A 56,028-nucleotide genomic window follows, 5' to 3' on the forward strand; every position below is an offset into this window, starting at 1 on the left:
TAACAGGCTGATACCGCCCAAGAGTTCATATCGACGGCGGTGTTTGGCACCTCGATGTCGGCTCATCACATCCTGGGGCTGAAGCCGGTCCCAAGGGTATGGCTGTTCGCCATTTAAAGTGGTACGCGAGCTGGGTTTAGAACGTCGTGAGACAGTTCGGTCCCTATCTGCCGTGGACGTTTGAGATTTGAGAGGGGCTGCTCCTAGTACGAGAGGACCGGAGTGGACGAACCTCTGGTGTTCCGGTTGTCACGCCAGTGGCATTGCCGGGTAGCTATGTTCGGAAGAGATAACCGCTGAAAGCATCTAAGCGGGAAACTTGCCTCAAGATGAGATCTCACTGGAGCCTTGAGCTCCCTGAAGGGCCGTCGAAGACTACGACGTTGATAGGTTGGGTGTGTAAGCGCTGTGAGGCGTTGAGCTAACCAATACTAATTGCCCGTGAGGCTTGACCATATAACACCCAAGCAATCTGCACATGAACGCAGATTGTGGTGGTGAAGACGAAAGAACCGAAAGTTCGCAACATCACAAATCACATATCCGAATTCGCTGGAGTATCCATCTGGATCTTCTGGCAACAGAATTTCTTGACGACCATAGAGCATTGGAACCACCTGATCCCATCCCGAACTCAGCAGTGAAACGATGCATCGCCGATGGTAGTGTGGGGTTTCCCCATGTGAGAGTAGGTCATCGTCAAGATTCATTTCGCAAAACCCCTATCTGCGCATGCAGGTAGGGGTTTTGTCTTTGCGCCCAAGAAACACGCGCCCTCTGTAGGAGCCTGCCTTGCCGGCGAACACCGGCATCGCCGGTGCCTATCACCGCGGTGCGGCCTTCGCCGGCAAGCCGGCTCCTACAGGCAAATGTGTTTTGCTCGTCGGCCCGCTCACCGTGCGACGTCAGAGGTGCGACAATATTGCCGCCAAATGACGTGACTTCCCCGTACCTACCCTGCGTCAAGGCTTAGGTTCGGGGCAAACCTGGCACCCGGACCGAGCGATGCCAGCGTACCGTGCTGCGCATTTCTGGACTTTCACCGTCCTATTACTTGAGGTTAGAAGCAAGATGGCCAAGGCCGCCGATGTCGTTGTGCAATGCCTGGAAAACGAAGGTGTCGAGTATGTGTTCGGCATCCCCGGCGAGGAGAACCTCGACCTGCTCGAGTCCCTGCGCAAATCGAAGATCAAGCTGGTACTGACCCGCCACGAACAATCCGCGGGCTTCATGGCCGCCACCTACGGCCGCCTGACCGGCAAGACCGGCGTCAGCCTGTCGACCCTCGGCCCTGGCGCGACCAACCTGGTGACCGCCAGCGCCTACGCCTACCTGGGCGGCATGCCGATGATGATGATCACCGGCCAGAAGCCGATCAAGAAGTCGAAACAAGGCCGTTTCCAGATCATCGACGTGTGCGGCATGATGGACCCCATCACCAAGTACACCCACCAGTTCGCCTCGGCCGACAACATCCCCGCGCGCATGCGTGAAGCCTTCCGCCTGGCGGAAGAAGAGAAGCCGGGCGCCGTGCACCTGGAACTGCCGGAAGACATCGCCGCCGAGCAGACCGACGCACTGCCGATCCCGCGCAGCCTGCACCGTCGCCCGCTGGCCGAGCACGTGGCCATCGAAGCCGCCGTGCAGAAACTGCAGAACGCCCGCAACCCGATCCTGGTGATCGGCGCCGGCGCCAACCGCAAGATGACCGCCAAGGTTCTCAAGCAACTGATCGACAAGACCGGCATCCCGTTCATCACCACCCAGATGGGTAAAGGTGTGGTCGACGAGCGCCACCCGCGCTTCCTGGGCAACGCCGCGCTGTCCTCCGGTGACTTCGTTCACCGCGCCGTCGAAGCCGCCGACCTGATCGTCAACATCGGCCACGACGTGATCGAGAAGCCGCCGTTCTTCATGGTGCGTGGCGGTACCGAAGTGATCCACGTGAGCTTCCGCTCGGCCGAGGTGGATGCCGTGTACTTCCCGCAGGTGGAAGTAATTGGCGACATCGCCAACGCCGTGTGGCAGATCAGCGAAGCGCTGACCGACACCAGCCACTGGGATTTCACCCGCCTGATGGCCATCCGTGAAGCGAACGAAGCGCAGATCGTCGAAGGCGCCGATGACAACCGCTTCCCGGTCTACCCGCAGCGCATGGTCGCCGACATCCGTCGTGCCCTGCCGTCCGAAGGCATCGTCGCCCTGGACAACGGTATCTACAAGATCTGGTTCGCCCGCAACTACAAGGCGCACAAGCCCAACACTGTGCTGCTGGACAACGCCCTGGCGACCATGGGCGCCGGCCTGCCTTCGGCCATGGCCTCGCACCTGGTCTACCCGGACCGCCCGGTCATTTCCGTGTGCGGCGACGGTGGTTTCATGATGAACAGTCAGGAGCTGGAAACCGCGGTACGCCTGGGCATGCACATCACCGTGGTGATCCTGCGTGACGATGGCTACGGCATGATCCGCTGGAAGCAGGCCAACATGGGCTTCACCGATTTCGGCCTGGACTACGGCAACCCGGACTTCGTCAAGTACGCCGAAGCCTATGGTGCAAATGGCCACCGCGTGGAAAGCGCCGAGGGCTTCCTGCCGCTGCTCGAGCACTGCATCAAGACCCCAGGCGTGCACGTGATCGACTGCCCGGTGGACTACAGCGAGAACGACCGCATCCTCAACAGCGAGCTGCGTGAGCGCGCGCTGGCGGTCTGACGGCTGACGGCCCTATCGCGGGACAAGCCCGCTCCTACAGGGATTGCACAACACCTGTAGGAGCGGGCTGGTCCCGCGATTGCTTTTGTTCTGGTTACATTTCCCTCAATGCCTTCCCCCATGTGCTAGGGTGCACCCAAATTTCCGCCCTAGGACACCCGCCATGCTCCCCGCGCTCAGCGAAAAAGAACTCGACCGCCTCGAAGACCTGCTGATCACTTACGGCAACGATTATTCGGTGCTCAACCTGGCTGAACTCAATGGCTTCTTCACCGCCTTGGCCAGTTCCCCGAACACGGTCAAGCCCGAGCAATGGCTGCCCGCTGTCGCAGGAGGCAAGGTCCCCAAGTTCAAGAAGCCTGCCCATGAAGAGGCCTACACTGCGTTGATGCTGCGCTATGCCAGTCAGGTAGCGGAAGAGCTGTCCGATAATCTCGACCATTTCGAACCCCTGTTCGAGGAAAGCGAAAATGAAGATGGAGCGGCGATCATTCTTGAGGAGTGGTGCTTCGGCTACATGCGCGGCACTCAGGTAGCCGAATGGAGCGAACTGCCGCCTGAGCAGGATCGTCTGCTCAAGGCAATTTCCCTGCATGGCCTGGAAGACAACTTCGAGTTGCTGGACGCGATGAGCTTCGATGAGCACCAGGCTTGCGTGCCGCTGGTGGTCGAGGCGGCGCGTGGGTTGTACCTGTATCAGAAGCGGCAGAGGCATTGAAATCGCATTCGCCGGCAAGCCGGCTCCTACCGTGAATCCCCTGTAGGAGCCGGCTTGCCGGCGAATGGGCCGGTACAGGCAATCAATTATTCCTCCCGGCGAAATACTGGATTGCTCTCAGCGCCCATTCTGCTGTCAGTCGATCCAGTGCAGCATGTTCCCCAGCAGCGCCACTCCCGGCGCTGACCCGGAGCCCAGAACATGCCAAGCCCGATCAAGCTCTACAACTTCCCCAAGTCCGGCCACGCCCACCGTATCGAGCTGATGCTGTCGCTGCTCGAACTGCCCACCGAACTGGTCTTCGTCGACCTGGCCAAGGGCGCCCACAAGCAGCCTGATTTCCTTGCCCTGAACCCCTTCGGCCAAGTGCCGGTGATCGATGACAACGGCATCGTTATCGCCGACTCCAACGCCATTCTGGTCTACCTCGCCAAAGCTTACGGTGGTGAGCGCTGGTTGCCGGAGGACCCGGTCGGTGCCGCCCGCGTACAACGCTGGCTTTCGGCGGCCGCCGGCCCACTGGCCTTTGGCCCCGCCGCCGCGCGCTTGGTGACCGTGTTCGGCGCCTCGTTCAACACCGATGAAGTCATCGGCCGTGCCCACACCCTACTCAAGGTGGTCGATGCCGAGCTGGCCAAGGGTCCATTCCTGGTCGGTGACCAGGCGACCATCGCCGACATCGCCCACTACTCGTACATTGCCCACGCGCCGGAAGGCAACGTGTCGCTGGAGCCGTACCCCAACGTGCGCGCCTGGCTGGCCCGAATCGAGGCGTTGCCAGGCTTCGTGCCCATGCCCCGCACGGTCATCGGCTTGCAAACCACCCTCTGAGCCTTGAGGAATGCCGCCATGCGATCGCCCTGGCATGCAGGTGAAAAACAGCTGCAGGAGCACGTCGGTGTCGCCGAGCGCATGGAGGTGTTCGGCCAGAAGGTCATCCGCGACTACATGCCCGACCAGCATCGGGCCTTCTATCACCAGTTGCCGTTCATGGTGGCTGGTGCGGTAGATGCGCAGGGCAAGCCTTGGGCGACGCTGCTCGAAGGTCCGGAAGGCTTCGTCAGCTCGCCCGATCCACGGCAATTGATGATCGGCACTAATCTCGCTGGTGATGATCCAGCGACGCCGGGCCTGGTGACCGGTGGTGCCATCGGCCTGTTGGGGATTGAACTGCATACACGGCGGCGCAATCGGCTCAATGGCTTGATCAGACGGGCAAGTGGCGACCAGCTGGAGGTGCAGGTCGAGCAGTCGTTCGGCAACTGCCCGCAGTACATCCAGCTGCGCGATTACACCCGTGTCGACGAGCCGCCGCAGGGGCGTTGGGATTCGGCCACCCTCGATACCACGACGCGCGCCATGATCGAAAACGCCGACACCTTCTTTGTCGCCAGTTACGTCGATCAGGACGGTGCACAGCGCTCGGTGGACGTATCTCACCGCGGTGGCCGGCCCGGTTTCGTCAGGGTGGAGGGTAATCGCCTGAGCATTCCCGATTACGCTGGCAACCTGCATTTCAACACCCTCGGCAATTTGCTGGTGAACCCGGTTGCCGGACTGTTGTTCGTCGATTTCAGCACCGGCGATGTATTACAGGTTTGCGGGCGTACCGAGGTTATTCTCGACAGCCCGCTGATCAGCGCCTTCGTAGGCGCCGAGCGGATCTGGACCCTGGATATCGAGCAGGTGGTGTTTCGTCCGGCCGCTGTTTCATTGCGTTGGGCTTTCCAGGCGTATGCGCCCACCAGCTTGATGACCGGCACCTGGGCCGAGGCCGAGCAGCGTCTGCAACAGCGCGCGAGGCAGCACCAATGGCTGGCATGGCGAGTGCTGCGCATCGAGCAGGAGAGCCGCGATATTCGCTCGTACTACCTGCAGTCCGAGGAAGGTGTTCCGGTTGCCTTCGCGCCAGGCCAGCATATTCCCGTGCGTCTGCGGATCAATGGGCAGACGCCGCTGATCCGTACCTACAGTCTTTCCAGCGCACCGTCCGATGGCTTCCTGCGGATCAGCGTCAAGGCGCAGGGGCCGGCGTCACGGTATCTGCATCAACAGGTGAAGGTCGGCGATCATTTGGAAGTGCGCCAGCCCATGGGCAGCTTCACCCTGGATCTGCAGAGTGACCGGCCTCTGGTGCTGATCGGCGCGGGTGTCGGCATCACCCCATTGATCGCCATGCTCCGCGAGCAATTGGCCAAGGGGCAGGGGCGGCGAATCCATCTGTTCCAGGGCGGGCGCACACTGGCCGACCTGCCGTTCCAGCAGGAGCTTGCCGCACTCCAGCAACAAGCCAATGGCCTGTTGAGCATTCATCGCGCCCTGAGCCAGCCCGAACCCCAGGCCGTGCCCGGGCGCGACTATGCGTTTGCCAGCCGCCTGGGCATTGGGCAGATCAAAGCCACGCTGGCGTTAGACGACTATGACTTCTATCTGTGCGGCCCGGCCAGCTTCACTCAGGACCTGTATGAAGGCCTGCGCGGCGTGCATGTGCCCGACGCCCGTATCCACGCCGAAGCCTTCGGCCCCTCGACCCTGCGCCGACACACCGACGACAACCAGCCTACGCTGCGACAACCTCCGCCCGCCACCGAACCGGTACCCGTGCATTTCGCCAGCTCCGCCAAGGAGGCGCGTTGGGCACCAGGCAGTGGTACTTTGCTGGAGTTGGCGGAAAGTCGGGGCTTGGCGCCAGACTTCAGTTGCCGGGGCGGTTCCTGTGGCACCTGCAGGACAAAGCTGCTGAGTGGCCAGGTGCACTACCCCAATCCACCTGTTGAACTGCCTGATGAAGGTTTTGCCTTGATTTGCTGCGCTGTGCCCGCGCAAGCGCAGGAGGGGGCCAACGTGCTGGTGCTGGAGTTGTAAGGTGGGCCCATTCGCCGGCAAGGCCGGCTCCTACAGGGATTGCGGTGCTTTCGTAGGAGCCGGCTTGCCGGCGAAAGGGCCGGTGAAGGCAGCAAAAAACCGTGTCATGACAGATAATGCCCGCACCCCCGAGGCCCAGGAGCCCGCATGGACCAGATCCACCTCATGAAGGTCTTCGTCGCCGTAGGAGAGCTGGAAAGCTTCGCCGCCGCTGCGCGTCGTCTGGCCATCTCACCGGCGGCGGTAACCCGCGCGGTCAGCGCACTGGAAGAGCAACTCGGGGTCAAGCTGCTGCTGCGCACCACCCGCAGCGTACGCCTGACCGAGGCCGGTGGCCGCTACCTGGAAGATACCCGGCACATCCTCGCCAGCATCGTCGAAGCCAACGAAGCCGCCGCCGGCATCAACGCCGCGCCCAAGGGCGACCTGGCGGTGACCGCGCCGATCCTGTTCGGCAAGAAGTTCGTCATGCCGTGCATTGTTCGCTACCTGCAGCAGTACCCCGAGGTGGACGTGTCGGCCTATTTCCTCGACCGCGTGGTGAACCTGGTGGAGGAGGGCATGGACGTCGCCGTGCGCATCGGCCAGCTACCGGATTCCGGCCTCAAGGCATTGCGCGTGGGCAAGATGCGCCGGCTGCTATGCGCCTCGCCCGAGTACCTCGAACGCCACGGCACGCCGCGCCATCCCTCGGAGTTGCAGCGGCACGAGGTCATCGCGGCTGGCACATTGTCACCGCGTACGGACTGGCGTTTCGGCGCCATCGACGATCCAACCCTGATCCGCATGAAGCCGCGACTGACCGTGACCAGCAACGACGCCGCCATCGCCGCGGCCAGCGCCGGGCTCGGAATTGCACGGTTGCTGTCCTACCAAGTGGCGGATGAAGTGGCGGCTGGGCGCCTGCAGGTGATCCTGGCCGAGTACGAGGAGGCGCCGTGGCCGATCCATATCCTGCATCGCGAGAGCAAATACGGCTCGACCAAGGTGCGCACCTTCATCGACATGCTGGCCGAGCATCTGCGTAGTCAGTCGCATCTGGCCTGATTCTCAAGACTGGGGCTGCTACGCAGCCCTTTCGCGACACAAGGCCGCTCCCACAGAGGAATACATGCTCCTGTGGGAGCGGCCTTGTGTCGCGAAAGGGTCGCGTAGCGGCCCCAAGGGCCTCAAGTGCAATCAAGAACTTGAAAGTGCAGCGCAATCGGCCAGCACCCTCAACCCGCGCATCACCTCCGGCGTGATCACCCGCCCCAGGCACACCCGCAACCCAGAGCCACTTTCCCCATCGGCAAAGAACATCCCGCTGGCGCCCACATTGCAGCCACGCTCCGCCGCAAGGCGTTGCAGGGCAACCATGTCCGTCCCTTGCGGTAATTCGAGCCAGTGTATGAAGCCGCCCCGAGGCGCCACATACCGCGTCCCCGCTGGAAACGCCGACCGCACCAGCGTCTCCATCACCTCGGCCTGCGCCGCCAGCCGCCCACGCAGCTTCGCGCAGTGCTCCTCCATGTACCCCCGGCCGATAAACTCATCCAGCACCCGCTGGGCCAGGCTCGACACCGCCAGGTTGCGCGAAAACAGCTGGGCCAGGATCGCATCCCGATACCGTCCCGCCACGCACCAGCCCACCCGGTACCCCGGCGCCACGGTCTTGGAGAACGACGAGCAATAGATCGTCTGCCCGGTGGTGTCGTAGTGCTTGATCGCTTTGACGCGCTGCGCTTCGTCCACCAGGTCGAAGAAGATATCGTCCTCGATGATCGGCACATCCGCTGCCTGCGTCAGTTGTGAGAGCCGCGCCCGTGCCGCGTCGGGCATGATGAAGCCCCGCGGGTTCTGCAGCGTCGGGTTGAGGAAGACCACATCGACCTTCCTGCGCTTGAGGGCCCATTCCAGGTGGTCGAGGTCCATGCCGCTGCCGGCGTGGGTGCGGATGGGCAGGGCGCGCATCCCCAGGCGTTCGATGGTCTGCAGGATGCCGTAATAGGTGGGCGTCTCGATGGCCACCGTGGCCCCTGGCCGGGCGACGGCTTCGAGGGCCAGCTCCAGGGCCACGGTGTCACCCGAAGTCACCAGGATGTCGTCCGGGCCGCAGGCCACGCCGCGTTGCAGCATCAGCCCAGCGATGCGCCGGCGCAGCGAGGCCAGGCCCGGTGGTGCGATCAGGCCAGCCAATGGTTGGTCGGCCTTGGCAGCCAACGTCGCCAGGCACTTGTTAAGCAGCACCTGGGGCGTGAGCTCGTCATGCAGTACCGCCGAACTCAACGAAAGTCTGGTATTGCTGGCCGCCTGGGCGAGCATTGCGACCACCGCGTGGTTGACGTTGACCGTGACACTGGCCAGGTCGAAGCCCTGCACCTGGGCCGCGCCCTTGGCGACGAAATAACCGATTCGCGGCGTGGCCTGCACGTAGGCATTGGCTTCCAGCTCCGCCAGGGCCCGTTGCACGGTGGCGATGCTGCTATCGAACAGCCGCGCCAGCTCGCGCACCGAGGGCAGTTGCGTGCCGCAGGGCCATTCGCCGCTGTCGATCTGGCGCAGCAGCCAGGCGTTGACGGTGTGCCAGCGTTTGTCGGGTTTGGGGTTCCGGTCCATGGGGGCCTTGTGTCGAGTCAGGCGGAGGCTCCCGAAAGGTAGAGCAAAACCACGCCGGTTGCAGCCACGATGACGATATTCAGCAGCACCAGGGCAAAGCCGAAGCGGATCAGCCCGTGCTCTTCCTCACGGTTGGCCCCGGCCAGCCCGATGATCAACGACAGGATCGACAACGAGCCCAATGCGCCATGCCCGGCGGCGCTGTTGACCATCGCCGCCAGCCACGGCCCCTGGACAGTGGACAGCGCCGCGACGGAGGGCATCACCAGCGTGTTGCCGCCGACATTGGAGCCGGTGACATAGCCGGCCAGCCCGGCCAGCAGCGACACCGTCGAGGCCAGCGACACGCCGGACAGCGCCTGCAATGCCCGTTGCGCCTCGACCAGGAAACCGGCCTTGACCATCACCTGCGACAACAGCAGGAACAGGAAGATCGTCGCCACCGGGAACCGTGCTCGATTGACCAGCGCTTGCCATGGGAAGCCCGCGCCTTGACGCCCGATCATCAGCAGGACCACCAGCAGCAAGGCCAGCCCCGGCGACGCCAGTGGCTTCCACGACACGTTGGTGCCATGCACCACCCATAGCCCGTCCCACCCCGACAGCAGGAACAGCCCTCGCGACGCAATGATCACGGCTAGCAAGGCCAGGTACGGCCATGCTGCCTGCGGCCAGCGCACCAGTACCCCACGCCGTGCCCAGGAAACGCCCAACCCCACGCTGGCCACTGCCAGCCCGGCCAGGACGCCCGAAGCTTCCGGCCCGATCCAACGGTTGGCCGCATACAGCACCGTGCTGAACAGCAGCGCAATCAGCGCCAGCCCCAGCCATGCCTGAAGGCTGCGAATCCCCGCCAGCACCAGCGCCACGGCGGCCAGGCCGAGGAACACCGGTGCACTTACCAGCGCCGAATGGCTGCCCAGTTCCTGCGCCGGCACATGGGCCAGCAGCGCGCCGATCACCGTGGCCAACCCAAGGGTGCCCCAGGGCATCACCACCATGCCGGCCAGGGCCATTTTCATACCGACCTGGCGCGAAAACAGCCCCATCAGCAGGGGCACCGTGGCGATCAGTGACACCCCGAACCCGGTCATCGCCTCCAGCAGCGGCGCCAGGCCCAGCACGATGAAAATCACCTGCATCGGTGGCGTCCAGCCCAGCTCCCGCACCCAGGCGCCGATCGCCTGCGGCGCGTTGGCGCGTTCGACGAGGATGACAAAGGCCAGCCCTGGGACGATCACGCAGGCGGTACTGAGGAACAGGATCAGCGTGTCTTGCAGGATGGCGCCGGACACCGCCGCCGACAGCGGCTGCGCGGCGCCCAGGCCCCACAGCAGCAGGACACCGGCCACGCCGGCCAGCGCGGCCTGCACGGGCGGGCGGCGCAGCAGCAGGATCAGGGCGATCACCAGGCCAATGGGGGACATTTGCAGCAGCAGGGCAGCCATGATGCGGGTTCCTTCAGCCATCCGGGGGAGTGTGGAAGGGATGGTGGAGGGAACGGAGAGATTGCAATAGATACAGGGGGGAGAGGTTTTTCAATACAGCCCCGGGGCTTGTGGCATTGGAGCCACCTGCTCGGACCTCCTCTCAGGCCAATGCCTGGATTTCTGGGCACTGACTGCGATATTGACCGTTAATGCCTGTAATCCGAGGCATTGCGTGGATCGGACATTCTGGTCACATTCCGCACGGGTTTTGTCCGTACTACTTGCATGCAGGATCAATTCCCATTCCGCGTGCCGCCCTGACCACAGCATCTTCAGGCAAGCCCTGCGATGGAGGCGTCATGCCCGTCCTGCAGCGTTCGGGCGGCGGTCATCGGCGCGACGGGCTGGGGCGGCGGCAGCAGTGCGACCGGCGGCACTGGCATACCCAGAAGACCAACCGGACTGCGCAGCGGTTGTATGACTGGATTGCCGAGAAGCCGGGGGTGATCGAGTGTGCGAAGTGACGGTTACCTGTTTTAGTACAATAATTTAGGAGTTAACTTCTAAGCATTCCGATCAATAAAGCCTATAATTTGTGATTTAAGTATTGTTTATCAGGTTAAGTCTCATTATGTTGGATTTAAGCTTCAGCAAGCCCAGTGAGATCGTCAAACGCCTCTGCGAGCGTCTTCGCACCGAGCGCCTGGCGCAACAGATGACCCAGGCCGACGTGGCGGGGCGGGCTGGCATAGCCACCAACACCGTCTCCAACCTGGAAGCCGGGCGAAGCGTAGGCTTCGAGAACCTGGTGCGGGTGGCGATGGTGCTGGGGCGTGCCAAGGAGTTGGAGAACCTGTTCCTGCCCAAGCTGGACAGCCTTGCAGACCTGCAACGCTATGAAGCGGGCGCCAAGCGTCAACGCATCCGGAGAAAGCACGGCGATGCCTGAAAAAGTGCGTGTGTACTACGAGGGCTGGGGCGAGCGCTGGCTCTGGGGAACACTGGCAGCCTCCACTGCGGTGAATCGGCGCCCACAGGTTCTCTTCGAATACAGTACCGAGGCGAGGGAGCGGGGCTTCGAGCTGTCCTCCCATTTGCTGCCCCTGCAAGGCGATGCGCTGCGTCGAGGTTTTCCCGAGCATCAGGCCGGTGTGCCAGGGCCAGTCTATGACGCGCTGCCGGACGGCTGGGGCATGCTGCTGATGGATCGGCTGTTCAAGCGTCGCGGCCTGAATGTTGCCCGCATAGGCCCGCTGGAGCGGCTGGCGTACATCGGTGGTAACGCGATGGGGGCCATGTCGTTCGAGCCGGTGGCCCCTGAAGGTCTGGTTCCGCAAGACCACATCCCCCTTGATCGACTGGCGGCCGAGGTGCAGGAGGTGCTCAAAGGGGAGGGTGGCGCGTTCCTGCAACAGCTGCTGTTGGTAGGCGGTTCCCCGCAAGGTGCGAGGCCCAAGGCGCTGGTGTATCGCGACCCACATACCGGAGCCTTCACCACTGTGGCCAAGCCAGGGCTTGAAGCCTGGCTGATCAAGTTCCCCGCCCGGGAAGAGCATGCCGAAGTCTGCGCCATCGAGATGGTCTACGCCGAGTGCCTGCGGCTGTGCGGCATCCCGACACCGGATACCCAGCATTTCAGCCTGCCCAACGGGTTGGCGGCCTTTGCCAGCAAGCGCTTCGATCGACAAGGCGAGCTACGTGTGCCCATGCAAAGCCTGGCGGCGTTCACCGGTGCGGACTTCCGCTCGCCGGGTGCGCTGGACTATGTGAATTTCCTGCGGGCTACCCATCTGTGCACCAACGACCTGCGCTCGAAAGCACGTGCCTTCGAGCGTGCGCTGTTCAACGTGGCCTTCAACAACCGCGACGACCATCCCAAGAATTTCGCCTACCTGATGTCGCGCACCGGGCAATGGACGCTGGCGCCGGCCTACGATGTGACCTTTTGCGAAGGGCCGGGGGGTTATCACCAGATGGATGTGATGGGGGAGGCCCTGGCGATCGATCGCACCGCGATGCTGGCGCTGGCCCATGAGGCGGAAATCCCCCCAGCCACGGCGGGGGCGCTCATCGAGCGTTTCTGCACGGTGGCCGGCCAGTTCACCGCGTTGGCCGAGCAGCACTACCCGCGCATGATCAGCCCGGATACATTGCGCACTGTGCAGGGCCGGATCGACGAGAACATTGCCCTGCTGCGCTGATCGATGCAGACCCTTTCAAGGACGAAAAACAATGAAAACAATGCTCGGCTTCTTGTTTCTTATCTGTCTGAACCTACCTGCCTTCGCGGGCGATAATCCCATCGGTTTCCAGACCTCTACGCTCTCGGACGGGCAAAAGGATCGCCCGTTGGAACTGGTCGTCTGGTACCCGAGTACAACCACTGCCACGCCGCAGTTGATCGCGGATACACCAGTGTTTGTCGGTGACCTCGCCGTGCGTGATGCGCCACCGGCCCCAGGCGCGCATCCATTGGTGGTGCTTTCCCACGGTTTTCGCGGTAACTGGGGCAACCAGTCATGGCTGGCTACTGCACTGGTGCAACGGGGTTACATAGTGGCGGCGGTCAACCACCCGGGCACGACCACCCGCAATCGCGACCCTGAAGCCGCTGCCCAGTTGTGGCAGCGCCCCATGGACCTGCAACGGGCCATCGATGCGGTCCAGGCTCAGCCGGATCGGTTTGGGGCGGTGGCGAAGCAACAGATTGCAGTGGTGGGGCATTCACTGGGTGGTTGGACCGCCCTGGAAATCGCCGGGTCGCGGTTCGATCCCGAACGGTTTGCCCAGGACTGCAAGGCCCATCCGCAGTTGGCCAGTTGTGGCGTCTACAAACAGGCCAACCCTGACGCGGCAGCGAAAGCCCGGCTGGGTGGCGACCTGAGTGACAAACGAGTTACGGCCATCGTGACCTTGGACCTGGGCCTGTCACGCGGCATGACCACTGAAAGCCTGGCGGCGTTGCCGGTGCCGGCACTGGTGATCGCGGCCGGCGCCCCCTCTGAAGACCTCCCGGCACAGCTGGAGTCCGCCGACCTGGCCAAGCGCTTGCCCCCGGCGACCAGTCGTTATGTCGAGATCGAGGACGCCAGCCACTTCAGCTTCCTGTCGATGTGCAAGCCTGGCGCGGTGGCGTTGCTTGAAGAAGACGCGCCAGGGGATGGCGTTATTTGCCGGGATGGTGAGAACGCACGGCCGCGGGCGTTGATCCAGCAGCAGATTGCTTCGTTGATTACCGAGTTTCTGGGGCAGTCATTTCGTAGCTGACGAGTGATGATCAAGGTGGCGGCGGACCTAGGCCAGAAGTCTAACGGCGCCTATAGCCGCCATCGCCACCTTGAGCTCTGGCTCCGCCAGATGCTCACGATAATGCGCTTCAAGGTCGGTCCTCCAGTCGGCCACCTCTTCAATGACCGCAACAGCCTGGGCCTGTGACAGGCCATAGTGTTCAACTTGGCTCAGGAGGTTTCTGCGGGAGATTTCGTGCCCATGGATGCCGATACCCATGGCCAGTCGTGCGGGCATTTCCCCCTCCGTGGTCGGCACCACGTCGTACATTGGCGAAAGCCTCCAGCAACCGTCCTTGAAAATCACCGCTGAGTTCTTGGGGTGGTCATCGTCATTGCCGACAAGAATGTTGAAACAGATGCGCTTGAATAGCGCTTGGAGGTCTGCCTCCGGCACACGCCGACGGCGCATTTCGTCCACCAGATAGCCGTAATGCCACTTATTCCAGTCTTCCCGCTCGTGCCATCCGCTGTCGAGCAGTGTCAGTCCACTCAGCATCGGGACACGGATGAATCTGCCTTCGTGGGTTGGCACACGGTCAAACCTGTCGACCAGCAATGTATTGACCTGGCCGCGATGCAGTCGCACGCCTGCAGTACTCAAGCCTTTGCTTGCAGCGAATGACATGCATGCGTACTCGAGCGACGGAATATCGTAGAGGTCATGGCGGTCGCGGGGTTTGGCCAGGATCAACCGGCCGTTATCGACCAAGGTGCACTTGGGGCGGGCGCCACCTAATGACGAGCGTTGTTGCAGTGTTGCCTTGGTCGCCCTGGTCGCCCTGTTCGTTCCAGGTGGGAAGCCACCCTGTACCCCGTCTGCGAACTGAATGAACGCCTCAAGCTGGGTCAACGTACCCAACCCCGCTTGGCCGATGCCCTGCGGTGCAGTTTTGTCGCTGCCGACCATCAGGCAACCGGCGCGATCATGGTTGGGTGATTTCTGAAGGTAGCCGATAGCTTCCAGTTCGCCGCCATGCTCTCGAATGGCAAGGCGTTCGCCCCAACCGTCTGGGGCTGCATCCCTTATGAAACCTGGCAGCCCGCCGTTCTTGGTAATGTTCGTGTAGGGCTCGGCGCGTAGCGGGTAACGAAATGGATCAGGTACCCAGCCTCCTGCCTTGTAGTAGCTGGGGTTATAGACGAATTCGCCAATGCGGTTCTCGACGGTAAGGCGCCCTAGCGTGACCACCTCCTTCGAGTCCGGTTGCTGCATGTAGATGTACAGGGAAACCATCAGAAATCTTCCTCCGAGAGTTGCTTCAGGCGTACACGGTGCTCCGAGGAATAGGGCGTGGGGGAGGGCACCGATAGGTCCTTGAAGACGTCATCCAGCAAGCCGAGATGCCATAGCGCGATCAGGTAGCTGCGGACCTCCACGCTTGGCGTACCCGCTTCGATCTTGCCCAGGGTTGTGATGGACAGCCCTGATTGCGCCGCCAGGTCTTTTTGACGGATTCTGTTTTCCAGGCGCCTGGCTTTGATCAGAAGCCCCATCTTTACTAACCTTTCGGCACACATCAGAGGTAAAATTGACATCTTAAGGCCTTCTATAAGCATACTTATGGCTGATAAGCACGACTATAGCACCTCTTATAAATGGGCGTAGGATGGGCCTTGGCTGATAGTCGGATCGATCCGAAAGGTAAAATCGTGATCGGATTACGGGCGATCTAATCCAATATTCTGTGTGTTACTGGTGCAGTTGGACTGCATGACTGGCATCGCTCGCTATACGCGCGATGCCAAGCGCCAGCACATCCAGACGAAGCCAGGGCAGGGTTGAATAGGGCTGCAGGGCAGCCCTTCTGGTGGAGCGCAAGGTTCAATCGCCAACCCCATGCAACCGCAACGCCCGCTGCGCGCAGGCCTTCCAGCTCAGCTTGCGCCGCTCGGGCACCACCACGGGTACTTCCGCCGCCATCACCACCGGCACATCCCGCATCCGCACCCAAGGCTCGCTCTGCCAATACAACAGACTCGCCGTCTGCCCACCCGGCCAGCACATCCTGCCCAGGCGCGGCAGGTCGTCCAGCGCCGCGTCCCGCCCATCGCGCAGCACCGCCACCACCTCGTGGGTCAGCCAGTGGCGCAGGTGGCGGTTCTCCGGAATGTGATGATGGGCCAGCAGGGTATAGGCCCCGGACTCGCTGACCATCGTGGTCTCGCTGTACTGGCCGTAGCGCAGCAGCTGCACGGTACGATGCTGGTCCGGGTCGAGCTTGCGGATGCAGTGTTCGTCGAAGAAGCGCCCGGTCATCCGGCCGAGTTCGTGGGCGCAGAACCAGGCTTGGGATTCGAGCCAGAGGGTGTGGAGAGGGCGGTTGTGGCGGGTGAAGAGGGTGGAGGAGAAGTGAGTCATGGTGGGCCATCCAGATCAGGGAGAGCCGTTTCTAACGGGAACGGGGTTCCGCCGCGTGAGCGTTCTTAGCGCTGCAGACAATTTACCGTGATCTGTTCGCGGCAAACGGCGGTGTACTCGTAGGGCGATTCTCTTTTTTGAGTGACCTTGAAAATAGGTACTTCATGAATGATCGGGGAAGTCACTCCCGATCAGCGTGAGGGCCGTGTTTAGGCACGAAATTTTCAGTGTTTTTGAAATCGAGCGCCGCCCGCGCGGCGCATCGCGGATGAATCCGCTCCTACATTTGCTGCAACGTGACCATGACCAATAGGCCATGGTTGTTCGCCTTGTTTGTACGACGCGGATTTTCAGCTGGCGCTACCGCCGCCCCGCCTGACGCAAGCCTTGCGCCAAGGCTGGCAACCATGGCCCAACAGGTGCGGCACGTTGCAACCGATGTAGGAGCGGATTCATCCGCGATGCGCCGCGCGGGCGGCGCTCGATTGACGCATCGCCACAAAATCTGAGACGGGCACCTGGCTGCCATCACTCAATTTTTCGAGCGGAGCCAATCTATTGTGACGGCCCATAAAAAAGGCTGCCCAGAGGCAGCCTTCTTGGTTAGCTGGACGATCAATCCCAGCTCAGAGCACCACCAGTCTGATACTCAATAACCCGAGTCTCAAAGAAGTTCTTCTCCTTCTTCAAGTCCATGATCTCGCTCATCCAAGGGAACGGGTTAGTAGTCCCCGGATACTCTTCCTTCAGACCAATCTGGGTCAGTCGACGGTTGGCAATGAACTTGAGGTAATCCTCCATCATCGCCGCATTCATGCCCAACACACCGCGTGGCATGGTGTCACGGGCGTATTCGATCTCCAGCTGGGTACCCTGCAGAATCATCTGGGTAGCCTCTTCCTTCATCGCGGCATCCCACAGGTGCGGGTTCTCGATCTTGATCTGGTTGATCACGTCGATGCCAAAGTTCAGGTGCATGGACTCGTCGCGCAGGATGTACTGGAACTGCTCGGCGACGCCGGTCATCTTGTTGCGGCGGCCCATGGACAGGATCTGGGTGAAGCCGCAGTAGAAGAAGATGCCTTCCAGTACGCAGTAGTAGGCGATCAGGTTGCGCAGCAGCTCTTTGTCGGTTTCGACGGTGCCGGTGTTGAACTCCGGGTCCGAGATGGCGCGGGTGTACTTCAGGCCCCAGGCGGCTTTTTTCGCGACCGATGGGATCTCGTGGTACATGTTGAAGATCTCGCCTTCATCCATGCCCAGCGACTCGATGCAGTACTGGTAGGCGTGGGTGTGGATCGCCTCTTCGAAGGCCTGGCGCAGGATGTACTGGCGGCACTCGGGGTTGGTGATCAGGCGGTACACGGCCAGGGCCAGGTTGTTGGCCACCAGCGAGTCGGCGGTGGAGAAGAAGCCGAGGTTGCGCATGACGATGCGGCGCTCGTCTTCGGTCAGGCCGTCCATGCTCTTCCACAGGGCGATGTCGGCGGTCATGTTGACCTCTTGCGGCATCCAGTGGTTGGCGCAGCCATCCAGGTACTTCTGCCAGGCCCAGTCGTACTTGAACGGCACCAGCTGGTTGAGGTCGGCGCGGCAGTTGATCATGCGCTTTTCATCGACCGCGACGCGGGCCGAGGAGCCTTCCAGCTCGGCCAGGCCTTCGGCGATGTCCAGGGCGTCCAGCGCAGCCTTGGCGCGCTTGACGGCGTCGGAGTCAGTGGCGGTGGCGGCGCGGGCTTCCAGGGCGGCGGCACCGCCGGCGCTGTCGAGCTTGTCGAGGGTAGTGGCGGCGGCCTGCGCGGGGGTGTTGGCCTTGGCGGCTACTTCGCCGTCTTCTTTGTCGAATTCGTCCCAGCTCAGCATGGTCCTGGCTCCTGCTAGAGGGTTGCGCGGGGCAACCGGTTGGATTTTGAAGTGATGCCTGTACGGCGCGACGCCAAGGGGCGCTGCGGCTGGCAGTGAGAGCGGGCTCTCGTCACGTTTGAAGGTGTTCGGGTCAGCGCCTGGCCTGCACTCGAGCGAGGGGGCAGGGCGCCTGAAAGCTGTACGGCAACGATGAAACCTGCGGTCTGGCCCGGTGGGGCTTGCTTCACGCAGTCGATCATTGGTTCAACCCTTTTTTGGGGGGCGAAGTATACCGGAATTCATGTCGGATCGGGGTGGTGCAGGGCGCGGCCGGTGGTAATTTTTCGACCGGGATTGTGCGCTTGCGTTCAGCCGATTCGGGTTGTTTTCACTGGGGTTAGAGTCTAGCTCTAAATGCGAGCGGATCCTATATGTTGTGTGGGTTTTTTTATTTGCCACAGCATATGGTGTTTTGATCTGGGGCATGACCCTGGAGGGGGATTGTCTGTACCGGCCTGTTCGCCGGCAAGCCGGCTCCTACAGGGGCGCTGGCAGCGGGGCAAAAAAATGCCGCCTCAACCACCCGTGAGGGTGGTTGAGGCGGCATGGTCAGCTCAGCGCTGCGAAGGCCTTATTGGCAGGCTTCGCAATCCGGCTCGTCGATGGCGCAAGCCTTCGGCACTGGCGCAGGACCTGCGGCCTGGACCGGGGCGCTGTCGCCGCCGCTCGACACGGCGTTGAGCTTGCCGGTGTTGATGGTCGACTTCTCGGTGCTGGTCGCGGCCAGGGCACGGAGGTAGTAGGTGGTCTTCAGACCACGGTACCAGGCCATGCGGTAGGTCACGTCCAGCTTCTTGCCCGAAGCGCCGGCGATGTACAGGTTCAGCGACTGGGCCTGGTCGATCCACTTCTGGCGACGGGAGGCGGCGTCGACGATCCACTTGGTCTCGACTTCGAACGCGGTGGCGTACAGGTCTTTCAGCTCTTGCGGGATACGCTCGATCTGCTGCACGGAACCATCGTAGTACTTCAGGTCGTTGATCATGACCGAGTCCCACAGGCCGCGGGCCTTCAGGTCGCGGACCAGGTACGGGTTGATCACGGTGAATTCGCCCGACAGGTTCGATTTCACGTACAGGTTCTGGTAGGTCGGCTCGATGGACTGCGACACGCCGGTAATGTTGGCGATGGTCGCGGTCGGCGCGATGGCCATGATGTTCGAGTTACGAATACCTTTCTTGACGCGCTCGCGCACCGGTGCCCAGTCCAGGCTCTCGGTCAGGTCGACGTCGATGTACTTCTGGCCACGGGCCTCGATCAGGATCTGCTGGCTGTCCAGCGGCAGGATGCCCTTGGACCACAGCGAACCCTGGAAGGTCTCGTAGGCGCCGCGCTCGTCGGCCAGGTCGCAGGAAGCCTGGATCGCGTAGTAGCTGACCGCTTCCATCGACTTGTCGGCGAACTCGACCGCAGCGTCCGAACCGTACGGGATGTGCTGCAGGTAGAGCGCGTCCTGGAAGCCCATGATGCCCAGGCCAACCGGGCGGTGCTTGAAGTTCGAGTTGCGCGCTTGCGGCACCGAGTAGTAGTTGATGTCGATCACGTTGTCGAGCATGCGCACGGCGGTGTTCACGGTGCGTTGCAGCTTGGCGGTGTCCAGCTTGCCGTCGACGATGTGGTTCGGCAGGTTGATCGAGCCCAGGTTGCAGACCGCGATCTCATCCTTGTTGGTGTTCAGGGTGATCTCGGTGCACAGGTTCGAGCTGTGGACCACGCCCACGTGCTGCTGCGGCGAACGCAGGTTGCACGGGTCCTTGAAGGTCAGCCACGGGTGGCCGGTCTCGAACAGCATCGACAGCATCTTGCGCCACAGGTCTTTGGCCTGGATGGTCTTGAACACCTTGATCTTGTTGTACTCGGTCAGGGCTTCGTAGTACTCGTAGCGCTCTTCGAAGGCCTTGCCGGTCAGGTCGTGCAGGTCAGGCACTTCCGATGGCGAGAACAGGGTCCACTTGCCGTCATCGAAGACGCGCTTCATGAACAGGTCAGGGATCCAGTTGGCGGTGTTCATGTCGTGGGTACGACGGCGGTCATCACCGGTGTTCTTGCGCAGCTCGATGAATTCTTCGATGTCGAGGTGCCAGGTTTCCAGGTAGGCGCACACGGCGCCTTTGCGCTTGCCACCCTGGTTCACGGCGACGGCGGTGTCGTTGACCACTTTCAGGAACGGCACGACGCCTTGCGACTTGCCGTTGGTGCCCTTGATGTACGAGCCCAGGGCGCGTACCGGGGTCCAGTCGTTGCCCAGGCCACCGGCGAATTTCGACAGCATGGCGTTGTCGTGGATCGCGTGGTAGATGCCCGACAGGTCGTCCGGCACGGTGGTCAGGTAGCAGCTGGACAGCTGCGGGCGCAGGGTGCCGGCGTTGAACAGGGTCGGGGTCGAGGCCATGTAGTCGAAGGACGACAACAGGTTGTAGAACTCGATCGCACGGGCTTCCTTGTCTTTCTCTTCCAGCGCCAGGCCCATGGCCACACGCATGAAGAACACCTGCGGCAGCTCGAAGCGCACGCCATCCTTGTGGATGAAGTAGCGGTCGTAGAGGGTCTGCAGGCCCAGGTAGGTGAACTGCTGGTCGCGCTCGTGGTTGATCGCCTTGCCCATGCGCTCCAGGTCGTAACCTTTGAGCGCTGGGTCCAGCAGTTCGAACTCGACGCCTTTCTCGACGTAGGCCGGCAGCGCTTTCGCGTACAGGTCGGCCATCTCGTGGTGGGTGGCGCTGTCGGCGACGTTCAGGAAGCCCAGGCCTTCGGCGCGCAGGGTGTCCATCAGCAGGCGGGCGGTGACGAACGAGTAGTTCGGCTCACGCTCTACCAGGGTGCGGGCGGTCATCACCAGGGCGGTGTTGACGTCTTTCAGGGCCACGCCGTCGTAGAGGTTCTTCAGGGTTTCGCGCTGGATCAGCTCGCCATCGACTTCGGCCAGGCCTTCGCAGGCTTCGCTGATGATGGTGTTCAGGCGGGCCATGTCCAGCGGCGCCAGGCTGCCGTCGGCCAGGGTGATGCGGATGCTTGGGTGCGGCTCGACCACGGCGTCGGTGTTGGCGCGGGTGGCGCGCTCTTTGGCGCGCTGGTCGCGGTAGATCACGTAGTCGCGGGCGACTTTCTGCTCGCCGGCGCGCATCAGGGCCAGTTCGACCTGGTCCTGGATTTCTTCGATGTGGATGGTGCCACCCGATGGCATGCGACGCTTGAACGTGGCGGTGACCTGCTCGGTCAGGCGCGCGACGGTGTCGTGGATGCGCGACGAGGCGGCGGCGGTGCCGCCTTCAACTGCGAGGAACGCCTTGGTGATGGCCACGGTGATCTTGTCGTCGGTGTAGGGGACGACAGTGCCGTTGCGCTTGATCACGCGCAGTTGGCCTGGAGCGGTGGCAGTCAGATCCTGGTTGGATTCGGCCTGCGGCGCCAAAGCCTGCGGGTTCTCGCGAGTCGTGTCGGTTTGCATGGGTGGGTGTCTCCACAGTTTCTAGTTTGTTCAGGCGCTTTATAAGGCGCCCACCGTTCCGTCCACTTGCTCGATGGCCCGGGCGGGGACGCGCGTGAAACACACGCATCCGCCCGCTCGGGCATACCGACTTCGGGACAGACTCAGGAATAAGGGGCAATAACCTGCCGCTCCCTGGCCGAAGTCAAAGGTTCTGGGCGTACCCAAAATCTGTTGCTGAATGAGTGCGAGGTGGTGCCTGCAACACTCATACCCGAACAAGGCCGTCTTGGGGCTTGCATCGGTGGCCTCCGCAGGAGCGGTTTGGCTGCTGGAATCACGTTAAGTTCAGTCGGTAAATTCGCTTGAATTTGCCTGTTGACTTGTGTTTGTGATTTTGCACGAAACCCAACATCTAGTGGTTCGCTGCGATAGGGATACAAGATAATGCGGTCTGGGGGGCTTTGCAAGGCGAGCGCCTGTGGATAACTTGTGGGTACTTTGTGGGTTTTTGCTGTAAGCCTTATCCCAAGAGGTTTGCACTATTTTTTACCTGTGCTACGCCTCTGCGCAGAATTTTGCGGGCGCGAACCCTATCACAAAAAACGGTTCAGTCGAGGGGCGTTTAGCGTGGTTGGCAGGGGTGGGGGCGGGACGTAGTATCGGCAGGCGATGTTGCGCTTTGGTGAAAGGGAATTTTCCAGCGGATCAGGCAGTTGCGATAGCAACGCGAGCGCAGACCTGTAGGAGCCGGCCTTGCCGGCGAAGAGGCCGGAACAGCCAGCGCAAGCACAACAATAAAAGACCAACGTAAGGTAAGGCCATGGACCAGCCAGCAAACCGCATCCTCATCGTCGAGGACGACCAGCGCCTCGCCGAGCTCACCGCCGAATACCTCCAGGCCAACGGTTTCGAGGTGGCGGTGGAGGGCGACGGTGGCCGCGCTGCGCGGCGCATCATCGACAGCCAGCCCGACCTGGTGATCCTCGACCTGATGCTGCCTGGCGAGGACGGCCTGAGCATCTGCCGCCGCGTGCGTGGCCAGTACGCCGGCCCCATCCTCATGCTCACCGCCCGCAGCGACGAGCTCGACCAGGTCCAGGGCCTGGACCTGGGCGCCGACGACTACGTCTGCAAGCCGGTACGCCCACGCCTGCTGCTGGCGCGCATCACGGCCCTGCTGCGCCGCAGCGAAGCCCCGGAGCGGCGCCAGGACCTGACCTTCGGCCCGCTGCATATAGATAGCCGCCAGCGTGAGGCACGCCTGGGTGGCCAACTCATCGAGCTGACCGGCGCCGAATTCGACCTGCTCTGGCTGCTGGCCAGCAACGCCGGGCGGGTGTTGTCCCGCGAGGAGATCTTCACCTCGCTGCGCGGCGTCGGCTACGACGGCCAGGACCGCTCCATCGACGTGCGCATCTCCAAGATCCGCCCCAAGATCGGCGACGACCCGATCACCCCGCGCCTGATCAAGACCCTGCGCAGCAAGGGCTACCTGTTTGTCGGCGAGGCGCCATGAACTCGATCTTCCTGCGCATCTATGGCGGCATGCTCGCCGTGCTGGTGCTGGTGGCCGTGCTCGGTGTGCTCAGCCTGCACCTGGTCAACGAGATCCGCGCCGGCCAGCACCGCGAGCGCCTGGCCCAGGGCACCTTCAGCCTGATGGCCGACAACCTGGCGCAGCAGAACGCGGTGGAGCGCACCCGCTCGCTGGTGATCTGGGAGCGCCTGCTTGGCGTGCCGCTGGACCTGCAACCGATGTCGGGCTTCACCCTCGACGGTGGGCAGCGTGCGCGCCTGTACCGCGACCTGGTCGTGGTCGAGAAGACCGGCCCGCATGCGGCCCGGGTACTGCGCCGGGTCGGCCACGAAGATGTGTTGCTGGTGGCCGAGGTGAAGCAGATCAGCGAGCAGTTGGCCCGCGCGACTCTTTATCTATTGGCCGACGAACTCGTGCGCTACCCGGTGACCGAGCAGCAGGCGCGCCTGGCGCAGCTCAGGCAGAGCAAAGGTTTTGGTTTCGACATCGCCTTGCAGCGCATCGAACGGGCGGCGCTGGACGACGACCAGCGGCGTCGGGTGGAGGAGGGCGATACGGTGATGGCGCTGGGCAAGGATGGCGACTCGATCCGCGTGTTCTCGGGGCTTGCCGGGTCGCCTTGGGTGCTGGAGATCGGCCCGCTGTACCAGCTCAACCCCTATCCGCCGCAATTGCTGATCCTGATCGCCTTTCTGGGGCTGTGCCTGATCGGGCTGGTGGTCTACCTGCTGGTGCGCCAGCTGGAGCGGCGGGTGTCGGGCCTGGAGGTGGCGGCTTCGCGCATCGCCCAGGGCAGCCTGGACACCCGGGTGCCGGCGGGCGACGCCGACTCGGTCGGGCGCCTGGCCGCTGCCTTCAATGGCATGGCCGAGCACTTGCAGCGCTCGCTGACCATGCAGCGCGAGCTGGTGCGGGCGGTGTCCCACGAGCTGCGCACGCCGGTGGCGCGGCTGCGCTTCGGCCTGGAGATGATCGAGTGCGCCAGCACCGAGCAGGCGCGCGCCAAGCACCTGGCCGGCATGGACGGCGACATCCAGGACCTGGACCGGCTTGTAGACGAGATGCTGACCTACGCCCGCCTGGAGCAAGGCGCGCCGGCCCTGCATTTCCGAGTAGTGGATCTGGATGAGCTGCTGGCGCGGGTGATCGAGGAGCTGGCGCCGCTGCGGGCCGAGGTGAAGGTGGTGCGGGGTGAGTGCCAGGGCCTGGAGGGTGCCGGCGCCCGGGTTGAAGCCGAGCCGCGCTACTTGCACCGTGCCCTGCAGAACCTGGTGAGCAATGCCATGCGCCATGCCGAATCCGAGGTGCGCCTGAGCTATCAGATCGGCCAGCAGCGTTGCCGCATCGATGTGGAGGACGACGGGCCGGGGATTCCGGAAGGTGTCTGGGACCGGATTTTCACCCCGTTCACCCGGCTCGATGACAGTCGCACCCGTGCGTCCGGTGGGCATGGGTTGGGCCTGTCGATTGTGCGCAGGATCATCTACTGGCATGGCGGCCGCGCCTTGGTTGGGCGCAGCGAGCAGTTGGGCGGCGCCTGTTTCAGCCTGAGCTGGCCGCGTGAGCAACCGCGCGACTAGACGCTGATCAGGCTGAGCAGGTGGTCGTCCTGCACGCAGAACTGGCCATCGAGTTCGACGCCGTGGTGCCATTCGGGCGACAGGTCGGTGAGCAGGCGCAGGCGGGCGTGGCCGTCGGCGGACCAGCTCAGCAGTTCGGCGTGCTCGAAGTAGAAGCGCTGTTTGGTCAGCGGGTAGAGCGTCTTGAACAGGCTCTCCTTGAGCGAGAAGGTCAGGGTCACGGCCAGGGCCTGCTGGCTGCGGTCCAGGCGCTCCATCTCCGGGGGCGTGAGAATTTCGCCGGCCAGGCGTTCGGCGCGCTCCTCGCTCAGCAGGGTTTCCTGGTCCAGGCCCAGGCCACGGCACGGGCCATCGGCGGCGACCACCGCCGCAGCCCAGCCTTGGCCGTGGGTGATCGAGCCATGGATGCCGGCCGGCCAGATGGGGGAACGGTCTTCGTGGCTGGCCGGCGCATGGTCGCGGCCGTCCAGGATCCGCAGGGCTTCACGGGCGCAGACCCGGCCGGCCAGGTATTCGGCCTGGCGCTTGGCGACAGAGCGTTGCAGGCTGGCGGTCTGGGTGATGCCGGCGCGCTGGAAGTCGTCGGGCGCAAGGTTGGCCGGGTCGAAGGCGCAGCTGACCAGCACCGCGCCGGCGACCGGGCGGGGCAGGGGCCAATGGTGCTGAAGGGGGGCGCAGCAGGTCGGGAGTCTGTTCATGGCGGGTATTGTGCCAGCGCCTGGGCGGGTGGTGGAGCGGAGATTTTGGGGCTGCTTTGCAGCCCATCGCCGGCAAGCCGGCTCCTACAGAAGGGCATCGTAGGGGCCGGCTTGCCGGCGATGGGCCGTGAAACGGCCCTGGCGATCTTCAATCGAACGCGGTCTTGAAGAACGCCTGCATATCCTTCCACGAGCTCTCATCCGCCGCCTTGTCATAGCCGATATCCGGCCCGCCATGCTCGCCATGGCTCAAGCGGTCGGCATCGGGGTTGGTGAACCCGTGCTTGGCCCCGGGGATCCCGACGAACTTGTAGTCTGCCCCGGCCGCATCCATTTCCGCCTTGAACGCCGCCACCTGTTCCGGCGTGACCATGCTGTCAGCCTCGCCGTGTTCTACCAGGATCTTCGCCCGGATCACCCCCGGCTTGGCCGGCGTCTGGGTCACCAGCGCGCCATGGAAGCTCACCACGGCGTCGAGCTTCTCACCCCGGCGCGCGGCATCCAGCACCACCTTGCCACCGAAGCAGTAGCCCACGGCGGCCAGTTGGTGCTTGTTGGTGTTGGGCTGCAGTTTCAGCAGTTCCAGGCCAGCATCGAAGCGCCGGGCCGCTGCCTCGGGGTCTTTCATCGCCGCCGCCATGAACGCCTGGGCGTCCTGCGGATGGTCGGTGTGCTTGCCGTCGCCATACATGTCGATGGCCAGGGCGTTGTAGCCCAGCGCCGCGAAATCACGGGCGCGGCGCTTGGCGTAGTCGTTCAACCCCCACCACTCATGCACCACCACCACGCCGGGGCGCCTGCCTTCGACGGCGTCGTCGTAGGCGTAGTAGCCGATCAGGGCGGTGCCGTCGGCATCCTGGTAGCGGATCTCGCGGGTCTGCACCGCCGCCTGGGCGAGGGCGGTACTGCACAGCAGGGCCAACGCAAGCAGGTAACGCATGGTCAAAGCTCCTTCTTTGGACATCGGTCGGTTCGTTCAGCCGAGGTTCAGGCTGGGTTCAGCGGCGGTTCAGGGCGTCCTCCCTACTCTAGCCCCCAGACAGCAACAACGCATTCAACCGGAGTACCTGAACCATGAAAACCCTCAATACTTTGATCGCCGCCATGGCCGTTTGCGCCGCCGGCCTCACCACCGTCGCCCAGGCCGATGACAACTTCGCCAGCCTGACTTACGGCCAGACCAGCGACAAGGTGCGCAAGTCCGGCCTGCTGCAACGCAACACCGACCACCTGAACGCCGACGGCATCATCGGCAAGGACGACACCTGGGGCGTGCGTGTGGGCAAGATCAACGACCAGGGTCGCTACTACATGACCTACGACAACGTCTCGGGCGATCACAGCGGCGTCAAGCTGCGCCAGGAAAACCTGCTCGGCAGCTACGACCTGTTCCTGCCGATCGGCGATACCACCAAACTGTTCGGCGGCGGCAGCCTGGGCATGACCAAGCTGACCCAGGATTCGCCCGGCGCGCGTCGCGACACCGACTACGGCTACGCCGTTGGCCTGCAGGCCGGCGTGCTTCAGGAAGTGACCGACAACACCTCGGTCGAGCTGGGCTACCGTTACCTGCGCAGCAATGCCAGCACCGAGATCGGCAGCCATGGCGGCCCGAAAGATGGCACCCTGCGCCTGACCAGCAGCGCGCAGACGTACCTGGCGGCTACCTACAAGTTCTGAGGCCGCTGTTATCCTGTACCGGCCTCATCGCGGGTAAACCCGCTCCTACAGGGTTGTGCACCACCTGTGGGAGCGGGTTTACCCGCGATGAGGCCGGCACAGGCATTCCCCATTGAAAGGAGATCCGCATGAAATTGCTGGTGGTCGAGGACGAGGCGCTGCTGCGTCATCACCTGTTCACGCGCCTGGGCGAAGGCGGGCACGTGGTCCAGGCGGTGGCCAACGCGGAGGAAGCCCTGTACCAGGCCGAGCAGTACAACCACGACCTGGCGGTGATCGACCTGGGCCTGCCGGGGATGAGCGGGCTGGACCTGATCCGCCAGCTGCGCAGCCTTGGCCAGACATTCCCCATTCTGATTCTCACCGCACGCGGCAACTGGCAGGACAAGGTCGAGGGCCTGGCCGCCGGGGCCGACGACTACGTGGTCAAACCCTTCCAGTTCGAAGAGCTCGAGGCGCGCTTGAACGCCTTGCTGCGCCGCTCCAGCGGCTTCACCCAGTCGACCATCGCCGCCGGCCCCCTGGTGCTCGACCTCAACCGCAAGCAGGCCACACTGGATGACGCGCCGCTGGCGCTGACCGCCTACGAGTACCGCATCCTCGAATACCTCATGCGCCACCACCAGCAGGTGGTGGCCAAGGACCGGCTGATGGAGCAACTGTACCCCGACGACGAGGAGCGCGACCCCAATGTCATCGAGGTGCTGGTCGGCCGCCTGCGGCGCAAGCTCGAAGGGGACAACGGCTTCAAGCCGATCGACACCGTGCGTGGCCTGGGCTACCTGTTCACCGAGCGCTGCCGATGATCCGCTCGCTGCGCGTGCGCCTGATGCTGGCGGCGGCGGTGCTGGCGCTGTTGTTCATGCTGGCGCTGCTGCCAGCCTTGCAGAAGGCCTTCAGCCTGGCGTTGCAGGAGTCGATCGAGCAGCGCCTGGCCTCGGACGTGACCACCCTGATCTCTGCAGCGCGTGTCGAACATGGCCAGTTGCAGATGCCCGCCCTGTTGCCCGACGAGCGCTTCAACCTGCCGTACACCGGCCTGCTGGGCTATATCTTCGATCGCCAGGGCAAGCTGGTGTGGCAATCGCGGGCCACGCGCAACCAGAACATCAACTATCAACCGCGCTACGACGGGCGCGGCAACGAGTTCGCGCGCATTCACCAGACCGATGGCGAGGAGTTCTTCGTCTATGACGTGGAGGTCAAGCTGCTGGGGGGCAAGAGCGCGGCGTTCAGCATCGTGGCGTTGCAGCCGGTGAGCGAGTACCACGCCACCCTGAGCGGCCTGCGCGAAAAGCTCTACCTGGGTTTCGGTGCGGCCTTGCTGGCACTGATGGTGCTGCTCTGGGCCGGCTTGACCTGGGGGCTGCGTTCGCTGCGTCGGCTCAGCCGCGAGCTGGACGAGGTGGAGTCCGGCGCCCGTGACGGTTTGAGCCGCGAACATCCGCGCGAACTCTTGCGCCTGACGGGCTCGCTCAACCGCCTGCTGCGCAGCGAGCGTGAGCAGCGTCAGCGCTATCGCGATTCCCTCGATGATTTGGCCCACAGCCTGAAAACGCCGTTGGCGGTGCTGCAGGGGGTGGGCGAGGGCATGGCCCAGGGCAAGAGCGAGCCCGAGCAGGCGCGGGTGCTGCAAAGCCAGATTGACCGCATGAGCCAGCAGATCGACTACCAGTTGCAGCGCGCCAGCCTGCGCAAGAGCGGCCTGGTGCGCCACCAGGTCGAGCTCAAGCCGCTGCTCGACAGCCTGTGCAGCACCTTGGCCAAGGTGTACCGCGACAAGCGTGTCGAAGTCAGTCTCGACGTGCCTGCCCAGGCACGAGTGCCGATGGAGCAGGGCGCCTTGCTCGAGTTGCTCGGCAACCTGCTGGAGAACGCCTACCGGCTGTGCCTGGGGCAAGTGCGGGTGAGCCTGCGCGAGGTGCCTGGGCGGCTGGACCTGTGGGTCGAGGACGATGGCCCGGGTGTGCCCCCTCACCAGCGCGAGCGCATTCTCGAGCGTGGCGAGCGGTTGGATCGCCAGCACCCGGGGCAGGGAATCGGGTTGGCGGTGGTCAAGGACATCATCGACAGCTATGACGCCGAGTTGAGCCTGGGGGATTCGGTGTTGGGTGGCGCTGCGTTCCGGATTGCCTTCCGTTTGGAATGACCCCGCACGTGTAGGAGCGGCTTTAGCCGCGAACACCGGCGTAGCCGGTGCCAGGCTCCGCGTTGCTTGTTTCGCGGCTGAAGCCGCTCCTACAGGGGGGTGTGCATTCAGAGCAGCAGCATGCACGTCAGGCGGAATCCCGCCAATGCGGCTTGTACGATTTCCGCCATCGGGCGGAAATCCGCCATTCCTCTTGTAAGCCTTTGCCCCGTCCGAGGGCATACACACCCTGAAATCATTGGCCGTGCACCTCAAGCGGGCACTTTGGCATCGCCCTTGCTATTCACCTGGCAGAGGCCTGACCAGGCGCTCGACCACAACGACAAATCCCTCCGGGTGCAGGAGGGTTCGCGATTCAGGTGCCCCGACATCCTGGGAAGGATGCGCCGGCACACTTGAGGAAAAATGAGCCATGACGAAACGTCAGCCGCTGTACAAATCCCTGTATGTCCAGGTGTTGGTCGCCATCACCATCGGTATCCTGCTCGGCCACTACTACCCGGAGACCGGCGTCGCCCTCAAGCCCCTGGGTGACGGCTTCGTCAAACTGATCAAGATGGTCATCGCGCCGATCATCTTCTGCACCGTGGTCAGCGGCATCGCCGGCATGCAGAGCATGAAGTCGGTCGGCAAGACCGGCGGCTACGCGCTGCTGTACTTCGAGATCGTTTCCACCATCGCCCTGATCATCGGCCTGGTCGTGGTCAATGTGGTCCAGCCGGGCGCTGGCATGCACGTCGACGTCAGCACCCTGAACGCCAGCAGCGTGGCCGCCTATGCCGCCGCCGGCGCGCAGCAGACCACCGTGGGCTTCTTGCTCAACGTCATCCCCAACACCGTGGTCGGCGCCTTCGCCAACGGCGACATCCTGCAAGTGCTGATGTTCTCGGTGCTGTTCGGCTTCGCCCTGCACCGCCTGGGTAGCTACGGCAAGCCGGTGCTGGACCTGATCGACCGCTTCGCCCATGTGATGTTCAACATCATCAACATGATCATGAAGCTGGCGCCAATCGGTGCCTTCGGCGCCATGGCCTTCACCATCGGCCAGTACGGCGTGGGTTCGCTGGTACAGCTGGGCTACCTGATGGCCTGCTTCTACATCACCTGCATCCTGTTCGTCCTGGTGGTGCTGGGTGGCATCTGCCGCGCCCACGGTTTCAGCGTGATCAAGCTGATCCGCTACATCCGTGAAGAGCTGCTGATCGTGCTGGGCACCTCGTCCTCGGAATCGGCCCTGCCGCGCATGCTGGCCAAGATGGAGCGCCTGGGCGCGAAGAAGTCCGTGGTTGGCCTGGTGATCCCGACCGGCTACTCGTTCAACCTGGACGGTACCTCGATCTACCTGACCATGGCCGCGGTGTTCATCGCCCAGGCCACCGACACCACCATGGACATCACCCACCAGATCACCCTGCTGCTGGTGCTGCTGGTTGCGTCCAAAGGTGCTGCCGGCGTCACCGGTTCGGGCTTCATCGTGCTGGCCGCGACGCTGTCTGCCGTCGGCCATCTGCCGGTTGCGGGCCTTGCGCTGATCCTGGGTATCGACCGCTTCATGTCCGAAGCCCGCGCCCTGACCAACCTGATCGGCAACGCCGTGGCCACCGTGGTGGTCGCCAAGTGGGTCAAGGAGCTGGACACCGACCAACTGCAGGCGGAGCTGGCTTCCGGTGGTTCGCCGCTGGTCGACACCCGTCCGACCGACGACCTGGGCGTGGCCGAAGGCCCGGCGCGTTGATCGTCGTGTGAAATGCCAAAAGGCGACCTTCGGGTCGCCTTTTTTGTGCAGCTAGCAGAATGCCCGGGATGGTACGCCTACCCCTGTGGGAGCGGCCTGGCATCTACTCGACCCGGGTCTCGCCGCTGTACACCAGAATCTCCCGACACCGCCGGCACAGGTACCGTCGCCCCTGGCGCACCAGCTTGTGCCGCTGCGCGGTGAACGGGAAATCGCTCTCCGGGCATGGGCAACGATAGATGTAGCGCGTCGCCACCCGCCGCTGCACCTCATAGTTGTGGCAGCGGTTTGGCGGTAGTTCATAGACCCCGCGCATGATCAGTTGCCACTCCTCGCCGTGGGCCTGGATCTTGTCGCCAAATAGCTGGTGGGCCACCAGGTGCGCCACTTCATGGGCCACGGTCTGGCGCAGGAAGTCGTCCTGGTTCTCGCGGTACAGCTGCAGGTTGAAGCGCAGCAGGTTCTCGTGCAGATGGGCGACGCCGGCCTTCTGGCCGCGCAGCTTGAAGCTGACCTGCGGGCGTGGGAAGGGGCGTTTGAAGAAGGTTTCGGCTTGCTGGTAACAGGTTTCGACGCGTTGTTTGAGCAGCTCGGGCATGGCGGGGCAATTCTCCTGACCGGGCATTATGCCGCAGGCGGCGGGCGGCTGCCGAGCCGCCGGTCAGGCACACGAAACGAAGCCGCCTTGCGGCGGCTTCGGGTGATGCCCCAGTGTTGGTTGTATCTGATTGTGTGCGTCAGTTGGTGTAGACGGGCCCCACGCCCAGTCCCCAGATGATCACGGTCGCGGCCATGATCGCCACCAGTACCACCAGGCCTACCGCCAGCACGGAGCTGGAGAACAGGAAGCCTTCGTCCGACGGGATGTTCATGAACGTCGGCAAGCCGACATACAGCAGGTACACGGTGTAGCAGATGGCCGCCGTGCCGATCAGCATGCCCAGCCACAGGTGCGGGTACAGCGCCGCCAGGCCGCCGATGAACAACGGGGTGGCCGTGTAGGTGGCGAAGGCGATGCATTGCGCCATGCTCGGGTTGGCGTCGTAGGTGCGGGCCATCCAGTGGATGAAGGCGCCCATCACCGCCACCCCGGCGAGCATCGCCAGGTAGGACATGATGCTCATCCACAGCGCGCTTTCCATGGTCAGCATCACCGCTGGCCGGTCGCCGATCACCCAGCCGACCTGGGTGGTGCCGATGAACGCCGACACGGCGGGGATCGCCGCGAGGATCAGCGTGTGGGTCAGGTACATGTGGCTGATGCTTTCTTCCTCGCCACGAATCTCCCGCCACTCCTGGTCAGGGTGGGTAAACAACCCTACAACGTGATGAATCATGCCGGTCACTCCTATCGTCGTTGCCAAACGCCCCCCAGATGGAGCGCTTGTGGCCCGAGGCCTGAACACCGATGCAAGCGGTCGTGTGGCCTTATGTCGCAGTATAGGAAGCGGATCCCGGCACAAAACTGGCTTTTTAGAGCAAATTGCGCTGTCAGGCCGTGTGTTGATTCCCATGAAGTCTTTATCGGAAGGAACTACAGCCGCGCCCGGTTTGTGCGTAAAATAGCCGGCTTTTGTCACACCTCGCGGATCCAAGCGCTATGGGCACCCTTTCGGTCAACCAGAACAAACTGCAAAAACGCCTGCGTCGTCTCGCCGGCGAAGCCATCACCGACTACAACATGATCGAGGATGGCGACAAGGTCATGGTCTGCCTGTCCGGCGGCAAGGACAGCTACACCATGCTCGACGTTCTGTTGCACCTGCAGAAGGTGGCGCCGATCAAGTTCGACATCGTCGCGGTGAACATGGACCAGAAGCAGCCGGGCTTCCCCGAGCACGTGCTGCCGGCGTATCTCAAAGAGCTGGGCGTCGAGTACCACATCGTCGAGAAGGACACCTACTCGGTGGTCAAGGAGCTGGTGCCCGAGGGCAAGACCACCTGCTCGCTGTGCTCGCGCCTGCGCCGCGGCACGCTGTACACCTTCGCCGACGAGATCGGCGCGACCAAGATGGCCCTGGGTCATCACCGCGACGACATCGTCGAGACGTTCTTCCTCAACATGTTCTTCAACGGCGCGCTCAAGGGCATGCCACCGAAGCTGCGCGCCGACGACGGCCGCAACGTGGTGATCCGCCCGCTGGCCTACTGCAGCGAGAAGGACATCCAGGCCTACTCGGACATGAAGGAATTCCCGATCATCCCGTGCAACCTGTGCGGTTCGCAGGAGAACCTGCAGCGCCAGGTGGTCAAGGATATGCTGGTGGAGTGGGAGCGCAAGCACCCGGGCCGTACCGAAAGCATCTTCCGCGCCCTGCAGAACGTCGCGCCGTCGCAGCTGGCCGACCGCAACCTGTTCGACTTCACCAGCCTGAAGATCGACGAGAGCGCCACCCCGCGCTTCCTCGACGTGCTGAACATCTGACCGCATGCGCGACTATCAGTGGTTGCACGAGTACTGCCTGAACCGCTTCGGTTCGGCCCAGGCGCTGGAAGCCTTCCTGCCGCAGCCGCGTACGTCTGCGCAGTTGCGCGACATCCCTGATGACCGCTACCTGTCGACGCTGGCCCTGCGCGTGTTCCGCGCCGGGCTCAAGCACAGCCTGGTGGATGCCAAGTGGCCGGCGTTCGAACAGGTGTTCTTCGGTTTCGATCCGGAGAAGGTGGTGCTGATGGGCGCCGAGCACCTGGAGCGGCTGATGCACGACGAGCGGATCATCCGCCACCTGGGCAAGCTCAAGAGCGTGCCGCGCAATGCGCAGATGGTGCTGGACGTGGCGAAGGAGAAGGGCAGTTTCGGCGCGTTCATCGCCGACTGGCCGGTAACCGATATCGTCGGGCTGTGGAAGTACCTGGCCAAGCATGGCAACCAGCTGGGTGGGTTGTCGGCGCCGCGCTTCTTGCGCATGGTCGGCAAGGATACGTTCATCCCCACCGATGACATGGCGGCAGCGTTGATCGCCCAGAAGATCATCGACAAGCCACCGACCAGCCAGCGGGATCTTGCGTTGGTGCAGCAGGCGTTCAACCAGTGGCATGCAGAAAGCGGCCGGCCGCTGTGCCAGTTGTCGGTGATGCTGGCGCATACCGTCAACCACTGAGATCGCTGGGACCGCTGTGCGGTCCTTTCGCGACACAAGGCCGCTCCTACAGAATTACGCGTTCCCCTGTAGGAGCGGCCTTGCGTCGCGAACGGGCTGCAAAGCAGCCCCTGAATTCAACGCCCTTCACCTGCCATGCGCCGTTCGAACTGGAACTTCCAACGCACGAACAGCAACCCGCTGACGAACAACCCCAGGCTCACCAGCACCTCCACCCAGCCGAACACTGCCCGCGCCGGGTCGAACGCCGCCAGCACGCCCTTGATGAAGTAGATGTTCACCACGAAGCAGGTCCAGGCATGCGCCCGGGCACTGCCCATCAGCATGCCCGGCAGCAACAGCAGCAGGGGGATCAGCTCGATGGCCATGATCACCTCGACCCGCGCCCCGTGCAGGTCGGCGAACCACAGGTTGTTCACCACCAGCAGGGCGATCAGGCCGAAGAAGCAGGCCAGGCTCAGGGCCCGGGTGAAGCGCACGCGTGGCGCCAACCAGCCCAGCGGCGGCAGTACCTTGGGCTTCCTAGCCACGTTGCCCCTCCAGGGCCTTGGCGGTGTTCGCCAGGCGTTGGCCAAGGGCACGGCACAGGGTGATCTCGTGGGCATCCAGCTCGCGCTTGCCGTCGGCGCCGGCGTGGTGGCTGGCGCCGTAGGGCGTGCCGCCGCCACGGGTTTCGAGCAGCGCCGATTCGCTGTAGGGCAGGCCCATCACCAGCATGCCGTGGTGCATCAGCGGCAGCATCATCGACAGCAGGGTGGTCTCCTGGCCGCCATGCAGGCTGGCGGTGGAAGTGAACACGCCGGCCGGCTTGCCCACCAGCTCGCCACCCAGCCACAGGCTGCTGGTGCCGTCGAGGAAGTACTTGAGGGGCGCGGCCATGTTGCCGAAGCGGGTCGGGCTGCCCAGCACCAGGCCGGCGCAGTGGCGCAGGTCGTCGAGGGTGGCGTACAGCGCGCCGCTGGCCGGGATGTCCGGGGCCACGGCTTCGCATTCGGTGGAGATCGCCGGCACGGTGCGCAGGCGCGCCTCCAGGCCGGCCATCTCGACGCCACGGGCGATATGCCGGGCCATCTCGCTGGTCGAGCCGTGGCGGCTGTAGTACAGCACCAGGATGTAGGGATCGCTCACGGCAGGATCTCCAGGACTTTCTCCGGTGGGCGGCCGACCACGGCCTTGTCTCCGGCCACCAGGATCGGACGCTCGATCAGCTTGGGGTGCTTGACCATGGCATCGATCAGTTGGGCGTCGCTCAAGGCCGGGTTGGCCAGGTCGAGGGCCTTGTACTCGTCTTCGCCGGTGCGCAGCAGCTGGCGCGCGCCGATGTCCAGCTTGCCGAGCAGTTGCGCGAGGGTGGCGGCGTCGGGCGGGGTCTCGAGGTAGCGCACGATGGTCGGCGCCAGGCCGCGAGCCTCGAGCAGCTCCAGGGCGCCGCGGGATTTCGAGCAGCGCGGGTTATGATAGAGGGTCAGATCGGTCATGACGGGTCGCATCCAGCTGGGTGTGGCGGCTATTCTAACCGCAGCGACCGACTTCAATGCTTGAAAACTTCGAGAAGGATTGACCCATGGCAAGGCGTTTGGCAGCTGCACTGGCCATCACCGCGAGCCTGTTGCTCGGCGGCTGCGGTGCGGACTACGGCGTGGACCAGCACGGCAATACGGTAAAGGCCGAACAGATCGACGGGCACTGGCTGGTGCTCAACTACTGGGCCGAATGGTGTGGCCCGTGCCGCACGGAAATCCCCGAGCTCAATGCCGCTGCCAAGCAGTGGGAGGCCCAGGGCATCAAGGTGGTGGGGGTGAACTTCGACGGCCTGCAGGGGCCAGACCTGAAGACCGCCGCCGACACGCTGGGCATCGGTTTCACCGTGCTCGCCCAGGACCCGGCCGAACGCTACGAGCTGCCGCGCAGCGAGGCGTTGCCGGTGACCTACATCATCGATGACAAGGGCAAGGTGCGTGAGCAACTGATGGGCGAGCAGACGCTCGAAGGGCTGCAGGCCAAGATCAAGGCGCTCAAGGGCGGCGCCTGAGGGTTCGCCAGCAAGCAGGCTCCTACGGTTCCTGTAGGAGCCAGCTTGCTGGCGAACAGGCGGTGTACTTCAACCTTCCTCAGGCCAGAAGCGCAAAGGCTTGCCTTCAACCGGCCAGAAGCGTATCTGCTCGATCGGCGACACATCCCAGCGCTGCACGGTCTCCAGCGCCTGCAAGAAGCGCTTCTCCTGGTCCATCAACGCCGGCGCACACAGCTTGCGGGTCTTGCCGACCTTGCCGAAGCTGATGCGCTCGCCCTCCAGTGTGTAGGGGGCGAACCAGTGGTTGCAGCCGGCATTGCCATAGGCGCGGCCGTCGTTGGCCAGGGTCAGCGTCAGGTGGCTGTAGTCGATGAGCGGTCGCTCCCCGATCCACTCCAGCACATAGCTCTGCTCCTGTTGCAGCTTCGGAGGCTCCGACGCGCAGCCGGCCAGGGCCGCGGCGATCAGCGCGGTGGTCAGCAGCTGTTTCACTCAGGCACGCTCCCGGCACTGCGGGCACAGGTGCTTGTCACCCTGGCTGGTCCAACCCAGCTCCGCCACGCGGGCACTGGCGGCCGGAGCATGGCCCTTTTTGCCCTGCTTGGCGTCGACGGCGAACTCGAAGTCCAGTACCGCTTCGCAGCTGTCGCACTTGACCTGCCAGTTGAGGATTTCCAGCTCGTTGAACACCGGGCCCTTGGCCACGGCGACCCACTGGCCGTGCGGGTTGATCAGGTGGCGCACGGTCTCCACGGTCAGGCGCATGGACAAGTCCTTGCTGCCCTTGAGGGTGACCAGTAGCACGTCGTCCTTCTGGATCGAGCCACCGTTGCCGGTGACCTGGTAGCGGCCCGGCACCAGCGCGCGGCACTCGATCAGGGTGTGTTGCGGGTTGAAAAGGGTGTAGCGGAAATCGTGTTCGACCATGGGTCCTCCAGAATTGCCGCGTATCCTAGCATCAACCTTCGACGATGTTCTGCGGATTGCCTGCCGCCCAGCGGCTGATGTTGTCGAGGGTGGTGCTGGCGATGGCGTCCAGCGCCTCGCGGGTCAGGAACGCCTGGTGCGCGGTGACGATCACGTTGGGGAAGGTCAGCAGGCGCGCCAGCACGTCGTCCTGCAGCGGCAGGTCGGAGCGGTCCTCGAAGAACAGTTGCGCTTCCTCTTCATAGACATCCAGCCCCAGATAACCGAGCTGGCCACTCTTGAGCGCGTCGACCAGCGCCGGTGTGTCGACCAGCGCGCCGCGGCCGGTGTTGATCAGCATGGCGCCGGGTTGCAATTGGGCCAGGCTTTGGGCGTTGATCAGGTGCCGGGTGTGCTCGGTCAACGGGCAGTGCAGGCTGATGATCCGCGACTCGCGCAGCAACTCGGGCAGCTCCAGGTAGCGGGCGCCAAGAGCCAGCAGTTCGGGATTGGGGTAGGGGTCATAGGCCAGCAGCTGGCAGCCGAAACCGGCCATGATGCGGGCGAAGGCAGTGCCGATCTGCCCGGTGCCGACCACGCCGACGGTCTTGCCGTGCAGGTCGAAACCGGTCAGCCCGTGCAGGGTGAAGTCGCCCTCGCGGGTACGGTTGTAGGCACGATGCAGGCGGCGGTTGAGGGCCAGGATCAGCGCCACGGCATGTTCGGCGACGGCGTGGGGCGAGTAGGCCGGCACTCGCGCCACGGCCAGGCCCAGGCGCTTGGCGGCGGCCAGATCGACATGGTTGTAGCCGGCCGAGCGCAAGGCGACCAGGCGCGTTCCGCCAGCGGCCAGGCGTTCGAGGACCTGGGCGTCGAGTTCGTCGTTGATGAAGGCGCAGACCACCTCGAAGCCTTGGGCCAAGGGGGCGGTATCGAGGGTCAGGCGAGTGGGTTGGAAGTGCAGGTCGAAGGTGCCGTTGGCGGCGCGGGTGAAACTTTCCTGGTCGTAGTGCTGACTGCTGAACAACAGGGTGCGCATGGCGGGGCTCCTTGAAATTGGGGGGCGGCTGTTCGCCGGCAAGCCGGCTCCTACAGGGTTTCAGGTGTAGGAGCCGGCTTGCCGGCGAACATCAGGCGCTCTGGCGCGCGTGTTCCGCGAGCCGGTCGATGGCCCGGTCAAGTTCGTCCAGCGCTACTTGCGCCTGGGGGCTGTCCTGCTTGAGCAGGGTCTCGCTGCGCTGGCAGGCCGCGCGCAGCTGCGGCACGCCGCAATAGCGCGAGGCGCCGTTGAGGCGGTGCACGCGTTCGATCATCGCGGTGCGGTCGGCTGCCTCGCGGGCGGCGCGGATGGCATCGCGGTCCGACTCCAGCGACGCCAGCAGCATGGTCAGCATGTCCGCCGCCAGGTCCGGCTTGCCGGCGGCCAGGCGCAGGCCTTCCTCCGGGTCGAGGACTTTCAGTTCCGTGCTGTCGGCCGGGCGTTCGCTGGTGCGCTCCGGTGGCGGCGCGCCCAGGCTCAGGCCGGTCCACTTCATGACCACCTGGGCCAGCTGCCGCTCGCTGATCGGCTTGGTCAGGTAGTCGTCCATGCCGCTGTGCAGCAGGGCGCGCTTTTCATTGGCCATGGCGTGGGCGGTGAGGGCGACGATCGGTAGCGGCTGGCCACGCTGGCTGCTTTCCCACTGGCGGATCTGTTCGGTGCAGGCACGGCCGTCCATGCCGGGCATCTGCACGTCCATCAGCACCAGGTCGAAGGGTTCGTCCTGCACCGCCTGTACCGCCGCATAGCCGTTGTCCACCGCCAGCACCTCGGCGCCCATGCCTTCGAGCAAGGTCTGTACCAGCAGCAGGTTGGCCGGGTTGTCGTCGACGCAGAGGATCTTCGGTACGCGCTGGCCATTGCTGGGGCGTTGCTCGCCGGCGGGGCGGCGCGGCTGGATCAACTCGACCAGCAGGCGGCGCAGCTTGCGGGTGCAGGTTGGTTTAGCCAGCAACTGGCCGTGGGCGTTGGGCAGGTAGGGGTGGTAGAGCGGCTGTTCGGTGGTGGGGCAGAGCACCACGCATTGGCAACCCAGGCGTTCGAGCTGCTGGTGATACTGGCCGAGCTGTTCCGGCGCCAGGCTGCCCAGGTTGGCGCCGAGTACAGCGAATTCGAACGGCTGGCCGGCCTGCGCGGCGGCTTGCACGCCCTGCAGCAACTGGTCGTAGGAGGCGAACAGGCTTACCGCCAGGCCGCAATCCTCGAGTTGGTGCTCCAGGGCCTGGCGGGCCAGGTCGTGACCATCGACGATGGCCACCCGGCGCCCCACCAGCACTTGCACGGGTTGCTCTTCGGCGTCGTCATGCGCCCGTGGCAGGTTGAGGCTAATCCAGAATTGCGAGCCCTCGCCGGGGGTGCTGTCGACACCGATCTCGCCGCCCATCTGCTCGATCAGGCGCTTGGAGATCACCAGCCCGAGGCCGGTGCCGCCTGGCTGGCGCGACAGCGAGTTGTCGGCCTGGCTGAAGGCCTGGAACAGGGTGCGCACATCCTGGGGCGAGAGGCCGATGCCGGTGTCCTGTACGCTGATGCGCAGTTGCACGGTGTCGTCCTGGTCGTCCTCGAGCATGGCGCGCACGACGATGGTGCCTTCGCGGGTGAACTTGATGGCGTTGCTCACCAGGTTGGTGAGGATCTGCTTGAGCCGCAGCGGGTCGCCGACCAGCGACAGCGGGGTGTCGCGGTACACCAGGCTGAGCAGTTCCAACTGCTTGGCGTGGGCGGCCGGGGCGAGGATGGTCAGGGTGTCCTGGATCAGGTCGCGCAGGTTGAACGGGATGCTGTCGAGCACCAGCTTGCCGGCCTCGATCTTGGAGAAGTCGAGGATCTCGTTGATGATCCCCAGCAGGTTGTCGGCGGACTTCTCGATGGTGCCGAGGTAGTCGAGCTGGCGAGGCGTGAGCTCGCTCTTCTGCAGCAGGTGGGTGAAGCCGAGGATCCCGTTCAGCGGCGTGCGGATCTCGTGGCTCATGTTGGCCAGGAACTCGGACTTGATGCGGCTGGCCTCCAGGGCCTCCTTGCGCGCCATGTCCAGCTCGATGTTCTGGATCTCGATGGTCTCCAGGTTCTGGCGCACGTCCTCGGTGGCCTGGTCGATGCTGTGCTGCAACTCTTCGTGGGCGCTGTGCAGGGTTTCGGCCATGCGGTTGATGCCTGCCGCCAGCTCGTCGAGCTCGTGGCTGCCCATGGCCGGCAGGCGCTCCTCCAAATGGCCATCCTTGAGCTGGTTGACCGTGTGCTTGATGCGGTTGATCGGGCCGTTGATGGTGCGGCTCATGCGCACGGCCAGCAGCGCCGTCAGGCTCAGGCAGACGATGATCAGCAGCAGGCTGGTGAACAGGTTGCGGTAGCCGCGCAGCAGGGTGCCGTCATGGGACAGTTCGATCTCGACCCAGCCCAGCAGGCGTTCGGCTTCGGCCGGTACGGCGTCGGTGGCCAGGTCGCGGTGATGGCCGAATACTGGCATCAGGTAGCGGGTGGCGTCATTGCCCGTGCGTTGCAGCAGTTGCGTGCCAGTACCACCGCTGGGTGGTTGGTTGAGCATGCTCGGGCCTGCATGGGCCAGGCGCGTGCGGTCGGCGGCGAGGAAGGCGACCGCGCGCACGTCGGTCTGTTCCAGCGCCTGGGCGGCGATGCGCTCCAGTTGCGCGGGCGCCTGGCGCGCCAAAGCCGGGGCGGCCAGTGGCGCCAGTTGTTCGGCGATCATCTTGCCGCGTTGCAGCAACTGCGTGCGCAGCTCATTTTGCTGCAGCCAGGTGAAATAGCTGCCCAGCACCAAGGCCATCAAGCTGGCGGGCAGCAGGGCGAGCAACAGCACGCGGCTGCGGATTCCCAAACGGTCGAGCACACCTATCTCCTGTCATGTGCCTAAATGCGCTGTTGCGCTTCAGCGGGGAACGTTACTCCGGGCTTGATGGCAATGCACTTATTTGTCTCTGTTTTTGTTCCCGACGGCGGTCGCGGCGCGGTTGCCATGGCCGGGTGGCATGCTCAATAATCGCGTAACTGAGAATTGATGACAGTTGCCAATGAATCCCGTAGCTATTCATGCCACCAGTATCCTCGCCATCGAAGACGATCCCGTGCTGGGTGCCTACCTGCACGAGGAGCTGCAACGTGGCGGTTTCCAGGTGACCTGGTGCCGTAATGGTCTCGACGGGCTGGAGGCGGCGGGGCGGCAGGTGTTCGACCTGGTGCTCATGGATATCCTGCTGCCGGGGCTCAACGGTTTCGATGCGCTGGCCCGCCTGCGTCGGCACAGTGCCACGCCGGTCATCCTGATGTCGGCGCTGGGCGCTGAAGCTGACCGGATTACCGGCTTCGAGCGCGGCGCCGATGACTACCTGCCCAAGCCCTTCAGCTTTACCGAACTGCGGGTGCGTATCGAGGCGATCCTGCGGCGGGTGGCTATCGAGCGCCGTCATCAGGCGCCACGCGAGTGCAGCAGCGACACGCTGCAGTTCGACGAGCAGCTTGCCGATGTCTGCCTGGCTGGCGCTTCGGCGGGGCTGACGCCCAGCGAGTTCCGCCTGCTCGACCTGCTCCAGCGCAGCCAGGACGAGGTACTGAGCAAACCCTTCCTCTACCAGCAGGTACTGCAGCGCGGCTACTCGCGCCATGACCGCAGCCTGGACATGCATGTCAGCCAGATCCGCCGCAAACTCAAGGCCATCGGCTACCACGACCGGCAGATCCGTACGGTGTGGGGCAAGGGCTATGTATTCGGCGCGGGCGAGGCGGACTGAACCGTGCTCGACCGCCATTCCCTGTTCTGGAAGCTGGCCATCCTGTTGGTGGGCTTCTGCCTGTTGATGATCGGCCTGAGCTACACCTGGGGCCGGCACATGGAAACCCAGAATGCCTTCCTCTCCGAACCCGCCCGGCAGCTGTTGCGCGGCTATGCCAGCGAGGCCGAGCAGGCCTGGCGCGCAGGTGGCCGCGACGGCGTGGACCGCTGGCTGGCGGGCATGCGCCAGCGCGAAGAAACCTGGGTGGGCGTGCTCGATGGCGACCTGCAGCCGTTGGGCAGTGCCGCGCTGACCGGTGGGGAGGTCCAGCACCTGACCCGCCTGCGTGGGGTCGACTGGCCCATGAGCCGCCGTACTATCGGCCAGCCTTGGCTGCGCCTGCCATTCCCGCAGGCGCCAGAGCAGGGGATGTTGGTGATCGAGCTGCCCGAGCGCTTCAGCCCAGGGCAGTACCGCCTGTTCTGGCGGGTAATCACCAACGGCATCATGCCTGGGCTTTTCACCTTGCTGCTGTGTGTGGGCCTTTACCGCATGCTGATCGTGCCGCTCAACCAGCTGCGCGAGCAGGCCAATGCCTGGCGCGCCGACCAGCTTTCGGCGCGCCTCGATCCACGTACCACACAACGCCAGGATGAGCTGGGCGAGCTGGCGCGGGCCTTCGACCAAATGGCCGAGCGCCTGCAGGGCACCGTGGCCTTGCAGCAGCAATTGCTGCGCGACCTCTCGCACGAAATGCGCACTCCGCTCAGCCGGCTGCGCGTGGCCTGTGACGGCGAGACTGACCTGCAACGCTTGCGCGAGCGCCTGCACCGTGAGGTGGATGGCATGCAGCAACTGGTCGAGGACACCCTGCAGTTGGCCTGGCAGGATGCCGAGCGGGCGCCCATGAGCCTGGAGCCGATCCAGCTCCAGGCGTTGTGGGAGATGCTCAGCGAGAATGCTTGCTATGAAAGCGGCTGGGCGCCGGAGCGGTTGCGCTGCGAGTTGCCGGCCGGCTGCTGGGTGCAGGGCAACCTCAATCACCTGGCCCAGGCATTGGAGAACATGTTGCGCAATGCCATCCGTCATTCACCAGCGGGTGGCATGGTGCGCTTGAGTGGGCGGCGTGAAGGGGGTTATTGGCGACTCGACCTGGAAGACGAAGGTGGTGGCGTGGCCGAAGCTGATCTGGAACGCATCTTTGCGCCGTTTTCACGGTTGGACGGTTCCAGGCCTGGCGATGGTGGTTTCGGCCTGGGTTTGAGCATCGCCCGTAGCGCCATCCAACGACAAGACGGGAAGGTGTGGGCGGTCAATGGCGAGCGCGGGTTGCGGGTGTGCATACGCCTGGCGGCCGTGATGTAACGTGGGGGCTGTAGGAGCGGCTTCAGCCGCGATGCAGGCAACGCTGTTGCCGGCACCCGCTGCGCGGGTGATCGCGGCTGAAGCCGCTCCTACAAGCATCTCGCCAGGTGCTGGCGATAGTGCTTATAGCCTCTCGCTATATCCTCCGACGATTGCGTGATATGGCCGCGCAGGGTTTGCCGGTATGATAGTCGCCCCTGCCGTCCGGATTGCGAAAACGCCCATGACCCTGCAGTACCCAACCATCGCCGACTGCGTCGGCCACACGCCTCTGGTTCGCTTGCAGCGCATGGCCGGGGCCACCAGCAACACCTTGTTGCTCAAGCTCGAAGGCAACAACCCGGCCGGCTCCGTCAAGGACCGCCCGGCGCTGTCGATGATCACCCGCGCCGAGTTGCGCGGCCAGATCAAGCCGGGCGACACACTGATCGAAGCCACCTCCGGCAACACCGGCATCGCCCTGGCGATGGCGGCGGCGATCAAGGGCTACCAGATGATCCTGATCATGCCCGACAACTCCACCGCCGAGCGCAAGGCGGCCATGACCGCCTACGGTGCCGAGCTGATCCTGGTGACCAAGGAAGAGGGTATGGAGGGCGCGCGCGACCTCGCCGAGAAAATGCAGGCTGAAGGCCGCGGCCTGGTCCTTGACCAGTTCGCCAACGGCGACAACCCGATCGCCCACTACAACAGCACCGGCCCGGAAATCTGGCAGCAGACCCAGGGCACCATCACCCACTTCGTCAGCTCCATGGGCACCACCGGTACCATCATGGGGTGCTCGCAGTACTTGAAAGAGCAGAATCCGGCGGTGCAGATCGTCGGCCTGCAACCCATGGAAGGTTCGGCCATTCCGGGTATCCGCCGCTGGCCTCATGAATACCTGCCGAAGATCTTCGACGCAGCCCGCGTCGACCGCGTGATGGACATGTCCCAGCAGGAAGCCGAGGAAACCACGCGCCGCCTGGCCCGTGAAGAGGGCATCTTCTGCGGCGTTTCGTCCGGCGGTGCGGTGGCGGCCATGCTGCGCCTTTCCCGTGAAGTCGAGAACGCGGTGATGGTCGCCATCATCTGCGACCGCGGCGATCGCTACCTGTCCACCGGCCTGTTCGACCCGACCTGATGTCCAGAAAGAAAAGCAACGGCGGCCTGCGTTTCCAGCCGGCCGGTGGTAACCGCGCCACACAAATACCGGTAGGCAAGAAGCAGCGCCTGCTGATCGAGCGCGTGGCGGGCGATGGCCGCGGCATTGCCTTCATCGAGGGGCGCACCTGGTTCGTCAGTGGCGCGCTGGGCGGCGAAGAGGTCGAGGCGCGGGTGCTGGGCGCCCGTGGCAAGGTGGTCGAGGCGCGCCTGGAGCGGGTGTTCCAGGCCAGCCCCGAACGGCGCGAGGCGCCGTGCCGGCACTATGCGCGCTGCGGTGGCTGCAATCTCCAGCACCTGCCCCATGACGGTCAGCTGGCGCTCAAGCAGCGTCTGCTCGCCGAGCAGTTGCAGCGCGTCGCCGGCGTCCAGCCGGAAGAATGGGCCGCGCCGCTGTGTGGGCCAGAGTTCGGCTATCGGCGGCGAGCACGGGTGGCGGTACGTTGGGACGTGAAGCAGCGCCAGCTCGATGTGGGATTTCGCGCCGAGGCCAGCCAGGACATCGTCGCCATCGACGACTGCCCGGTGCTGGTACAACCCTTGCAGGCGATCATGCGCCACCTGCCGACCGTCCTGCGCAGCTTGAGCAAGCCGCAGACACTGGGGCATGTGGAATTGTTCAGCGGCACGGCTGAAGCGGTGCTGGTCCGGCACGTGGCAGCGTTGCCTGCTGAAGACCTGGCGCGCCTGGAGGCATTCTGCCGGGAAGCCGGCGCCCAGTTGTGGTTGCAGGGCGAAGGCGATCCGGCGCCCGTGGACGCCGCGCAGAGGCTGGGTTTTGCCCTGGAGCCCTGGGGGATGGAGCTGGCCTGGCGGCCGGGCGACTTCGTCCAGGTCAACGCCCAGGTCAACACCCTGATGATCCAGCAGGCCCTGGCCTGGCTGGCACCGCAGGCCCACGAGCGGGTGCTGGACCTGTTCTGCGGGCTGGGCAACTTCGCCTTGCCGCTGGCTCGGCAGGCGCGTGAAGTGGTGGCGGTGGAGGGCGTGCAGGCGATGGTCGAACGTGCCGAAGCCAACGCCCACGGCAACAATGTGTATAACGCACGGTTTTTTCAGGCCGATTTATCGCAGCCTTTGGCGGGCGCCGAATGGGTCGCCGAAGGCTTTTCTGCGGTACTCTTGGATCCACCGCGCGACGGGGCCTATGAGGTGGTGCAAGGCATCGCCCGGCTCGGCGCGAAGCGGCTGGTCTATGTATCGTGCAACCCGGCCACGCTGGCGCGAGACACGCAGGTGCTGGTCGGGCAGGGGTACCGGTTAAAAAGGGCCGGGATTCTCGACATGTTTCCTCAGACGGCGCATGTCGAGGCCATGGCGTTATTCGAGGCGGGCTAGCCAGGCTGGCCCTCTTGGTGCCGCGTCCAGGGAGTGGAGGCGGCACAGGTGAAAGCCAGCGCACCCGCGTGGTGCGCTGTATGGGAAGGTAAAGCAAAGATGGTACAGGTGAGAGTGCACCAGCCGGTCAACAACGACGGCAGTATCAATCTCGAAGCATGGCTCGATCATGTGGTGAGCGTCGATTCGCAGCTCGATCGCGCGGCATTGAAGGACGCCTGCGAATTCGCCCATGAGGTCGAGAGGAAAGGCAACCCGGCCAAGCATTCCTGGGCGGACGGGACGTCCAGTTTCCAGGCGGGCCTGGAGATCGCCGAGATCCTCGCGGACCTCAAGCTCGACCAGGACTCGCTGGTGGCCGCGGTCATCTACCGTTCGGTGCGCGAAGGCAAGGTGACCCTCGCCGAAATCGGCCAGCGTTTTGGTCCGGTCGTCTCCAAGTTGATCGACGGCGTGCTGCGCATGGCGGCCATCAGCGCCAGCCTCAGCCCGCGCCAGTCGCTGGTGCTGGGCTCCCAGGCGCAGGTCGAGAACCTGCGCAAGATGCTCGTGGCAATGGTCGACGACGTGCGCGTGGCACTGATCAAGCTCGCCGAGCGTACCTGCGCCATTCGTGCGGTGAAGTCCGCCGATGACGAGAAACGCCTGCGCGTGGCGCGCGAGGTGTTCGATATCTATGCGCCGCTGGCGCACCGTTTGGGTATCGGCCACATCAAGTGGGAGCTCGAGGACCTGTCGTTCCGCTACCTCGAGCCCGACCAGTACAAGCAGATCGCCAAGCTGCTGCACGAGCGCCGGCTTGATCGCGAGCGGTTCATCAGCGACGTGATGAACCAGTTGCAGAACGAGCTGCTGGCCACCGGCGTCAACGCCGACATCAGTGGCCGTGCGAAACATATCTATTCGATCTGGCGCAAGATGCAGCGCAAGGGCCTGGAATTCAGCCAGATCTACGATGTGCGCGCAGTGCGCGTGCTGGTGCCTGAGGTGCGTGACTGCTATACCGCGCTGGGCATCGTGCACACGCTCTGGCGGCATATCCCCAAGGAGTTCGACGACTACATCGCCAACCCCAAGGAGAACGGCTACCGCTCGCTGCACACCGCGGTGATCGGCCCCGAGGGCAAGGTGCTGGAGGTGCAGATCCGCACCCATTCGATGCATGAGGAAGCCGAGCTGGGCGTCTGCGCCCACTGGCGCTACAAGGGCACCGACGTCAAGCCCAGCTCCAACCACTACGAGGAGAAGATCTCCTGGTTGCGCCAGGTGCTCGAATGGCATGAGGAGTTGGGCGATATCGGCGGGCTGGCCGAACAACTGCGGGTCGATATCGAACCCGATCGGGTCTATGTATTCACCCCGGACGGTCACGCCATCGACCTGCCCAAAGGGGCCACGCCGCTGGACTTCGCCTACCGCGTGCACACCGAGATCGGCCATAACTGCCGTGGCGCCAAGATCAACGGGCGCATCGTGCCGCTCAACTACAGCCTGCAGACCGGCGAGCAGGTGGAGATCATCACCAGCAAGCATGGCAGCCCGAGCCGCGACTGGCTGAACTCCAACCTTGGTTATGTCACCACTTCACGGGCGCGGGCCAAGATCGTTCACTGGTTCAAGCTTCAGGCCCGCGACCAGAACGTCGCCGCCGGCAAGACCCTGATCGAGCGCGAACTGAGCCGCCTGGGCCTGCCCCAGGTGGACTTCGAGCGCCTGGCGGAAAAAGCCAACGTCAAGACCGCCGAAGACATGTTCGCCGCACTGGGCGCCGGCGACCTGCGCCTGGCGCACATGGTCAACGCCGCCCAGCAGTTGCTCGAGCCCGAGCGCATCGAGCCGGTCGAGCTGATCCCGCGCCAGGCCCGGGGTATCCGCGCCGGCAAGCGCAGCGACATCCAGATCCAGGGCGTCGGCAACCTGCTCACGCAGATGGCTGGCTGCTGCCAGCCGCTGCCGGGCGACGCTATCGTCGGCTACATCACGCAAGGCCGTGGTGTGAGCATTCACCGCCAGGACTGCGCCTCGGTGCTGCAACTGGCGGGCAAGGAGCCGGAGCGGATGATCCAGGTCAGCTGGGGGCCGATCCCGGTGCAAACGTATCCGGTGGATATCGTCATCCGTGCCTACGACCGCCCGGGGCTGCTGCGCGACGTGTCGCAGGTGCTGCTCAACGAGAAGATCAACGTGCTGGCGGTCAACACCCGCTCGAACAAGGAAGACAACACCGCGCTGATGTCGCTGACTATCGAGATCCCCGGCCTGGATGCCCTTGGGCGTTTGCTGGGGCGGATCTCGCAGTTGCCGAACATCATCGAGACGCGGCGTAACCGCACCCCTTGATACCGAGGTGGCCTCTTCGCGGGTAAACCCGCTCCTACAATTGCGCGGTACTTGTAGGAGCGGGTTTACCCGCGAAGAAGCCCCTACCGAAGGACCTGCCCAACAATGACCTACACCCTTGAAGACCTGCTGCACCTCATGGCCCGCCTGCGCGACCCGCAGCACGGCTGCCCGTGGGACCTGAAGCAGGACTACGCCAGCATCGTCCAGCACACCATCGAAGAAGCCTACGAAGTCGCCGACACCATCGAGCGCGGCGATTTCGAGCACCTGCAGGGTGAACTGGGCGATTTGCTGTTCCAGGTCGTTTACTACAGCCAGCTGGCGCGGGAAGAGGGGCGTTTCGAGTTCACCGGCGTGGTCGATGCGATCACCCGCAAGCTGATCCGCCGCCACCCCCATGTCTTCCCCACCGGCGATCTCTACGCGCCCCTGGACACCCTTGCGTTGAGCGAGACCCAGGTCAAGTCGCGCTGGGAAGAGATCAAGGCCGAGGAGCGCGCCGAGAAAAGCGAACCCGAGCAGTTGTCTCTGCTCGATGACGTTCCCGTCGCGCTGCCGGCCCTGTCCCGCGCCGCCAAGTTGCAGAAGCGCGCGGCCACGGTCGGTTTCGACTGGCCCGAGGCGCTGCCGGTGCTGGACAAGGTGCGTGAAGAGCTCGACGAAGTCCTGCAAGCCATGGCCGATGGCGACAGCGACGCCCTGGAGGATGAGCTGGGCGACCTGCTGTTCGCCACCGTCAACCTTGCCCGGCACCTCAAGCACGACCCGGAAAACGCCCTGCGCCGGGCCAATCGCAAGTTCGAGCGGCGTTTTCGTTTTATCGAACAGGCATTGCGCGAGCAGGGCCTGAACATCCAAGATCGTACCCTCGACGAGCTGGACGCCCTTTGGGGCGAGGCCAAGCGTCAGGAAAAGAACCTGCCCAGCTGCGGCTGAGCTGATGCATAAGTGAGTGAACACCGATGAGCCTTTCCCTTCGCGACCAATTGCTCAAAGCCGGTCTGGTCAACCAGAAACAGGTTTCTCAGACCAACAAGGCTGAGAAAAAACAGAAACGCCTGGAACACAAAGGCCAGGTCGAGGTGGACGACAGCCAGCAGCGCCTGGCCAAGGAAGCCATGGCCGAGAAAGCTAAAAAGGATCAGGAGCTGAACCGCCAGGTCCAGGAAAAGGCCGAGCAGAAGGCCCGCGCCGCGCAGGTCAAGCAACTGATCGAGGCGACCCGCCTGCCCAAGCTGACCACCGAGGACTACTACAACTTCGTCGATGACAAGAAGGTCAAGCGCATCGCCGTCAACGCCCTGATGCGCAGCAAGTTGAGCAATGGTGCATTGGCGATCGTCGCCCACGGCGGCGGCTACGAGGTGATTCCACGCGAGGCGGCGGTGAAGATCCAGGAGCGCGACCCCAACCGTATCCTGCTGCTCAATACTCATGTCGAGGAAGCGGACGAAGATGATCCGTACGCCGCCTACAAGATCCCTGACGATCTGATGTGGTAAGCACGAAAAACCCCGCCTTGGCGGGGTTTTTCATTTCAAGACGGGATCATTGCGAAGGGCGTTGGTTCTCGAGGTACTCGAGCTCCATACGGTACTGGTGAGCCTGTTGCTCGTCGTGGAACATCCCCACCAGTTGGCCTTGCTGATGCACGTCCCAGATCCGCAGGCCAGCGGCCTGGCCTTCGTGGGACATTTTCGATTCGTCGCGTTCGGTTACTTGGACTGTCATCGTCAAACTCCACTGCTTGGTTGGCTGCGGCGCTCTGTCGCAGGCCTTCTTTATAGAATTTGTTAGCAGGCTAAGTAAATAAAACAGCGATGAAACAAGTTTCATGATGCGCTGATGCCCTGTAGGAGCCAGCCTTGCTGGCGAATGGCTTCACGCCGATGCCGGATACCGCGTCGCCGGGTTCGCCAGCAAGGCTGGCTCCTACAAGGGGCGTGCTCATCAGGCATGAAAAAGCCCCGCACAAGGCGGGGCTTGGAGTGTAGCTGGCGACGGTATCAGTTGCCCTTGACCGCCTTGCCATCGACCGTGCCATCCTGCAGCACGATCACGTACTCCTTGCCATCGGTCTCGACCTGGCGCAGTTGCACCAGCAGGTAGTCCCAGTCCTTGGCGAACCACAGCTCGGTGATGCGCTTGCTCTGGCTCGGGTCGCGCACGCGCTCGACCTTGATCGCCTCGACCTGGCCGGTCTTGGTGGTGACCTTTTCGCTGCCCAGGACGCGGAAGTCGTAGGTGTCGATCTCATCACCGTCGACTACTTGATAGGTCATGCTCTTCTTGCCCGCGGCCACATCGTGCTGCAGGGCCAGTTGATACGACGACTTGTCCAGCACGCCGCGGTTCAGCGGCAGGCTGATCGCGTCGCCACGGTCGGTGCCAGTGACCTTCTTGCTGCTCCAGTCGAAGCTCAGGTCGACTTTCTTCGCCTTGCCCAGGCCACCACGCTCGAAGTGATACTTCTGTGGCAGCAGAGTGTCGTTGTCGAGCTTCAGGGTGCTTTGCTCGGTCAGGCTGGCAATCATCATGGAGGCCTTGAAGTTCAGGTCCCATGTACCGTTGGCGTTCTTGACCAGGCTGCGTTCGGCGGTACCGCTCATGGGCAGTTGCTTCCAGTCGGCGGTGTAGCTGGCCGCGAACGGCTTCAGGTCAGCTGCCTGGAGCGGCAGGGCAAGCACGGCGAGAGCCAAGAGCAGGGCGCGACGCATAAATTCTCCTAATTTCGAATCAAGTGACCGCTGGCCGCCAGCGGCTGGCCATCCAGTAATGCACCCTGTTCGCCCAGACGCAAGCGTCCTTCGGCGAACCAGCGCACCGCCAGCGGGTAGATCAGGTGTTCCTGCACATGTACCCGCTGGGCCAGCGTCTGCGGCGTGTCGCCCGCAACCACCGGAACCACAGCCTGTACGACCAGAGGCCCGCCATCGAGTTCCTCGGTGACGAAGTGCACGCTGCAGCCATGTTCCCGGTCGCCAGCCTCCAGCGCGCGCTGGTGGGTGTGCAGGCCTTTGTACAGCGGCAGCAATGACGGATGTATGTTGAGCAGGCGGCCTTGATAGTGGCGCACGAAACCGCCGCTGAGAATGCGCATGAAGCCGGCCAGCACCACCAGGTCGGGCGCGAAGCCGTCGATCAGCGCCATCAGCGCCGTGTCGAAGGCCTCGCGGCCGTCGAAGCCGGTGTGTTCGAGCACGGCCGTGTCGATACCGGCGGCCTTGGCGCGTTCGAGGCCGTAGGCATCGGCGCGGTTGGAGATCACCGCGCGGATGCGGGCCGGGCTGTCACTGGCGCTGGTACTGTCGATCAGCGCCTGCAGGTTGCTGCCGGAACCCGACAGCAACACCACCACGTTACAGGTCTTGCCCGGCATCAGTGTGCCTTGAGGTTGTGCAGCTCGACCTGGGCGGCGCCTTCGGCGGCCACGTCGATACGGCCGATCACCCAAGGCTGCTCGCCTTCGGCGCGCAGTACGTTCAGGGCGTTTTCGACCTGGTCCTGGGCCACGCAGATGACCATGCCCACGCCGCAGTTCAGCACGCGGTGCATTTCATGCTCGTCGACGTTGCCTTTTTCCTGCAGGAAGTCGAATACCACCGGGCGCTGCCAGCTGGCCACATCGACCACGGCCTGGGCGTTTTTCGGCAGCACGCGCGGGATGTTGTCCAGCAGGCCGCCACCGGTGATGTGGGCCATGGCCTTCACCGCGCCGGTCTGCTTGATCAGTTGCAGCAGCGGCTTGACGTAGATGCGGGTTGGCGCCATCAGTAGGTCGGCCAGCGGCTTGCCATCGAGCTGGGTGTTGTCGATGTCGGTGCCGGAGACTTCGAGGATCTTGCGGATCAGCGAGTAGCCGTTGGAGTGCGGGCCGGAGGACGGCAGGGCGATCAGGGCGTCGCCGGTGACCACTTTAGAACCGTCGATGATGTCGGCCTTTTCCACCACGCCGACGCAGAAGCCGGCCAGGTCGTAGTCCTCGCCTTCGTACATGCCTGGCATTTCAGCGGTTTCACCGCCGACCAGCGAGCAGCCGGCCAGTTCGCAACCGGCGCCGATGCCGGTGACCACGGTGGCGGCCACGTCGACGTTGAGCTTGCCGGTGGCGTAGTAGTCGAGGAAGAACAGCGGCTCGGCGCCGCACACCACCAGGTCGTTGACGCACATGGCGACCAGGTCCTGGCCGATGCTGTCGTGCTTGTTCAGGTTCAGTGCCAGGCGCAGTTTGGTGCCGACGCCGTCGGTGCCGGAGACCAGCACCGGCTGCTTGTAGCCAGCCGGGATCTCGCAGAGGGCGCCAAAGCCGCCCAGGCCACCCATGACTTCAGGGCGTGCGGTGCGCTTGGCGACGCCCTTGATGCGTTCGACCAGTGCTTCGCCGGCGTCGATGTCTACACCGGCGTCCTTGTAGCTCAGGGAGGGTTGCTTGCTCATTGATCCAGGCCTTTAAGAGGGAGGGATTCGTGGAAAACGACCGGGACGGCCAAGGCCGGCTGCAAGGTGCGGCGGCTGCCTGTTCGTCACTGGTCTGCGAAGGCGCGCGATTTTATCAGGGTTGCCCCTCAGCGGCCATCCTCAGGCCGACGGGCTGGCCGGAAAATGTGGTTGGAAACCGTGTTTCAAGGTGTGCGACTGGTTGCCGCGCCTGTGCCTGTATAAGGTATACCCATGGCGACGGGCGCAAATGGCCAGTTTCATGAAGCATTTACCGGCCCGACGCGGTCAGAGTCGAACGGCCGGCGCGCGCCGCCCCATGGTTATCTGGACAGGAATCCTCAATGCGTCTTCTCAACTACCTCGCCGCGGGTTGCCTGGCGTTTGTCGCTGTCGCGGCACAAGCCGATACGGTCTCTGGCCTTTATCAGGTGCGTGAGCCGCTCGAAGGGCAGGGCGGCGAGGCTCGCGCCCAGGCCACCAGCAAAGCCCTGGACACGCTGGTGCTGCGCCTGACCGGCGACCCCAAGGCGCCGCAGAACCCCGCTCTGGCTGCCTTGCGCAAGGATCCGCAGCAGATCATCAACCAGGTCGGCACCGAGGCCGGACCGCCCGAGTCGGTGCTGGTAGAGTTCGATCCGGGCAGTACCGAGCGCGCCTTGCGCCAGGCGGGCCTGGCCTTGTGGGGCAACAATCGGCCGTCGATTCTGGTCTGGTGGCTGAACGACAACGTCGAGGGCAGCAACCTGGTCGGTGACGGCCAGGGCAGCGCCGAGCCCCTGCGCCGCGCCGCGCAGCACCGTGGCTTGCCACTGCGCCTGCCGTTGGCTGATCTGCAGGAGCAGTTGGTTGCCAACGCCAAGCAACTTGAGGGGAATGACCCGGCGCCGTTGCGCGCAGCATCCGAACGCTACGGCGCCAACGCCCTGCTGGCGGTGCATGCCCATGAGGCTGATGGCAAGTGGCAGGGTAAATGGCAGCTTTGGCTAGGCGACCAACGCGAACAAGGCAGCGCCGAAGGCACGGACCAGACCGCTCTGGCCGACGCGGTGATGCTGGCGGTGAGCAATCGCCTGGCGCCGCGTTACGTCACCCGCCCGGGTGCCAGCAGTGACCTGCAGGTCCAGGTGCAAGGCATGAACCTGCAACGTTACGCCGAGCTTGCCCGTGTGCTCGAGCCCTACGGTGCGCGGCTGCGGATGGTCGAGGGCGCGACCTTGACTTACGCCGTCACCGGCAATCGTGATCAATTGCGCGCCCAGTTGAGCCTGGCCAAGTTACAGGAACTGCCTGCCGAGCAGGTGCCTGCAACGCCGCCAGCGGCGTCTCAGGCAGAGCCTGGCGTGGCGTTGTCCACGCCACCCAGGCCGTTCGACGGCCTGCGTTTTCGCTGGTAAGGAGTAACCTGCATGATCGAACTGCGTCGCTGGATCTGGCTGGGCGCTGCCCTGCTGATCGCCGTGTTGCTGTATTTGCTGCACAACATTCTTTCACCGTTCCTGGTGGGCATTCTTCTCGCCTACCTGGCTGATCCGCTGGTCGACCGCCTGGAGCGGGCAGGGCTCTCGCGAACCTGGGGCGTGGTGGTGGTGTTCAGCTTGTTCACCCTGATCTTCCTGGCCCTGCTGTTGGTGCTGATCCCCATGCTGGCCAAGCAGCTGCTGCGCCTGTATGAACTGGCGCCACAGATGCTCGACTGGCTGCAGCACGTGGCCTTGCCCTGGGTGCAGAGCCGCTTGGGCCTGGCCGACGGCTTCTGGAAATTCGACAAGATCAAGGCCGCCATCGGCGAGCACATGGGCCAGACCACCGATATTGTCGGTGTGTTGCTGTCCCAGGCCACCGCCTCCAGCCTGGCGCTGATCGGCTGGCTGGCCAACCTGGTGCTGATCCCGGTGGTGGGCTTCTACCTGCTGCGTGACTGGGACCTGATGATGGCCAAGCTGCGCAGCCTGCTGCCACGCCAGCGCGAGTCGCAGGTGGTAGGGCTGGCGGGGGAGTGCCATGAGGTGCTCGGGGCGTTCGTGCGTGGCCAACTGCTGGTGATGCTCGCCCTGGGCGTCATCTATTCCACCGGCCTGATGCTGGTGGGCCTGGAACTTGGCCTGCTGATCGGCATGCTGGCGGGGCTGGCGGCGATCGTGCCGTACATGGGCTTCATCATTGGCATCGGCGCGGCGCTGGTGGCCGGATTGTTCCAGTTCGGTGGCGATCTGTACCCGATGCTGGGCATCGTCGCGGTGTTCATGGTCGGGCAAGCGCTCGAAGGCATGGTGCTGACGCCGCTGCTGGTGGGCGACCGCATCGGCTTGCACCCGGTGGCGGTGATCTTCGCCATCCTGGCCGGTGGTGAGCTGTTCGGTTTCACCGGCGTGTTGCTGGCCCTGCCGGTGGCGGCGGTGATCATGGTGCTGTTGCGGCATGTACATGACCTGTACAAGGAGTCGGACATGTATGCCGGGGAGATTGATCCCGATCTTTAGCGATTGTTCGCCGGCAACCCGGCTCCTACAAGTACTGCGCCCGCCTGCGGACTGTAGAAGCCGGCTTGCCGACGTTCGTCAGAGTCACGCAACTTCTTGATTTTACATACGCTATTACCCCCGCCGATTGTGCCGCCCGCGTTGCGGGTATAGACTTTGCACACTGTTCACCAAAGGCCCCCTGTGGTCCCTGCGACCACCCGCGAGCATGAAACCGATCCAGTTGCCCCTGGGTGTGCGTCTGCGTGATGACGCCACCTTCATCAACTACTACCCGGGCGCCAATGCCGCGGCATTGGGCTATGTCGAGCGGCTGTGCGAAGCCGACGCCGGCTGGACCGAGAGCCTCATCTATCTATGGGGCAAGCAGGGCGTGGGCCGCACCCACCTGTTGCAGGCCGCCACCCACCGTTTCCAGCAACTGGGCGAGCCCGCCGTGTACCTGCCGCTGGCGCAGTTGCTCGAGCGTGGCGTCGAACTGCTCGACCACCTCGAGCAGTACGAACTGGTGTGCATCGACGACTTGCATGTGATTGCCGGCAAGGCGGACTGGGAAGAGGCCATGTTCCACCTGTTCAACCGTCTTCGCGACAGTGGTCGGCGCTTGTTGCTGGCTGCCTCCAGTTCGCCTCGTGAACTGCCGATCAAGTTGGCGGACCTCAAGTCCCGGCTTACCCTCGCCCTCATCTTCCAGATGCGCGGCATGTCCGACGAGGACAAGTTGCGCGCCCTGCAGTTGCGTGCCTCGCGCCGCGGCCTGCACCTGACCGACGAAGTCGGCCATTTCATCCTCACCCGTGGCACCCGCAGCATGAGCGCCCTGTTCGACCTGCTCGAGCGCCTCGACCAGGCCTCTTTGCAGGCCCAGCGCAAGCTGACGATCCCGTTCCTCAAGGAAACACTGGGCTGGTAAGCCGCTGAAACAGGGGCTTGCAGCCTCGGCTCGGAAAAGTCACATCATTATCGATAAAATTTGCAAATGGTCCCGATAGAAGGCATAGTTTCCCCCTTCTAAAGGATTACAGACACGGTCGTGCCCATGCTGAAGCGCTTCGCACCCCTCGTGCCACTTGCACTTGTGACTCTACTGTTCGGTTGCGCCTCCCAGGGCCCAGTCTCGCAACAGCAGGACCAACACCACATCGCCGCCCAGTCGATCAACTCGAAGGCGTCTGCTTCTTCCGTATTCAGTGAGGAAGAACTGGCCACCGAAGAAGACATGGACGCATTCTCCAGCAACGGCAAGCCCTATCAGCTGCCTGTGCTGGCTGACAGTATTCTCGAGCGCGGCATGGCCTTGATCGGCACCCGCTACCGCTTTGGCGGTACCTCGGAGCAGTCGGGCTTCGATTGCAGCGGTTTCATCGGCTATCTCTTCCGCGAGGAAGCGGGCATGAACCTGCCGCGCTCGACCCGCGAGATGATCAACGTCGACGCCCCCA

At 63.9% G+C, this 56,028-nt stretch carries 51 protein-coding genes and 2 rRNA genes (2 of these 53 cut by a window edge); 31 read left to right on the forward strand and 22 right to left on the reverse strand.

Features of this window, described 5'->3' with window-relative positions:
• The 7 genes from PSEEN_RS06130 to PSEEN_RS06160 form a co-directional block, all read left to right on the forward strand.
• Positions 1-456 (forward strand): 23S ribosomal RNA (locus tag PSEEN_RS06130) (it extends 2,437 nt beyond the left edge of the window).
• A gap of 133 nt (positions 457-589) precedes the next feature.
• Positions 590-705 (forward strand): 5S ribosomal RNA (gene rrf / locus PSEEN_RS06135).
• A 366-nt stretch (positions 706-1,071) separates the two neighbouring features.
• On the forward strand, positions 1,072-2,715 hold the full coding sequence (locus PSEEN_RS06140) for an acetolactate synthase large subunit (RefSeq protein ID WP_011532618.1): 1,644 nt from the start codon (positions 1,072-1,074) through the stop codon (positions 2,713-2,715).
• Positions 2,716-2,878: 163 nt separating this feature from the next.
• The gene (locus PSEEN_RS06145; protein ID WP_011532619.1) at positions 2,879-3,433 is read left to right on the forward strand and encodes a UPF0149 family protein; all 555 of its coding nucleotides are present in this window, start codon (positions 2,879-2,881) and stop codon (positions 3,431-3,433) included.
• Positions 3,434-3,634: 201 nt separating this feature from the next.
• Complete coding sequence (locus PSEEN_RS06150; protein ID WP_011532620.1) at positions 3,635-4,264, forward strand: glutathione S-transferase family protein; 630 nt, start codon at positions 3,635-3,637, stop codon at positions 4,262-4,264.
• 18 nt (positions 4,265-4,282) lie between these two features.
• Entirely contained in the window at positions 4,283-6,298 is a 2,016-nt protein-coding gene (locus tag PSEEN_RS06155; RefSeq protein WP_011532621.1) for a pyridoxamine 5'-phosphate oxidase family protein, read from the forward strand.
• A 147-nt stretch (positions 6,299-6,445) separates the two neighbouring features.
• On the forward strand, positions 6,446-7,345 hold the full coding sequence (locus PSEEN_RS06160) for a LysR family transcriptional regulator (protein WP_011532622.1): 900 nt from the start codon (positions 6,446-6,448) through the stop codon (positions 7,343-7,345).
• Positions 7,346-7,477: 132 nt separating this feature from the next.
• Here the strand turns inward: PSEEN_RS06160 and PSEEN_RS06165 are convergent, their stop codons facing one another.
• Together PSEEN_RS06165 and PSEEN_RS06170 are read right to left on the reverse strand one after the other, a co-directional pair.
• The gene (locus tag PSEEN_RS06165; protein ID WP_011532623.1) at positions 7,478-8,896 is read right to left on the reverse strand and encodes an aminotransferase-like domain-containing protein; all 1,419 of its coding nucleotides are present in this window, start codon (positions 8,894-8,896) and stop codon (positions 7,478-7,480) included.
• A 17-nt stretch (positions 8,897-8,913) separates the two neighbouring features.
• Positions 8,914-10,344 carry an L-lactate permease gene (locus PSEEN_RS06170; protein ID WP_011532624.1) on the reverse strand — a complete coding sequence of 477 codons (1,431 nt, stop codon included), beginning with the start codon at positions 10,342-10,344 and terminating at the stop codon, positions 8,914-8,916.
• Positions 10,345-10,685: 341 nt separating this feature from the next.
• Between PSEEN_RS06170 and PSEEN_RS25975 the strand changes: the two genes are divergently transcribed.
• The 4 genes from PSEEN_RS25975 to PSEEN_RS06185 all read left to right on the forward strand — a co-directional run bounded on the left by PSEEN_RS25975 (position 10,686) and on the right by PSEEN_RS06185 (position 13,593).
• Positions 10,686-10,850, forward strand: a complete 165-nt coding sequence (locus PSEEN_RS25975) for a hypothetical protein (protein WP_231845295.1) — start codon at positions 10,686-10,688, stop codon at positions 10,848-10,850.
• Between the two features lie 107 nt (positions 10,851-10,957).
• Positions 10,958-11,275 carry a helix-turn-helix domain-containing protein gene (locus tag PSEEN_RS06175; RefSeq protein WP_044487795.1) on the forward strand — a complete coding sequence of 106 codons (318 nt, stop codon included), beginning with the start codon at positions 10,958-10,960 and terminating at the stop codon, positions 11,273-11,275.
• A complete protein-coding gene (locus PSEEN_RS06180) occupies positions 11,268-12,527 on the forward strand; it encodes a type II toxin-antitoxin system HipA family toxin (protein WP_011532626.1) in 1,260 nt (419 codons plus the stop codon). The genes PSEEN_RS06175 and PSEEN_RS06180 overlap by 8 nt, the downstream gene beginning before the upstream one ends.
• 31 nt (positions 12,528-12,558) lie before the next feature.
• On the forward strand, positions 12,559-13,593 hold the full coding sequence (locus tag PSEEN_RS06185; RefSeq protein ID WP_011532627.1) for an alpha/beta hydrolase family protein: 1,035 nt from the start codon (positions 12,559-12,561) through the stop codon (positions 13,591-13,593).
• A 27-nt stretch (positions 13,594-13,620) separates the two neighbouring features.
• On the opposite strand, the gene PSEEN_RS06190 is transcribed toward PSEEN_RS06185, so the two are convergent.
• From PSEEN_RS06190 to PSEEN_RS06210, 5 genes are all read right to left on the reverse strand, one after another.
• Positions 13,621-14,850, reverse strand: a complete 1,230-nt coding sequence (locus tag PSEEN_RS06190; RefSeq protein WP_011532628.1) for a type II toxin-antitoxin system HipA family toxin — start codon at positions 14,848-14,850, stop codon at positions 13,621-13,623.
• Positions 14,850-15,110, reverse strand: coding sequence for a helix-turn-helix domain-containing protein (locus PSEEN_RS06195; RefSeq protein WP_011532629.1), 261 nt, complete (start codon positions 15,108-15,110; stop codon positions 14,850-14,852). The genes PSEEN_RS06190 and PSEEN_RS06195 overlap by 1 nt, the downstream gene beginning before the upstream one ends.
• Before the next feature lie 328 nt (positions 15,111-15,438).
• On the reverse strand, positions 15,439-15,975 hold the full coding sequence (locus PSEEN_RS06200) for a BRO-N domain-containing protein (RefSeq protein ID WP_011532630.1): 537 nt from the start codon (positions 15,973-15,975) through the stop codon (positions 15,439-15,441).
• A gap of 615 nt (positions 15,976-16,590) precedes the next feature.
• Positions 16,591-17,838, reverse strand: a complete 1,248-nt coding sequence (locus PSEEN_RS06205; protein ID WP_011532631.1) for a ribonucleotide-diphosphate reductase subunit beta — start codon at positions 17,836-17,838, stop codon at positions 16,591-16,593.
• 613 nt (positions 17,839-18,451) lie between these two features.
• Positions 18,452-21,328 carry a ribonucleoside-diphosphate reductase subunit alpha gene (locus tag PSEEN_RS06210; protein WP_011532632.1) on the reverse strand — a complete coding sequence of 959 codons (2,877 nt, stop codon included), beginning with the start codon at positions 21,326-21,328 and terminating at the stop codon, positions 18,452-18,454.
• Positions 21,329-22,130: 802 nt separating this feature from the next.
• Here PSEEN_RS06210 and PSEEN_RS06215 point away from each other — a divergent pair.
• Both PSEEN_RS06215 and PSEEN_RS06220 read left to right on the forward strand, forming a co-directional pair.
• Entirely contained in the window at positions 22,131-22,826 is a 696-nt protein-coding gene (locus PSEEN_RS06215) for a response regulator (protein WP_011532633.1), read from the forward strand.
• Positions 22,823-24,427 carry an ATP-binding protein gene (locus PSEEN_RS06220; RefSeq protein ID WP_011532634.1) on the forward strand — a complete coding sequence of 535 codons (1,605 nt, stop codon included), beginning with the start codon at positions 22,823-22,825 and terminating at the stop codon, positions 24,425-24,427. The genes PSEEN_RS06215 and PSEEN_RS06220 overlap by 4 nt, the downstream gene beginning before the upstream one ends.
• On the opposite strand, the gene PSEEN_RS06225 is transcribed toward PSEEN_RS06220, so the two are convergent.
• Both PSEEN_RS06225 and PSEEN_RS06230 read right to left on the reverse strand, forming a co-directional pair.
• Complete coding sequence (locus tag PSEEN_RS06225) at positions 24,424-25,125, reverse strand: 4'-phosphopantetheinyl transferase family protein (RefSeq protein WP_011532635.1); 702 nt, start codon at positions 25,123-25,125, stop codon at positions 24,424-24,426. The two genes, PSEEN_RS06220 and PSEEN_RS06225, sit on opposite strands and share 4 nt — an antisense overlap.
• A gap of 148 nt (positions 25,126-25,273) precedes the next feature.
• On the reverse strand, positions 25,274-26,065 hold the full coding sequence (locus PSEEN_RS06230) for a dienelactone hydrolase family protein (RefSeq protein ID WP_011532636.1): 792 nt from the start codon (positions 26,063-26,065) through the stop codon (positions 25,274-25,276).
• Between the two features lie 134 nt (positions 26,066-26,199).
• On the opposite strand from PSEEN_RS06230, the gene PSEEN_RS06235 reads away from it, so the two are divergent.
• From PSEEN_RS06235 to PSEEN_RS06250, 4 genes are all read left to right on the forward strand, one after another.
• Positions 26,200-26,805, forward strand: a complete 606-nt coding sequence (locus tag PSEEN_RS06235; RefSeq protein ID WP_011532637.1) for an outer membrane protein — start codon at positions 26,200-26,202, stop codon at positions 26,803-26,805.
• A gap of 128 nt (positions 26,806-26,933) precedes the next feature.
• Positions 26,934-27,611 (forward strand): response regulator, encoded by a 678-nt coding sequence (locus PSEEN_RS06240; RefSeq protein WP_011532638.1) that lies wholly within the window; start codon positions 26,934-26,936, stop codon positions 27,609-27,611.
• The gene (locus tag PSEEN_RS06245; protein ID WP_011532639.1) at positions 27,608-28,954 is read left to right on the forward strand and encodes an ATP-binding protein; all 1,347 of its coding nucleotides are present in this window, start codon (positions 27,608-27,610) and stop codon (positions 28,952-28,954) included. The genes PSEEN_RS06240 and PSEEN_RS06245 overlap by 4 nt, the downstream gene beginning before the upstream one ends.
• Before the next feature lie 412 nt (positions 28,955-29,366).
• Complete coding sequence (locus PSEEN_RS06250) at positions 29,367-30,689, forward strand: dicarboxylate/amino acid:cation symporter (protein ID WP_011532640.1); 1,323 nt, start codon at positions 29,367-29,369, stop codon at positions 30,687-30,689.
• Between the two features lie 103 nt (positions 30,690-30,792).
• On the opposite strand, the gene PSEEN_RS06255 is transcribed toward PSEEN_RS06250, so the two are convergent.
• The gene (locus PSEEN_RS06255) at positions 30,793-31,287 is read right to left on the reverse strand and encodes a SprT family zinc-dependent metalloprotease (protein WP_011532641.1); all 495 of its coding nucleotides are present in this window, start codon (positions 31,285-31,287) and stop codon (positions 30,793-30,795) included.
• A 139-nt stretch (positions 31,288-31,426) separates the two neighbouring features.
• Positions 31,427-32,026, reverse strand: coding sequence for a Yip1 family protein (locus PSEEN_RS06260; RefSeq protein WP_011532642.1), 600 nt, complete (start codon positions 32,024-32,026; stop codon positions 31,427-31,429).
• A gap of 263 nt (positions 32,027-32,289) precedes the next feature.
• Here PSEEN_RS06260 and ttcA point away from each other — a divergent pair, with 263 nt between their 5' ends.
• Both ttcA and PSEEN_RS06270 read left to right on the forward strand, forming a co-directional pair.
• Entirely contained in the window at positions 32,290-33,114 is an 825-nt protein-coding gene (gene ttcA, locus PSEEN_RS06265; RefSeq protein WP_011532643.1) for a tRNA 2-thiocytidine(32) synthetase TtcA, read from the forward strand.
• 4 nt (positions 33,115-33,118) lie between these two features.
• Positions 33,119-33,790 carry a DNA-3-methyladenine glycosylase I gene (locus PSEEN_RS06270; protein WP_011532644.1) on the forward strand — a complete coding sequence of 224 codons (672 nt, stop codon included), beginning with the start codon at positions 33,119-33,121 and terminating at the stop codon, positions 33,788-33,790.
• 116 nt (positions 33,791-33,906) lie between these two features.
• Here the strand turns inward: PSEEN_RS06270 and PSEEN_RS06275 are convergent, their stop codons facing one another.
• Genes PSEEN_RS06275 through arsC form a run of 3 tightly spaced genes read right to left on the reverse strand, consistent with a single transcriptional unit; the run spans position 33,907 to position 35,268 of the window.
• Positions 33,907-34,320, reverse strand: coding sequence for a DUF2069 domain-containing protein (locus PSEEN_RS06275; RefSeq protein ID WP_011532645.1), 414 nt, complete (start codon positions 34,318-34,320; stop codon positions 33,907-33,909).
• Complete coding sequence (wrbA, locus tag PSEEN_RS06280) at positions 34,313-34,918, reverse strand: NAD(P)H:quinone oxidoreductase (RefSeq protein WP_011532646.1); 606 nt, start codon at positions 34,916-34,918, stop codon at positions 34,313-34,315. Before wrbA ends, PSEEN_RS06275 begins: the two co-directional genes overlap by 8 nt.
• A complete protein-coding gene (gene arsC / locus PSEEN_RS06285; RefSeq protein WP_011532647.1) occupies positions 34,915-35,268 on the reverse strand; it encodes an arsenate reductase (glutaredoxin) in 354 nt (117 codons plus the stop codon). The genes wrbA and arsC overlap by 4 nt, the downstream gene beginning before the upstream one ends.
• An 86-nt stretch (positions 35,269-35,354) precedes the next feature.
• On the opposite strand from arsC, the gene PSEEN_RS06290 reads away from it, so the two are divergent.
• The gene (locus PSEEN_RS06290; protein WP_011532648.1) at positions 35,355-35,822 is read left to right on the forward strand and encodes a TlpA disulfide reductase family protein; all 468 of its coding nucleotides are present in this window, start codon (positions 35,355-35,357) and stop codon (positions 35,820-35,822) included.
• 69 nt (positions 35,823-35,891) lie between these two features.
• Here the strand turns inward: PSEEN_RS06290 and PSEEN_RS06295 are convergent, their stop codons facing one another.
• From PSEEN_RS06295 to PSEEN_RS06310, 4 genes are all read right to left on the reverse strand, one after another.
• Positions 35,892-36,296: an META domain-containing protein gene (locus PSEEN_RS06295; protein ID WP_011532649.1), complete on the reverse strand. Its 405-nt coding sequence runs from the start codon at positions 36,294-36,296 to the stop codon at positions 35,892-35,894.
• Complete coding sequence (locus PSEEN_RS06300; protein WP_011532650.1) at positions 36,297-36,731, reverse strand: hypothetical protein; 435 nt, start codon at positions 36,729-36,731, stop codon at positions 36,297-36,299.
• Between the two features lie 31 nt (positions 36,732-36,762).
• A complete protein-coding gene (locus PSEEN_RS06305; protein ID WP_011532651.1) occupies positions 36,763-37,749 on the reverse strand; it encodes a 2-hydroxyacid dehydrogenase in 987 nt (328 codons plus the stop codon).
• A gap of 91 nt (positions 37,750-37,840) precedes the next feature.
• Entirely contained in the window at positions 37,841-40,597 is a 2,757-nt protein-coding gene (locus tag PSEEN_RS06310) for a response regulator (protein ID WP_011532652.1), read from the reverse strand.
• 181 nt (positions 40,598-40,778) lie between these two features.
• On the opposite strand from PSEEN_RS06310, the gene PSEEN_RS06315 reads away from it, so the two are divergent.
• From PSEEN_RS06315 to PSEEN_RS06345, 7 genes are all read left to right on the forward strand, one after another.
• On the forward strand, positions 40,779-41,495 hold the full coding sequence (locus tag PSEEN_RS06315) for a response regulator transcription factor (RefSeq protein ID WP_044487799.1): 717 nt from the start codon (positions 40,779-40,781) through the stop codon (positions 41,493-41,495).
• Between the two features lie 3 nt (positions 41,496-41,498).
• The gene (locus tag PSEEN_RS06320; protein ID WP_011532654.1) at positions 41,499-42,842 is read left to right on the forward strand and encodes a sensor histidine kinase; all 1,344 of its coding nucleotides are present in this window, start codon (positions 41,499-41,501) and stop codon (positions 42,840-42,842) included.
• Between the two features lie 223 nt (positions 42,843-43,065).
• A complete protein-coding gene (cysM, locus tag PSEEN_RS06325; RefSeq protein WP_011532655.1) occupies positions 43,066-43,965 on the forward strand; it encodes a cysteine synthase CysM in 900 nt (299 codons plus the stop codon).
• On the forward strand, positions 43,965-45,323 hold the full coding sequence (gene rlmD / locus PSEEN_RS06330; protein WP_011532656.1) for a 23S rRNA (uracil(1939)-C(5))-methyltransferase RlmD: 1,359 nt from the start codon (positions 43,965-43,967) through the stop codon (positions 45,321-45,323). Before cysM ends, rlmD begins: the two co-directional genes overlap by 1 nt.
• Positions 45,324-45,422: 99 nt before the next feature.
• Entirely contained in the window at positions 45,423-47,663 is a 2,241-nt protein-coding gene (gene relA / locus PSEEN_RS06335) for a GTP diphosphokinase (RefSeq protein WP_011532657.1), read from the forward strand.
• A 105-nt stretch (positions 47,664-47,768) separates the two neighbouring features.
• A complete protein-coding gene (mazG, locus tag PSEEN_RS06340; RefSeq protein WP_011532658.1) occupies positions 47,769-48,602 on the forward strand; it encodes a nucleoside triphosphate pyrophosphohydrolase in 834 nt (277 codons plus the stop codon).
• Between the two features lie 26 nt (positions 48,603-48,628).
• Entirely contained in the window at positions 48,629-49,168 is a 540-nt protein-coding gene (locus tag PSEEN_RS06345; RefSeq protein ID WP_011532659.1) for a DUF2058 domain-containing protein, read from the forward strand.
• 46 nt (positions 49,169-49,214) lie between these two features.
• On the opposite strand, the gene PSEEN_RS06350 is transcribed toward PSEEN_RS06345, so the two are convergent.
• From PSEEN_RS06350 to purM, 4 genes are all read right to left on the reverse strand, one after another.
• Entirely contained in the window at positions 49,215-49,397 is a 183-nt protein-coding gene (locus PSEEN_RS06350; RefSeq protein ID WP_011532660.1) for a hypothetical protein, read from the reverse strand.
• Positions 49,398-49,672: 275 nt separating this feature from the next.
• Positions 49,673-50,383, reverse strand: coding sequence for a DUF3108 domain-containing protein (locus PSEEN_RS06355; RefSeq protein WP_011532661.1), 711 nt, complete (start codon positions 50,381-50,383; stop codon positions 49,673-49,675).
• A gap of 8 nt (positions 50,384-50,391) precedes the next feature.
• Positions 50,392-51,045 carry a phosphoribosylglycinamide formyltransferase gene (gene purN, locus PSEEN_RS06360; RefSeq protein ID WP_011532662.1) on the reverse strand — a complete coding sequence of 218 codons (654 nt, stop codon included), beginning with the start codon at positions 51,043-51,045 and terminating at the stop codon, positions 50,392-50,394.
• Positions 51,045-52,103, reverse strand: coding sequence for a phosphoribosylformylglycinamidine cyclo-ligase (purM, locus tag PSEEN_RS06365; protein WP_011532663.1), 1,059 nt, complete (start codon positions 52,101-52,103; stop codon positions 51,045-51,047). The genes purN and purM overlap by 1 nt, the downstream gene beginning before the upstream one ends.
• Before the next feature lie 344 nt (positions 52,104-52,447).
• Between purM and PSEEN_RS06370 the strand changes: the two genes are divergently transcribed.
• The 4 genes from PSEEN_RS06370 to PSEEN_RS06385 all read left to right on the forward strand — a co-directional run.
• On the forward strand, positions 52,448-53,500 hold the full coding sequence (locus PSEEN_RS06370) for a DUF2066 domain-containing protein (protein ID WP_011532664.1): 1,053 nt from the start codon (positions 52,448-52,450) through the stop codon (positions 53,498-53,500).
• A 12-nt stretch (positions 53,501-53,512) separates the two neighbouring features.
• Positions 53,513-54,586, forward strand: coding sequence for an AI-2E family transporter (locus tag PSEEN_RS06375; protein WP_011532665.1), 1,074 nt, complete (start codon positions 53,513-53,515; stop codon positions 54,584-54,586).
• Between the two features lie 208 nt (positions 54,587-54,794).
• The gene (gene hda, locus PSEEN_RS06380) at positions 54,795-55,499 is read left to right on the forward strand and encodes a DnaA regulatory inactivator Hda (protein ID WP_031314897.1); all 705 of its coding nucleotides are present in this window, start codon (positions 54,795-54,797) and stop codon (positions 55,497-55,499) included.
• Positions 55,500-55,625: 126 nt separating this feature from the next.
• Positions 55,626-56,028: the 5' portion of a C40 family peptidase gene (locus tag PSEEN_RS06385; protein WP_044487806.1), read on the forward strand. The gene runs 233 nt beyond the window's last position; 403 of the gene's 636 nt are visible here — the first part of the coding sequence; its start codon is at positions 55,626-55,628; its stop codon lies off the right edge, out of view.

The organism is Pseudomonas entomophila L48 (assembly GCF_000026105.1).
Lineage (GTDB): Bacteria > Pseudomonadota > Gammaproteobacteria > Pseudomonadales > Pseudomonadaceae > Aquipseudomonas > Aquipseudomonas entomophila.

Bases quoted from the DNA above. Each gene is read 5' to 3' on its own strand.
- PSEEN_RS06140 (WP_011532618.1), top strand. From the start codon at position 1,072: ATGGCCAAGGCCGCCGATGTCGTTGTGCAATGCCTGGAAAACGAAGGT.
- PSEEN_RS06145 (WP_011532619.1), top strand. From the start codon at position 2,879: ATGCTCCCCGCGCTCAGCGAAAAAGAACTCGACCGCCTCGAAGACCTG.
- PSEEN_RS06150 (WP_011532620.1), top strand. From the start codon at position 3,635: ATGCCAAGCCCGATCAAGCTCTACAACTTCCCCAAGTCCGGCCACGCC.
- PSEEN_RS06155 (WP_011532621.1), top strand. From the start codon at position 4,283: ATGCGATCGCCCTGGCATGCAGGTGAAAAACAGCTGCAGGAGCACGTC.
- PSEEN_RS06160 (WP_011532622.1), top strand. From the start codon at position 6,446: ATGGACCAGATCCACCTCATGAAGGTCTTCGTCGCCGTAGGAGAGCTG.
- PSEEN_RS06165 (WP_011532623.1), bottom strand. From the start codon at position 8,896: ATGGACCGGAACCCCAAACCCGACAAACGCTGGCACACCGTCAACGCC.
- PSEEN_RS06170 (WP_011532624.1), bottom strand. From the start codon at position 10,344: ATGGCTGCCCTGCTGCTGCAAATGTCCCCCATTGGCCTGGTGATCGCC.
- PSEEN_RS25975 (WP_231845295.1), top strand. From the start codon at position 10,686: ATGCCCGTCCTGCAGCGTTCGGGCGGCGGTCATCGGCGCGACGGGCTG.
- PSEEN_RS06175 (WP_044487795.1), top strand. From the start codon at position 10,958: ATGTTGGATTTAAGCTTCAGCAAGCCCAGTGAGATCGTCAAACGCCTC.
- PSEEN_RS06180 (WP_011532626.1), top strand. From the start codon at position 11,268: ATGCCTGAAAAAGTGCGTGTGTACTACGAGGGCTGGGGCGAGCGCTGG.
- PSEEN_RS06185 (WP_011532627.1), top strand. From the start codon at position 12,559: ATGAAAACAATGCTCGGCTTCTTGTTTCTTATCTGTCTGAACCTACCT.
- PSEEN_RS06190 (WP_011532628.1), bottom strand. From the start codon at position 14,850: ATGGTTTCCCTGTACATCTACATGCAGCAACCGGACTCGAAGGAGGTG.
- PSEEN_RS06195 (WP_011532629.1), bottom strand. From the start codon at position 15,110: ATGGGGCTTCTGATCAAAGCCAGGCGCCTGGAAAACAGAATCCGTCAA.
- PSEEN_RS06200 (WP_011532630.1), bottom strand. From the start codon at position 15,975: ATGACTCACTTCTCCTCCACCCTCTTCACCCGCCACAACCGCCCTCTC.
- PSEEN_RS06205 (WP_011532631.1), bottom strand. From the start codon at position 17,838: ATGCTGAGCTGGGACGAATTCGACAAAGAAGACGGCGAAGTAGCCGCC.
- PSEEN_RS06210 (WP_011532632.1), bottom strand. From the start codon at position 21,328: ATGCAAACCGACACGACTCGCGAGAACCCGCAGGCTTTGGCGCCGCAG.
- PSEEN_RS06215 (WP_011532633.1), top strand. From the start codon at position 22,131: ATGGACCAGCCAGCAAACCGCATCCTCATCGTCGAGGACGACCAGCGC.
- PSEEN_RS06220 (WP_011532634.1), top strand. From the start codon at position 22,823: ATGAACTCGATCTTCCTGCGCATCTATGGCGGCATGCTCGCCGTGCTG.
- PSEEN_RS06225 (WP_011532635.1), bottom strand. From the start codon at position 25,125: ATGAACAGACTCCCGACCTGCTGCGCCCCCCTTCAGCACCATTGGCCC.
- PSEEN_RS06230 (WP_011532636.1), bottom strand. From the start codon at position 26,065: ATGCGTTACCTGCTTGCGTTGGCCCTGCTGTGCAGTACCGCCCTCGCC.
- PSEEN_RS06235 (WP_011532637.1), top strand. From the start codon at position 26,200: ATGAAAACCCTCAATACTTTGATCGCCGCCATGGCCGTTTGCGCCGCC.
- PSEEN_RS06240 (WP_011532638.1), top strand. From the start codon at position 26,934: ATGAAATTGCTGGTGGTCGAGGACGAGGCGCTGCTGCGTCATCACCTG.
- PSEEN_RS06245 (WP_011532639.1), top strand. From the start codon at position 27,608: ATGATCCGCTCGCTGCGCGTGCGCCTGATGCTGGCGGCGGCGGTGCTG.
- PSEEN_RS06250 (WP_011532640.1), top strand. From the start codon at position 29,367: ATGACGAAACGTCAGCCGCTGTACAAATCCCTGTATGTCCAGGTGTTG.
- PSEEN_RS06255 (WP_011532641.1), bottom strand. From the start codon at position 31,287: ATGCCCGAGCTGCTCAAACAACGCGTCGAAACCTGTTACCAGCAAGCC.
- PSEEN_RS06260 (WP_011532642.1), bottom strand. From the start codon at position 32,026: ATGATTCATCACGTTGTAGGGTTGTTTACCCACCCTGACCAGGAGTGG.
- ttcA (WP_011532643.1), top strand. From the start codon at position 32,290: ATGGGCACCCTTTCGGTCAACCAGAACAAACTGCAAAAACGCCTGCGT.
- PSEEN_RS06270 (WP_011532644.1), top strand. From the start codon at position 33,119: ATGCGCGACTATCAGTGGTTGCACGAGTACTGCCTGAACCGCTTCGGT.
- arsC (WP_011532647.1), bottom strand. From the start codon at position 35,268: ATGACCGATCTGACCCTCTATCATAACCCGCGCTGCTCGAAATCCCGC.
- PSEEN_RS06290 (WP_011532648.1), top strand. From the start codon at position 35,355: ATGGCAAGGCGTTTGGCAGCTGCACTGGCCATCACCGCGAGCCTGTTG.
- PSEEN_RS06300 (WP_011532650.1), bottom strand. From the start codon at position 36,731: ATGGTCGAACACGATTTCCGCTACACCCTTTTCAACCCGCAACACACC.
- PSEEN_RS06305 (WP_011532651.1), bottom strand. From the start codon at position 37,749: ATGCGCACCCTGTTGTTCAGCAGTCAGCACTACGACCAGGAAAGTTTC.
- PSEEN_RS06315 (WP_044487799.1), top strand. From the start codon at position 40,779: ATGAATCCCGTAGCTATTCATGCCACCAGTATCCTCGCCATCGAAGAC.
- cysM (WP_011532655.1), top strand. From the start codon at position 43,066: ATGACCCTGCAGTACCCAACCATCGCCGACTGCGTCGGCCACACGCCT.
- rlmD (WP_011532656.1), top strand. From the start codon at position 43,965: ATGTCCAGAAAGAAAAGCAACGGCGGCCTGCGTTTCCAGCCGGCCGGT.
- relA (WP_011532657.1), top strand. From the start codon at position 45,423: ATGGTACAGGTGAGAGTGCACCAGCCGGTCAACAACGACGGCAGTATC.
- mazG (WP_011532658.1), top strand. From the start codon at position 47,769: ATGACCTACACCCTTGAAGACCTGCTGCACCTCATGGCCCGCCTGCGC.
- PSEEN_RS06345 (WP_011532659.1), top strand. From the start codon at position 48,629: ATGAGCCTTTCCCTTCGCGACCAATTGCTCAAAGCCGGTCTGGTCAAC.
- PSEEN_RS06350 (WP_011532660.1), bottom strand. From the start codon at position 49,397: ATGACAGTCCAAGTAACCGAACGCGACGAATCGAAAATGTCCCACGAA.
- PSEEN_RS06355 (WP_011532661.1), bottom strand. From the start codon at position 50,383: ATGCGTCGCGCCCTGCTCTTGGCTCTCGCCGTGCTTGCCCTGCCGCTC.
- purN (WP_011532662.1), bottom strand. From the start codon at position 51,045: ATGCCGGGCAAGACCTGTAACGTGGTGGTGTTGCTGTCGGGTTCCGGC.
- purM (WP_011532663.1), bottom strand. From the start codon at position 52,103: ATGAGCAAGCAACCCTCCCTGAGCTACAAGGACGCCGGTGTAGACATC.
- PSEEN_RS06370 (WP_011532664.1), top strand. From the start codon at position 52,448: ATGCGTCTTCTCAACTACCTCGCCGCGGGTTGCCTGGCGTTTGTCGCT.
- PSEEN_RS06375 (WP_011532665.1), top strand. From the start codon at position 53,513: ATGATCGAACTGCGTCGCTGGATCTGGCTGGGCGCTGCCCTGCTGATC.
- hda (WP_031314897.1), top strand. From the start codon at position 54,795: ATGAAACCGATCCAGTTGCCCCTGGGTGTGCGTCTGCGTGATGACGCC.